Origin of the sequence: Paenibacillus sp. (assembly GCF_048976745.1) — a bacterium.
Taxonomy (GTDB): domain Bacteria; phylum Bacillota; class Bacilli; order Paenibacillales; family Paenibacillaceae; genus Paenibacillus.
Genome location: NZ_JBHGUU010000020.1, coordinates 1 through 55593 on the forward strand (window position 1 = coordinate 1; position 55593 = coordinate 55593).

Annotated in this window: 72 protein-coding genes, 1 rRNA gene, 1 pseudogene and 1 other annotated feature (1 of these 75 only partly in view); of the genes and pseudogenes, 3 read left to right on the forward strand and 71 right to left on the reverse strand. The window is 45.7% G+C overall.

Annotation, left to right across the window (positions count from 1 at the left end; genetic code table 11):
• From ACE3K2_RS23440 to ACE3K2_RS23450, 3 genes are all read right to left on the reverse strand, one after another.
• Nucleotides 1-75, reverse strand: a 16S ribosomal RNA gene (locus ACE3K2_RS23440); the annotation flags it as partial.
• Nucleotides 76-554: 479 nt separating this feature from the next.
• Nucleotides 555-785: a hypothetical protein gene (locus tag ACE3K2_RS23445; protein ID WP_017692114.1), complete on the reverse strand. Its 231-nt coding sequence runs from the start codon at nt 783-785 to the stop codon at nt 555-557.
• A 154-nt stretch (nt 786-939) separates the two neighbouring features.
• A complete protein-coding gene (locus ACE3K2_RS23450) occupies nt 940-1557 on the reverse strand; it encodes a stage II sporulation protein M (protein ID WP_421895724.1) in 618 nt (205 codons plus the stop codon).
• A gap of 122 nt (nt 1558-1679) precedes the next feature.
• Between ACE3K2_RS23450 and pdaB the strand changes: the two genes are divergently transcribed.
• Nucleotides 1680-2456 (forward strand): polysaccharide deacetylase family sporulation protein PdaB, encoded by a 777-nt coding sequence (pdaB, locus tag ACE3K2_RS23455; protein WP_421895727.1) that lies wholly within the window; start codon nt 1680-1682, stop codon nt 2454-2456.
• A 109-nt stretch (nt 2457-2565) separates the two neighbouring features.
• Here pdaB and ACE3K2_RS23460 read toward each other — a convergent pair whose 3' ends face one another.
• Complete coding sequence (locus tag ACE3K2_RS23460; RefSeq protein ID WP_421895730.1) at nt 2566-3198, reverse strand: KinB-signaling pathway activation protein; 633 nt, start codon at nt 3196-3198, stop codon at nt 2566-2568.
• Nucleotides 3199-3323: 125 nt separating this feature from the next.
• Here ACE3K2_RS23460 and gerD point away from each other — a divergent pair, with 125 nt between their 5' ends.
• Complete coding sequence (gene gerD, locus ACE3K2_RS23465; protein WP_421895734.1) at nt 3324-4076, forward strand: spore germination lipoprotein GerD; 753 nt, start codon at nt 3324-3326, stop codon at nt 4074-4076.
• A gap of 88 nt (nt 4077-4164) precedes the next feature.
• Here the strand turns inward: gerD and ACE3K2_RS23470 are convergent, their stop codons facing one another.
• The 64 genes and pseudogenes from ACE3K2_RS23470 to ACE3K2_RS23785 all read right to left on the reverse strand — a co-directional run bounded on the left by ACE3K2_RS23470 (nt 4165) and on the right by ACE3K2_RS23785 (nt 52158).
• Complete coding sequence (locus ACE3K2_RS23470; protein ID WP_421895737.1) at nt 4165-5265, reverse strand: P-loop NTPase; 1101 nt, start codon at nt 5263-5265, stop codon at nt 4165-4167.
• Nucleotides 5266-5344: 79 nt separating this feature from the next.
• A complete protein-coding gene (gene cwlD, locus ACE3K2_RS23475; protein WP_421895740.1) occupies nt 5345-6100 on the reverse strand; it encodes an N-acetylmuramoyl-L-alanine amidase CwlD in 756 nt (251 codons plus the stop codon).
• A 69-nt stretch (nt 6101-6169) separates the two neighbouring features.
• Nucleotides 6170-6511 (reverse strand): annotated as a pseudogene (sat, locus tag ACE3K2_RS23480) (sulfate adenylyltransferase); the annotation flags it as partial.
• An 86-nt stretch (nt 6512-6597) separates the two neighbouring features.
• Nucleotides 6598-6768 carry a hypothetical protein gene (locus ACE3K2_RS23485; protein WP_421895743.1) on the reverse strand — a complete coding sequence of 57 codons (171 nt, stop codon included), beginning with the start codon at nt 6766-6768 and terminating at the stop codon, nt 6598-6600.
• Between the two features lie 23 nt (nt 6769-6791).
• On the reverse strand, nt 6792-7484 hold the full coding sequence (locus tag ACE3K2_RS23490) for a phosphoadenylyl-sulfate reductase (protein ID WP_421895746.1): 693 nt from the start codon (nt 7482-7484) through the stop codon (nt 6792-6794).
• Between the two features lie 787 nt (nt 7485-8271).
• Nucleotides 8272-8664 carry a 30S ribosomal protein S9 gene (gene rpsI, locus ACE3K2_RS23495; protein WP_017692105.1) on the reverse strand — a complete coding sequence of 131 codons (393 nt, stop codon included), beginning with the start codon at nt 8662-8664 and terminating at the stop codon, nt 8272-8274.
• A 19-nt stretch (nt 8665-8683) separates the two neighbouring features.
• Nucleotides 8684-9121, reverse strand: coding sequence for a 50S ribosomal protein L13 (gene rplM, locus ACE3K2_RS23500; protein ID WP_024633564.1), 438 nt, complete (start codon nt 9119-9121; stop codon nt 8684-8686).
• Nucleotides 9122-9326: 205 nt separating this feature from the next.
• On the reverse strand, nt 9327-10100 hold the full coding sequence (gene truA / locus ACE3K2_RS23505; protein WP_076216861.1) for a tRNA pseudouridine(38-40) synthase TruA: 774 nt from the start codon (nt 10098-10100) through the stop codon (nt 9327-9329).
• A gap of 159 nt (nt 10101-10259) precedes the next feature.
• Nucleotides 10260-10625: a 50S ribosomal protein L17 gene (gene rplQ, locus ACE3K2_RS23510; RefSeq protein WP_017692102.1), complete on the reverse strand. Its 366-nt coding sequence runs from the start codon at nt 10623-10625 to the stop codon at nt 10260-10262.
• 34 nt (nt 10626-10659) lie between these two features.
• The gene (locus tag ACE3K2_RS23515) at nt 10660-11604 is read right to left on the reverse strand and encodes a DNA-directed RNA polymerase subunit alpha (protein ID WP_017692101.1); all 945 of its coding nucleotides are present in this window, start codon (nt 11602-11604) and stop codon (nt 10660-10662) included.
• A gap of 136 nt (nt 11605-11740) precedes the next feature.
• Nucleotides 11741-12136 carry a 30S ribosomal protein S11 gene (rpsK, locus tag ACE3K2_RS23520; protein WP_017692100.1) on the reverse strand — a complete coding sequence of 132 codons (396 nt, stop codon included), beginning with the start codon at nt 12134-12136 and terminating at the stop codon, nt 11741-11743.
• A gap of 19 nt (nt 12137-12155) precedes the next feature.
• The gene (rpsM, locus tag ACE3K2_RS23525; protein ID WP_062329455.1) at nt 12156-12524 is read right to left on the reverse strand and encodes a 30S ribosomal protein S13; all 369 of its coding nucleotides are present in this window, start codon (nt 12522-12524) and stop codon (nt 12156-12158) included.
• A gap of 20 nt (nt 12525-12544) precedes the next feature.
• Nucleotides 12545-12658, reverse strand: a complete 114-nt coding sequence (gene rpmJ, locus ACE3K2_RS23530) for a 50S ribosomal protein L36 (protein WP_003333770.1) — start codon at nt 12656-12658, stop codon at nt 12545-12547.
• A 152-nt stretch (nt 12659-12810) separates the two neighbouring features.
• Nucleotides 12811-13026 (reverse strand): translation initiation factor IF-1, encoded by a 216-nt coding sequence (gene infA, locus ACE3K2_RS23535; protein ID WP_017692098.1) that lies wholly within the window; start codon nt 13024-13026, stop codon nt 12811-12813.
• A 3-nt stretch (nt 13027-13029) separates the two neighbouring features.
• Nucleotides 13030-13338, reverse strand: coding sequence for a KOW domain-containing RNA-binding protein (locus ACE3K2_RS23540; RefSeq protein WP_017692097.1), 309 nt, complete (start codon nt 13336-13338; stop codon nt 13030-13032).
• A gap of 10 nt (nt 13339-13348) precedes the next feature.
• Nucleotides 13349-14101 carry a type I methionyl aminopeptidase gene (gene map, locus ACE3K2_RS23545; protein ID WP_036607191.1) on the reverse strand — a complete coding sequence of 251 codons (753 nt, stop codon included), beginning with the start codon at nt 14099-14101 and terminating at the stop codon, nt 13349-13351.
• A gap of 3 nt (nt 14102-14104) precedes the next feature.
• Entirely contained in the window at nt 14105-14749 is a 645-nt protein-coding gene (locus ACE3K2_RS23550) for an adenylate kinase (RefSeq protein WP_421895775.1), read from the reverse strand.
• Nucleotides 14750-14839: 90 nt separating this feature from the next.
• Complete coding sequence (secY, locus tag ACE3K2_RS23555) at nt 14840-16138, reverse strand: preprotein translocase subunit SecY (RefSeq protein ID WP_421895778.1); 1299 nt, start codon at nt 16136-16138, stop codon at nt 14840-14842.
• Nucleotides 16138-16578, reverse strand: coding sequence for a 50S ribosomal protein L15 (gene rplO, locus ACE3K2_RS23560; RefSeq protein ID WP_062836188.1), 441 nt, complete (start codon nt 16576-16578; stop codon nt 16138-16140). Before rplO ends, secY begins: the two co-directional genes overlap by 1 nt.
• 43 nt (nt 16579-16621) lie before the next feature.
• Entirely contained in the window at nt 16622-16807 is a 186-nt protein-coding gene (rpmD, locus tag ACE3K2_RS23565) for a 50S ribosomal protein L30 (protein ID WP_017692092.1), read from the reverse strand.
• Between the two features lie 13 nt (nt 16808-16820).
• Entirely contained in the window at nt 16821-17318 is a 498-nt protein-coding gene (gene rpsE, locus ACE3K2_RS23570) for a 30S ribosomal protein S5 (protein ID WP_017692091.1), read from the reverse strand.
• A 27-nt stretch (nt 17319-17345) separates the two neighbouring features.
• Entirely contained in the window at nt 17346-17714 is a 369-nt protein-coding gene (gene rplR / locus ACE3K2_RS23575) for a 50S ribosomal protein L18 (protein ID WP_017692090.1), read from the reverse strand.
• 117 nt (nt 17715-17831) lie between these two features.
• Nucleotides 17832-18374 (reverse strand): 50S ribosomal protein L6, encoded by a 543-nt coding sequence (gene rplF, locus ACE3K2_RS23580; protein WP_017692089.1) that lies wholly within the window; start codon nt 18372-18374, stop codon nt 17832-17834.
• Nucleotides 18375-18404: 30 nt separating this feature from the next.
• Nucleotides 18405-18803, reverse strand: coding sequence for a 30S ribosomal protein S8 (rpsH, locus tag ACE3K2_RS23585; RefSeq protein WP_017692088.1), 399 nt, complete (start codon nt 18801-18803; stop codon nt 18405-18407).
• A 32-nt stretch (nt 18804-18835) separates the two neighbouring features.
• Complete coding sequence (locus tag ACE3K2_RS23590) at nt 18836-19021, reverse strand: type Z 30S ribosomal protein S14 (RefSeq protein ID WP_013312154.1); 186 nt, start codon at nt 19019-19021, stop codon at nt 18836-18838.
• 73 nt (nt 19022-19094) lie between these two features.
• Nucleotides 19095-19637, reverse strand: coding sequence for a 50S ribosomal protein L5 (rplE, locus tag ACE3K2_RS23595; protein ID WP_253441169.1), 543 nt, complete (start codon nt 19635-19637; stop codon nt 19095-19097).
• 32 nt (nt 19638-19669) lie between these two features.
• Nucleotides 19670-20023 (reverse strand): 50S ribosomal protein L24, encoded by a 354-nt coding sequence (gene rplX, locus ACE3K2_RS23600; RefSeq protein ID WP_017692086.1) that lies wholly within the window; start codon nt 20021-20023, stop codon nt 19670-19672.
• A gap of 39 nt (nt 20024-20062) precedes the next feature.
• Nucleotides 20063-20431, reverse strand: coding sequence for a 50S ribosomal protein L14 (rplN, locus tag ACE3K2_RS23605; RefSeq protein ID WP_017692085.1), 369 nt, complete (start codon nt 20429-20431; stop codon nt 20063-20065).
• Between the two features lie 34 nt (nt 20432-20465).
• Nucleotides 20466-20732, reverse strand: a complete 267-nt coding sequence (rpsQ, locus tag ACE3K2_RS23610) for a 30S ribosomal protein S17 (RefSeq protein WP_017692084.1) — start codon at nt 20730-20732, stop codon at nt 20466-20468.
• Between the two features lie 48 nt (nt 20733-20780).
• Complete coding sequence (gene rpmC, locus ACE3K2_RS23615) at nt 20781-20978, reverse strand: 50S ribosomal protein L29 (RefSeq protein WP_017692083.1); 198 nt, start codon at nt 20976-20978, stop codon at nt 20781-20783.
• A complete protein-coding gene (gene rplP / locus ACE3K2_RS23620) occupies nt 20968-21402 on the reverse strand; it encodes a 50S ribosomal protein L16 (RefSeq protein ID WP_017692082.1) in 435 nt (144 codons plus the stop codon). The genes rpmC and rplP overlap by 11 nt, the downstream gene beginning before the upstream one ends.
• Nucleotides 21403-21404: 2 nt before the next feature.
• Entirely contained in the window at nt 21405-22070 is a 666-nt protein-coding gene (gene rpsC / locus ACE3K2_RS23625; protein ID WP_076216858.1) for a 30S ribosomal protein S3, read from the reverse strand.
• A gap of 15 nt (nt 22071-22085) precedes the next feature.
• Nucleotides 22086-22418 carry a 50S ribosomal protein L22 gene (gene rplV, locus ACE3K2_RS23630; RefSeq protein WP_024633583.1) on the reverse strand — a complete coding sequence of 111 codons (333 nt, stop codon included), beginning with the start codon at nt 22416-22418 and terminating at the stop codon, nt 22086-22088.
• Nucleotides 22419-22453: 35 nt separating this feature from the next.
• On the reverse strand, nt 22454-22732 hold the full coding sequence (gene rpsS / locus ACE3K2_RS23635) for a 30S ribosomal protein S19 (protein ID WP_062836183.1): 279 nt from the start codon (nt 22730-22732) through the stop codon (nt 22454-22456).
• 71 nt (nt 22733-22803) lie between these two features.
• Nucleotides 22804-23634 (reverse strand): 50S ribosomal protein L2, encoded by an 831-nt coding sequence (gene rplB, locus ACE3K2_RS23640; protein WP_017692078.1) that lies wholly within the window; start codon nt 23632-23634, stop codon nt 22804-22806.
• Between the two features lie 30 nt (nt 23635-23664).
• Nucleotides 23665-23955 (reverse strand): 50S ribosomal protein L23, encoded by a 291-nt coding sequence (gene rplW, locus ACE3K2_RS23645; RefSeq protein WP_017692077.1) that lies wholly within the window; start codon nt 23953-23955, stop codon nt 23665-23667.
• On the reverse strand, nt 23955-24578 hold the full coding sequence (gene rplD / locus ACE3K2_RS23650) for a 50S ribosomal protein L4 (RefSeq protein ID WP_421895796.1): 624 nt from the start codon (nt 24576-24578) through the stop codon (nt 23955-23957). The genes rplW and rplD overlap by 1 nt, the downstream gene beginning before the upstream one ends.
• Before the next feature lie 25 nt (nt 24579-24603).
• A complete protein-coding gene (gene rplC / locus ACE3K2_RS23655) occupies nt 24604-25227 on the reverse strand; it encodes a 50S ribosomal protein L3 (protein WP_053779208.1) in 624 nt (207 codons plus the stop codon).
• Between the two features lie 46 nt (nt 25228-25273).
• Nucleotides 25274-25582 (reverse strand): 30S ribosomal protein S10, encoded by a 309-nt coding sequence (gene rpsJ / locus ACE3K2_RS23660; protein ID WP_017692074.1) that lies wholly within the window; start codon nt 25580-25582, stop codon nt 25274-25276.
• Between the two features lie 438 nt (nt 25583-26020).
• A complete protein-coding gene (gene tuf, locus ACE3K2_RS23665; protein WP_062836181.1) occupies nt 26021-27211 on the reverse strand; it encodes an elongation factor Tu in 1191 nt (396 codons plus the stop codon).
• 95 nt (nt 27212-27306) lie between these two features.
• Nucleotides 27307-29385, reverse strand: coding sequence for an elongation factor G (fusA, locus tag ACE3K2_RS23670; RefSeq protein ID WP_124118838.1), 2079 nt, complete (start codon nt 29383-29385; stop codon nt 27307-27309).
• A 49-nt stretch (nt 29386-29434) separates the two neighbouring features.
• Nucleotides 29435-29905, reverse strand: coding sequence for a 30S ribosomal protein S7 (gene rpsG, locus ACE3K2_RS23675; RefSeq protein ID WP_018753997.1), 471 nt, complete (start codon nt 29903-29905; stop codon nt 29435-29437).
• An 87-nt stretch (nt 29906-29992) separates the two neighbouring features.
• Nucleotides 29993-30415, reverse strand: coding sequence for a 30S ribosomal protein S12 (gene rpsL, locus ACE3K2_RS23680; RefSeq protein ID WP_017692070.1), 423 nt, complete (start codon nt 30413-30415; stop codon nt 29993-29995).
• A 153-nt stretch (nt 30416-30568) separates the two neighbouring features.
• A complete protein-coding gene (locus ACE3K2_RS23685; RefSeq protein WP_421895804.1) occupies nt 30569-30817 on the reverse strand; it encodes a ribosomal L7Ae/L30e/S12e/Gadd45 family protein in 249 nt (82 codons plus the stop codon).
• Nucleotides 30818-31023: 206 nt separating this feature from the next.
• On the reverse strand, nt 31024-34638 hold the full coding sequence (rpoC, locus tag ACE3K2_RS23690; protein ID WP_091039166.1) for a DNA-directed RNA polymerase subunit beta': 3615 nt from the start codon (nt 34636-34638) through the stop codon (nt 31024-31026).
• Between the two features lie 113 nt (nt 34639-34751).
• Complete coding sequence (gene rpoB / locus ACE3K2_RS23695; protein ID WP_421895808.1) at nt 34752-38297, reverse strand: DNA-directed RNA polymerase subunit beta; 3546 nt, start codon at nt 38295-38297, stop codon at nt 34752-34754.
• 394 nt (nt 38298-38691) lie between these two features.
• A complete protein-coding gene (locus tag ACE3K2_RS23700; RefSeq protein WP_421895811.1) occupies nt 38692-39312 on the reverse strand; it encodes a class I SAM-dependent methyltransferase in 621 nt (206 codons plus the stop codon).
• A gap of 96 nt (nt 39313-39408) precedes the next feature.
• Nucleotides 39409-39768 (reverse strand): 50S ribosomal protein L7/L12, encoded by a 360-nt coding sequence (rplL, locus tag ACE3K2_RS23705; protein WP_062836176.1) that lies wholly within the window; start codon nt 39766-39768, stop codon nt 39409-39411.
• Between the two features lie 72 nt (nt 39769-39840).
• Nucleotides 39841-40344, reverse strand: a complete 504-nt coding sequence (gene rplJ, locus ACE3K2_RS23710; RefSeq protein WP_017692064.1) for a 50S ribosomal protein L10 — start codon at nt 40342-40344, stop codon at nt 39841-39843.
• Nucleotides 40345-40367: 23 nt separating this feature from the next.
• Nucleotides 40368-40515, reverse strand: a sequence feature (ribosomal protein L10 leader region).
• A 68-nt stretch (nt 40516-40583) separates the two neighbouring features.
• A complete protein-coding gene (gene rplA, locus ACE3K2_RS23715; protein ID WP_017692063.1) occupies nt 40584-41276 on the reverse strand; it encodes a 50S ribosomal protein L1 in 693 nt (230 codons plus the stop codon).
• Between the two features lie 94 nt (nt 41277-41370).
• Nucleotides 41371-41796 carry a 50S ribosomal protein L11 gene (gene rplK, locus ACE3K2_RS23720; protein ID WP_017692062.1) on the reverse strand — a complete coding sequence of 142 codons (426 nt, stop codon included), beginning with the start codon at nt 41794-41796 and terminating at the stop codon, nt 41371-41373.
• A gap of 68 nt (nt 41797-41864) precedes the next feature.
• Nucleotides 41865-42398 (reverse strand): transcription termination/antitermination protein NusG, encoded by a 534-nt coding sequence (nusG, locus tag ACE3K2_RS23725; protein ID WP_024633599.1) that lies wholly within the window; start codon nt 42396-42398, stop codon nt 41865-41867.
• Nucleotides 42399-42419: 21 nt separating this feature from the next.
• Complete coding sequence (gene secE / locus ACE3K2_RS23730; RefSeq protein WP_017692060.1) at nt 42420-42611, reverse strand: preprotein translocase subunit SecE; 192 nt, start codon at nt 42609-42611, stop codon at nt 42420-42422.
• A 17-nt stretch (nt 42612-42628) separates the two neighbouring features.
• On the reverse strand, nt 42629-42778 hold the full coding sequence (gene rpmG, locus ACE3K2_RS23735) for a 50S ribosomal protein L33 (protein ID WP_072735843.1): 150 nt from the start codon (nt 42776-42778) through the stop codon (nt 42629-42631).
• A 304-nt stretch (nt 42779-43082) separates the two neighbouring features.
• Nucleotides 43083-43727: an RNA polymerase sporulation sigma factor SigH gene (sigH, locus tag ACE3K2_RS23740; RefSeq protein ID WP_017692059.1), complete on the reverse strand. Its 645-nt coding sequence runs from the start codon at nt 43725-43727 to the stop codon at nt 43083-43085.
• A gap of 171 nt (nt 43728-43898) precedes the next feature.
• Nucleotides 43899-44420: an NYN domain-containing protein gene (locus tag ACE3K2_RS23745; RefSeq protein WP_062836174.1), complete on the reverse strand. Its 522-nt coding sequence runs from the start codon at nt 44418-44420 to the stop codon at nt 43899-43901.
• A gap of 5 nt (nt 44421-44425) precedes the next feature.
• A complete protein-coding gene (gene rlmB / locus ACE3K2_RS23750) occupies nt 44426-45172 on the reverse strand; it encodes a 23S rRNA (guanosine(2251)-2'-O)-methyltransferase RlmB (protein ID WP_421895819.1) in 747 nt (248 codons plus the stop codon).
• Nucleotides 45173-45215: 43 nt separating this feature from the next.
• Nucleotides 45216-45695 carry a Mini-ribonuclease 3 gene (locus ACE3K2_RS23755; protein WP_421895822.1) on the reverse strand — a complete coding sequence of 160 codons (480 nt, stop codon included), beginning with the start codon at nt 45693-45695 and terminating at the stop codon, nt 45216-45218.
• The gene (gene cysS / locus ACE3K2_RS23760; protein WP_421895825.1) at nt 45692-47092 is read right to left on the reverse strand and encodes a cysteine--tRNA ligase; all 1401 of its coding nucleotides are present in this window, start codon (nt 47090-47092) and stop codon (nt 45692-45694) included. The genes ACE3K2_RS23755 and cysS overlap by 4 nt, the downstream gene beginning before the upstream one ends.
• A 42-nt stretch (nt 47093-47134) precedes the next feature.
• Nucleotides 47135-47794 (reverse strand): serine O-acetyltransferase, encoded by a 660-nt coding sequence (gene cysE / locus ACE3K2_RS23765; RefSeq protein ID WP_421895828.1) that lies wholly within the window; start codon nt 47792-47794, stop codon nt 47135-47137.
• A 537-nt stretch (nt 47795-48331) separates the two neighbouring features.
• Nucleotides 48332-49789: a glutamate--tRNA ligase gene (gene gltX, locus ACE3K2_RS23770; protein ID WP_421895830.1), complete on the reverse strand. Its 1458-nt coding sequence runs from the start codon at nt 49787-49789 to the stop codon at nt 48332-48334.
• A 33-nt stretch (nt 49790-49822) separates the two neighbouring features.
• Entirely contained in the window at nt 49823-50299 is a 477-nt protein-coding gene (ispF, locus tag ACE3K2_RS23775) for a 2-C-methyl-D-erythritol 2,4-cyclodiphosphate synthase (protein WP_017692052.1), read from the reverse strand.
• Complete coding sequence (gene ispD / locus ACE3K2_RS23780; RefSeq protein ID WP_253503551.1) at nt 50296-50991, reverse strand: 2-C-methyl-D-erythritol 4-phosphate cytidylyltransferase; 696 nt, start codon at nt 50989-50991, stop codon at nt 50296-50298. The genes ispF and ispD overlap by 4 nt, the downstream gene beginning before the upstream one ends.
• 81 nt (nt 50992-51072) lie before the next feature.
• A complete protein-coding gene (locus tag ACE3K2_RS23785; RefSeq protein ID WP_421895834.1) occupies nt 51073-52158 on the reverse strand; it encodes a PIN/TRAM domain-containing protein in 1086 nt (361 codons plus the stop codon).
• Between the two features lie 173 nt (nt 52159-52331).
• On the opposite strand from ACE3K2_RS23785, the gene ACE3K2_RS23790 reads away from it, so the two are divergent.
• A complete protein-coding gene (locus tag ACE3K2_RS23790; RefSeq protein ID WP_017692049.1) occupies nt 52332-52727 on the forward strand; it encodes a hypothetical protein in 396 nt (131 codons plus the stop codon).
• A 125-nt stretch (nt 52728-52852) separates the two neighbouring features.
• On the opposite strand, the gene pssA is transcribed toward ACE3K2_RS23790, so the two are convergent.
• The 3 genes in view from pssA to radA are tightly spaced (at most 45 nt apart) and all read right to left on the reverse strand, a layout consistent with a single transcriptional unit that may run on beyond the window.
• Nucleotides 52853-53584: a CDP-diacylglycerol--serine O-phosphatidyltransferase gene (pssA, locus tag ACE3K2_RS23795; protein ID WP_145326580.1), complete on the reverse strand. Its 732-nt coding sequence runs from the start codon at nt 53582-53584 to the stop codon at nt 52853-52855.
• Between the two features lie 45 nt (nt 53585-53629).
• On the reverse strand, nt 53630-54706 hold the full coding sequence (gene disA / locus ACE3K2_RS23800; RefSeq protein WP_062836168.1) for a DNA integrity scanning diadenylate cyclase DisA: 1077 nt from the start codon (nt 54704-54706) through the stop codon (nt 53630-53632).
• Between the two features lie 13 nt (nt 54707-54719).
• Nucleotides 54720-55593: the 3' portion of a DNA repair protein RadA gene (radA, locus tag ACE3K2_RS23805; protein WP_036671578.1), read on the reverse strand. The gene runs 494 nt beyond the window's last position; only the last 874 of its 1368 coding nucleotides appear in the window; its start codon lies beyond the right edge, outside the window — the gene reads right to left on this strand; it ends in the stop codon at nt 54720-54722.

The following is a 55593-nucleotide window of genomic DNA, read 5'->3' on the forward strand; positions in this document are numbered from 1 at the left end:
TCAACTCCGCTCGACTTGCATGTATTAGGCATGCCGCCAGCGTTCGTCCTGAGCCAGGATCAAACTCTCCAATAAAGTATTGAAAAGAGCGATAAGCTCATTTTGAATCTGACGAGATTAAAAATCTCATTTGTGCTCCAGTCGATTCAAGCCAAGGCTTGTTTCGAACTTTTGCGTTCATTCTGCAAGCAGAATGTTTACTCACTCGTTGTTCAGTTTTCAAAGATCAAACATTCAATTCCGTGCTGTTTTTCATGTTGTCGTCGTTTCAGCGGCGACTTTTATAATATATCATGTTCAAGTTCTCTTTGCAAGCATTATTTTTTCGATTCTTTTCAATCGCTTTATTTTCATGCTTGTTTTGGTGAACCGCTCCTAAAAAAGGAACGAAAATTAATTTACCATATGAATTTAGAAAGGTCAACCCTTTTTCGACAAAAAGCATGAACCTCTCAACAATTTCACATTTTCATGATTCAGAGGTACAGCCCCCGCTATTAAGAGCCGCACCTCACTTCCACTACTGTACATCGAATATATGACCAGCTTCAGCATTACGGCTTCGACTTTTTCAGCTTCCCACCTCTTGCATATTTGGACAGCTCTTTTGGCGGGGCAAATCGTGCATACATGCGGAATACAGTCTTATATCGGCTCGCGATAGCATATTTGATCTCTTGGTCAAGACGATTATCACTTAGATCGAAAAGCATCTCATCTAATTCTTTACGCAGCACATAGTCTAGTTCCTTGCATTCCTTCTCGTTAAACAACATACCCAACATTAGAGTTCTCCTTTTTGTGCATAGCCTCTTTATCACACTTACACAAGTTTCATGCAGCCCCCCGTGCAATCGCTTTTTATGGGTGCTGCTGGAACCCGTTTTATTGTTATGGTCAACTTTCTGAAAATTTATGAATGCCAACCATCACAAAATTTTATCCTCTCACCAGAGTATACGTAAGTGTGCTTTCGATGATTGCTGCAACAAAAAGCAAGATGACAACCCAGAAGGATGCCGTTAACGTCTTATTCATAAATGTTCTCCACCGGATACCCATTGTGTTTCGCTTGTCACTTCCAAGTTGTGCAAGGCTTTTGATAACCAGACCACCAAACTTCAGTCCAAATGCGCAAGCAATAATAATGACGGGAATCTCAATTATGCCATGCGGAAGCAAACCTTTAACCACAATATCATAGAAACTCGCTCCATAATTCATGGTGGTGTGAACTACAAATCCAAGGACCATCCCATTGATCAGCAGGAAGATGACTGGCAGAATACCGAAGAATATACCGGCATAGATGACAAGCACACTTTTGATCGCATTATTGAAAAAGATAAACAGGAAGAAGTTCCATTGTACATTGCCCCCCTGTTCCAGCCGTTCACTGACTTCACGTAATCCTCCAATTTGATTCAACAACAATTCTTCCAGTGGCCCTGTACTCACCCATCCTGCCCCTATTCCAACGATAAACAATACTACTGCCCAGATTAATGCATTGCGGATGGAGCCAAGATCTCTAAGAAATGTACTGAATTTTAACATAATAACCTCCTGTAGGATGTAAAATGATGGACAAACAAGGCCCCGTTACGAATAACTGAGGAGTACGAGCATACATTGGAGAGTAAACAAGCATTTCTTATGGGAGAGGGGCGCTTATTGAAATGAACTCGTTCTATGTATTTAGCGGCAAAAAGATTAAACGGTACCTGATTGTCCTCGTTGCTGCCATCTTTGCGATCGGTATTATTTATCTGGAGAGTGGCAATGTCTCCGTATTCTCGGAGGAAGCACCTTCAGCCGTCTACAGCGTTCCAACCGAAAAAAAGGTCATTGCTCTTACCTTTGACATTAGCTGGGGAGATAAACGGACAGAGCCGATTCTGAAAGTTCTTCAGGAGAATAAAGTGCAGAAGGCAACCTTCTTCCTATCCTCCCCCTGGAGCAAGACACACCCCGAAATTGTAACTGCCATCAAAGAGGCAGGATATGAAATTGGCAGCCATGGTCACAGACATGAGAACTACAGCAGCCTGACCGAGGAACAGATTCGCAAAGAAATTTCGACAGCTCATAGCATTTTAACCGATTTAACGGGAAAAGAACCGAAATTACTGCGTCTGCCCAACGGGGACTTTGACAAGCGTGTGCTTCAGGTAGCCAATAGTCTGAATTATCAGGTTGTTCAGTGGGATACCGACTCTTTGGATTGGAAAAACCCCGGTGTACAGACCATTGTTGATCGCGTAGTAAGCAAAGCACATCCAGGGGACATCGTACTGCTGCATGCAAGCGATTCCTCTAAACAAACTCATGAGGCACTCCCTGTCATTATCGACAAATTAAAAAATCAGGGCTATGAATTTGTAACCGTGTCTGAATTGCTTAACCACTCCAGTGTGGAAGGTAAGGAAGTTCGCGATCAAGCCAGCGGTCAATAATTGGCAAATTCCTTGGGGCTACAGCTCCCCGTACGGATGTAAAGAGTTTAAAATTTGAAAAGAGCTAACCAGGTTAGCTCTTTTTGGTATGTTTTATACTAGACGCAATTTATGCTCGACTTTCTTTCAACTGTTCTGCCTCTCCACTTATGCTGTTCTTTGCGGATACATCCACAAGCCTATGCAATATCAGCATTTGGTATGCATTACATAAGAGCAAGGGAACCACAATAAAGATAGTTGCAGCGTTCACATCAATACGCAATACGCCGATCGTCTCCACTATGGTGACGGCAATCATGAAAAAGAGTGTAGGTACTAGTGCGGAGAGATGAGTCAGCTTTACTTTAACGTAAGCGGTAACAATTGCAGCGGCCAAAATAATGAGACCTAACACAATATCCGATATGCGCTCCCGGTCTCCCCCAACAAACAGACGTAAAAACATCACGTCAAATAGGGCTAACACCGTTAATACAACTTGCACGATCTGCCAACCGCGCTTAGGAAATACACCTTTACCCATATAATTCAATATCAGATATGCAAAGAAACCCATTTGTGAATACACGCTGATCATAACCCCTGATCCAAATAGGATCAAAAGATACAGGAGAAAATCATTCAATCCATTTGTTTTCTCTCCGTTCAACAACATCATAATCAATCCTGTACCTAACGCTCCCGCGGCCCCAATAAGCAAGGCTGTCCAAAACAGGAAAAACCATTTACGTAAATTCAAATGTTTTCCACCCCCGAGTGTTTATTTTACCAACCTTCTCAACAAAAAACCATCATTGCTCAACATATTTAACCCTTTCCCATCACATACTACATCCAGTATCTAATCAAGGAGGGATTGTACACATGAAACGGCCTTTGTGGCAGCTATGCTGTGTCGTACTGGGGCTATCCGTCATGCTTGCCGGCTGCGGTTCAGATCAGAGTTCTTCGCCTCCTCAGGGCAGTTATAAAGAGATGAAAACAATGGTTGTAGATATTTTGAAAAGTGACGAAGGCAAGAAAGCGGTTGAGGAGGCTCTTACAGGTCAGAGCACATCCAGCGGTGAAGGTGGAGGTTCAGAAGAAGGTGGCGGCGGATCGGGTGGTGGTTCGAGAACCATTGGTATGAAAATGTTAATGCCTGTGCAATCTTCGGAACAAATACGTATTGCAGTAAAAGATACCATCACAGCCCCCGAATATAAGAAAGAGTTCGAAAAGATCATGACTGATCCGCAGTTTGCGGGTGAATTTGCCAAGGTGATCAATGCACAAAGTAAACAACTTCATATGGAACTGATTAAAGATCCCACCTATCAAAAGTCTGTTGAATCCATCATGAAGTCACCTGAAGTATCCAAGATGTTCATGGATATGACGAAGACTCCGGATTATCGTAAACAGACGATGACTGTCATGCAGGAAGTGATGCAAAACCCGTTGTTCCGCATGGAAGTACTAACTTTGCTCAAGAAGGTAGTACAGGACGAATTGCAACCCAAAGTAGAAAGTGGCGGTCAACAAGGGCAAGAACAAGGCGGACAGCAAGACGGCCAAGGTGGTAGTGATGGCGGAGATGGTGGAAGCAGTGGAGATTCAGGTGGCGGAGGATCATAAACAGCAGGTGTTAATACACACCACAGATACTGAAAAGCCTGCATCCAAGTGGACGCAGGCTTTATTTGTATTTATAACACTCATACCCTTAGAATTTGGATTCAATGGACCGGGCAACTTCATCGTAGATAGCCCCTATACGGGAATCTGCTTTGTAGACAGAAGGTGAGAAATCAGGCTCGGAAGGATGATTATCCGGCGTACCTAATGGAATCTGGGCAAGCAAGCTTGTATGCAGACTTTCCGCAAGTCTTCCCCCGCCTCCACGACCAAAGACATAATCCTTCTCGCCGCAACTGCCACACTCATAATAAGCCATGTTCTCAACCACACCAAGTAACTCATGATCGGTCTGAATAGCCATTGCACCCGCACGTGCTGCGACAAAAGCTGCTGTTGCATGCGGCGTTGTAACGATAATTTCCTTGCTCTGTGGCAACATCTGATGCACATCCAAAGCGACGTCTCCCGTCCCTGGTGGCAAATCCAGTAACATATAATCCAGTTCACCCCATTGGACATCCGTAAAGAATTGACGCAGCATTCTACCGAGCATCGGTCCACGCCAAATTACCGGGTTGTTCTCCCGAATAAAGAAGCCCATCGACATGACTTTGACTCCAAAACGTTCAACCGGTTGAATAACGCCATCTTCAACGACCGGATATTCTTCAATCCCCATCATGTCGGGTACACTGAAGCCATAGATATCCGCATCAATTAATCCCACTTTCTTACCTTGACGTGCCAAGGCGGCAGCGAGATTAACGGTCACCGTTGATTTACCAACGCCACCTTTACCACTGGCCACAGCAATAAAACGAACACCTGATTCAGAACTTAACAGCTCATGTCCATCCAGACCCGCTGCGTGACCTTTTACGAGCACTTCGTCCCGATCTGTCTCATCATTGGGTTGTCCCATATTCAGGCTCTCACGATCATGCTCAGAAGCTGCACGCACACGAATATGTACATCCTTAAGTCCGTGCTGGGACAACAGATTACGCGCTGCATCACTCAAGGCTGTTGTATCCTCAGGTTGATTTTCCAGTGTCACGATGGTCAGAGCCACATGATTTTCTTTCACCATAATATCTCGAACCCATTCCAGTTCGGTCAGACTTACTCCCAATTGTGGTTCTTGTAATGGCTGTAATAGTTCAAGTATCTGTTCTTTTGATAACATCAGACAGCACCTCAGCTTTATCTATTGGCATGTAATTAGGTATGCTGATCCAATTATATCATTACCTTTCTTGTTCTGACTAACTTTTAGGTCGTTCTCCTGAGGAATATCTAAGAATTCCATTATAGATCGAAGCAGCTACCTTGCGTTGATAAGCTTCGTCGGCAAGCATACGAGCCTCTTCTGGATGAGAAAGGAAACCCACTTCTACCAGTGCTGAAGGGATCTTCAGAGCCTGTAACAGATAAACCGTATTCACCGTTTTGGCGATTCGATCTGTATTCTCCAGATTACGAACCATCTCTTGTTGAAGCAGATTAGCCAACCCTTCGTTATCCGGATGGTTAGGTGTATAGAAAACCTGCGCTCCACTCCATCGGTTAGATGGGACACTGTTCATGTGAATGCTGATAAAGAGATCTGCTTGCTTATCCTCTATCCGCCGCACTCTTTGTTTCAGATCTTCCGTCTTGCGTTTGGAGTACCCCCTGGTGTCCGATTCGGCTAAATCAGTATCTATTTCTCGTGTCATAACCACTAAAGCCCCTGCCTGTTGCAGATAATCTCTCACATACAAGGCGATAGACAGGTTAATATCTTTTTCAATAACCCCCTGCTTACTTACCGCTCCTCCATCTGGACCTCCGTGTCCTGCATCAATGGCAATGACTTTACCCGCCATCGGCAAACTCCAATAACCTGACGTCTTGGCGGAAGGCAGCTCATAGGACATTACCGCCACTAACATGGCCAGCAGACAGAGGCTCAGCATGACCCTTTTAATTGTTTTTAACCTAATCCAGACTACAAAGTGTTTCCCCATATTTTTACGCATAAAAAAAACCACCTCGTCCCTATAAATGACTCTAATCATCTATATGGGACAAGATGGACAAATATACCGTTAGGACCGGACTTGCTCCGGCATTCCTTCAATCAGAACCTCAGCTACCTCAGGACGTGTAAATTCAGGAGGAGGACACTGGCCGTCACGGAGCAACCCGCGTACTTTGGTGCCGGAAAGCGTCATATAGTGTTCTTTATCATGTGAGCAAATTTTGCTGGATGCCGTGTTTCCACATTTGGTACAGAAGAAACTATGTTCGAAGAACAGCGGTGTGATCCCAAGTTCCTCTGCTGTGAAGTTAGTAAAGATCTCCTGCGTTTCATATGTTCCATAATAATCACCAACACCCGCATGGTCACGACCAACAATAAAGTGCGTACACCCGTAATTTTTGCGAACGCCGAGCTTCTTCACCCTGGTATATACTTTGGACTTCGAGCAGTCCATAAGTTACTCCATCTTGATCACCAACAAGTTTCACAAGTTCACCAATCTGGAGGGATGCGGGGCACCCCAATCAGATCCACATCTGATATCGTCCAGGTATTAATAAGCAAAGAGGATAAGTTTTTACTGTCTTGCAACAATTGCTCCCGTTCTTCTCCTTGTACGACACGCTGAACCAGCGTACCTCCATGTGGCAGAATCGATGTCATCTTGTCAGTTCCTAGTGTATCTATTATTTATGAAGGCCACATTCCGTTTTATCATTACCAGACCAGCGTCCAGCACGAGGGTCCTCGCCAGGCATAACCTGACGTGTGCAATGCTCACAGCCAATACTCGGGTAGTTCTGATCATGTAGAGGATTATATACAACGTTATTGTCACGAATATATTGCCATACATCCTCTGTCGTCCAATGTGCAATTGGATTAAACTTCATCAGGCCAAATTTTGAATCATACTCAACTTTTTTTGAGTTTGCACGAGTTGGTGCTTGATCTCTACGAATACCTGTAATCCAGGCATCATACTGAGAAAGAATTCGTGTTAACGGTTCGACTTTTCGAATGTTACAGCACGCATTGGGATCAGACTTCCACAACTCTTTACCGTGTTGAGCTGCCTGCTCTTCCGGAGTAATCTTAGGTGACACGCGTACAAATTCAAGGTTGTAGTTCTCTTGCATCTTATCACGTGTTTCGTATGTTTCTTTGAAGTGGAAATCAGTATCCAGATAAAAAATATCTGTGGACGGGCTGATCTTCTGCAACATATCTACAAGTACAACATCTTCCGCACCAAAGCTACATGCAAAAGTGATATTAGGAAATGTTTCAATAGCATAACGAATAATATCCTCTGGACTAGCATGCTCCAGTTCCTCTGCCTTCGTCCGTGCCAATTCTTCTTTCTCCAACAAGTTCATCTGTGAATTCCCCCCATTCTGCATTTCAATACATCTTAAAGCCGACTAATCTAATATGAATTATATTTAGTATAAATCTTTCTTTGCGGATGTCAATGCCTGCCATATGGTAAAATAAATCAGTTTTTGCCCATTTTGATTGTCGCTCTAACACAATATTTTGGTTTAATTTATCCATTTCTCTGTTCATGAGACAAAAACAATGATGTTGGTCCAAGTGATTGGTCAGATGATAATACATCTCTTCGGCTTGGAAAGTTTTGCTGCTGCTAGGTTTGGACAGTTCTTGCAGGCAAAAGCAGCATCAAAAAATCACTAGTCGATTAAAAATAAAGAAAGAGAAGATCAAGTTTCAAAGGGAGGTGATTGACGACATATAGCCATTGATATGTAAGGTACTTTTATCGTATCCATAAGAAATACTGATGAGACTTGCAGTAAAGAATTAAGTGCAAAACCAGTAAACCAAAAGCTTTAAAAAATCCAGCGTGAGCGCCAATTGATGATTTTATAAAAAAGGTGTTGATCGTGTAGTAAGTGATGGGTAAGCGAAAAATGAATGATCTAAAACGACTAAAGAGGTTCAGTTAGATGTTTTAAAGGTACATATTATAGAACTGTAATAAGGGATATTAAGAGGATATTGCAAAGGTGATGAGGAGAAAATGCATAAGCATAAGGAGAGATATCAGAGATATGAGAGCTATCGCACAGACAGATACAGTATAAGGCTGAATCGTCTTGAATATATAAAAAAGCCTTTGACCGAGGCCAAAGGCTTTTAATATTAACGTTTGGAGAACTGAGGTGCGCGACGAGCCGCTTTGAGACCGTATTTTTTACGCTCTTTCATACGTGGGTCACGAGTCAGGAATCCTGCTTTTTTCAGGGATGCACGGTATTCCGGATCTGCTTTCAACAGAGCGCGGGAGATACCATGACGGATTGCGCCGGCTTGACCGGAGATTCCGCCACCATGAGCAATAACAAGAACGTCATAGTTGTTGAGCGTTTCTGTCAAGTTCAGTGGTTGTTTTACGATCAGTTTGAGTGTTTCCAAACCGAAGTATTCATTAATATCACGTTTATTGATGACAATGCGTCCTTCACCCGGTACAAGGCGAACACGTGCTACCGAATGTTTACGACGACCTGTCCCATAGTATTGTACTTGTGCCATGAAACTGTCCTCCTTTTAATTAACCGCGAAGTTCGTAAACTTCTGGTTTTTGTGCTGCATGTGGATGCTCAGTGCCTCTGTACGCTTTAAGTCTCAACTTCATTTTCTCGCCCATGCGAGTTTTAGGAAGCATACCGCGAACAGCCAATTCCAACATACGCTCAGGTTTGTTTTTAACCATCTCTTCAGCAGTAGTTACTTTCAAACCACCTGGGTGCATAGAGTGACGGTAGTATTTTTTACCTTGCATTTTCTTACCAGTCAATACGATTTTCTCAGCATTGATGATAACAACGAAATCGCCAGTGTCCACATGTGGAGTGAATTGTGGCTTATGTTTGCCGCGAATCAAAGCAGCTGCTTCGCTCGCCAAACGTCCGAGGGTTTTGCCTTCAGCATCAATGATGTGCCATTGGCGCTCAACTTCGTTAGGCTTCGCCATGTACGTAGTACGCATGAAAAGTTCCTCCTTAAAATGTTCAAAATCATCATTTTCATTTATCTTCGTTCGTTAAGTTATAACTTTAGGTGTTGATGGATTGTAAATTTGATGTGAACCTCTTAATTGGGGCTGTGGGAAAGCCATTAAGAAAACACAACTTTTATATTACATGATAGGCGATTAAATCGCAAGTGTTAATTAAGTTTTTCACTCACCAAATTTAATCTTTTTTGTATTCAAGATCCCAGAGCATTAAACCGCAGCTAACTGCAGTAGGTCCTGCAGCAGATCGATTACATGCAGCAATCATATTCGGTACATCAGAGGCTTTCCGTTTGCCCTCTCCGATCTCCAGCAGTGTCCCAACAATAATACGAACCATATGCTGCAAAAAGCCGTTACCACTCACATAAATGTGAATGACACCCTGATCGCGCGGATGGTCTCTGCACATTGATCGGTCCACTTCCATCCATGCTTCGTATACCGAACGGACATGATTCTCTTTCTGAGACTTGCGTGAAGCAAAAGAGGTAAAATCATACGTCCCTATGAAATGTCGTAAACCCTCCTGCATTGCCATAATATCAAGCTTCGCATGATGATGATATTGCAGTCTTCTGTTGAATACATCCGGAAATTGATTCGCATTGACTGTATAACGATACGTCTTCTTTTTCGCTGCATAGCGAGAATGAAAATCAGCCGAAACTTCAATCGCATCAATAACGACAATATCGGAGGGTAGTCTGGAGTTGAGTGCAATACACCAACGTTCAATCGGGATCTGGGACTCCGTAGGAAAATTGAAGATTTGTCTGCGGGCGTGAACACCTGCATCTGTTCGGCCTGAACCTGTAATTTTAACCTTCTCACCGGTTAAAGCACGAATCGCATCTTCAAGATGATCCTGAATGGTATTCCCACCCGGCTGTACTTGGAAGCCGTAATAGGCAGTGCCATCATAAGTTAACGTCATACATAAGTTCCGCATTATTACCACACCTTTGTTCCATACTATACATATCCCTATCCCGAACAGCAAAAGAAGCCCCTTACGGAGCTTCTATTACAGCACGAATTCCGAAATGAAGAGAAAAAAAGGGTTAATCCAGAATCGTTGATTCTGTCCCCTTTCCTCATCTCATCTGTTTTACGCGCGGTCTACCAGTTCCAAGTAAACCATTGGCGCTGCGTCACCACGACGAGGTCCCAGTTTCAAGATACGAGTGTATCCACCTGGACGCTCAGCGTAACGACCGGACAATTCGCTAAACAGTTTTTGGATTGCATCTTGCTCACCATCGATAGTTTCGCGGCGAACATAAGCTGCCACTTGGCGACGGGCATGAAGATCTCCCTTTTTCGCTTTAGTGATCAGTTTTTCAGCAATAGAGCGAACCTCTTTTGCTTTCGCTTCAGTTGTCTGAATGCGTTCGTATAAGAACAGGTCGGTTACCAGGTCACGGAACAAAGCTTTACGTGCGCTGGAATTACGGCCCAACTTTTGGTATGCCATTGTTTTCCCTCCTTCACTTCAAGCACTCGGCTGTCTATTCTTCTGTACGGAGTCCCAAACCAAGTTCCTCAAGCTTCTCTTGAACTTCTTCCAAAGACTTGCGTCCGAGGTTACGGACTTTCATCATGTCTTCTTCCGTTTTCGTAGTCAGCTCTTGCACGGTATTAATACCGGCACGTTTGAGGCAGTTGTAGGAACGAACAGAGAGATCCAGCTCTTCGATCGTCATTTCGAGTACTTTTTCTTTTTTGTCTTCTTCTTTTTCGACCATGATCTCTGCATCTTTCGCTTCGTCTGTAAGACCCACGAAGAGCATCAAATGCTCAGTCAAAATTTTAGCGCCAAGGCTTACAGCCTCTTCAGGACGAATACTTCCATCAGTCCAAACTTCCAACGTGAGCTTGTCATAGTTGGTCACTTGACCGACACGCGTATTTTCCACAGCGTAGTTAACGCGACTGATCGGGGTGAAGATGGAATCGACTGGGATGACGCCGATCGGCTGGTCATCGCGTTTATTCCGATCTGCCTGGACGTAGCCGCGACCGCGATTGGCAAAAATACGCATGTGAAGTCTCGAACCTGGTCCGAGCGTAGCAATGTGCAAATCCGGGTTAAGGATTTCCACATCGGAGTCAGCACGGATATCTCCAGCCGTAATTGCTCCTTCGCCTTCAGCATCAATCTCGAGCACTTTCTCCTCATCCGAATGAATCTTAAGCGACAAAGCTTTCAGGTTAAGAATAACCTCCGTAACATCTTCCATTACGCCAGGAACTGTAGCAAATTCATGCAGAACGCCATCGATTTGAACCGAAGACACTGCCGCACCCGGCAGTGACGAGAGCAAGATTCGGCGAAGCGAGTTTCCAAGCGTCGTACCGTATCCGCGCTCAAGCGGTTCTACTACGAATTTCCCATAGGTGCCATCATCGTTGACGTCTACCGTCTCAATTTTCGGCTTTTCGATTTCAATCACTGCAATACCCCTCCTTCAAAACGTCGGTCCTCTATGAAACATTTACCTTCTCTTGCGAAAACATGTAGTAGTATGCCTAAACAACCATTATTAGCAGATTGTGCCGGAAATATACCACACGCAGGGGCAAATCTCATTAGACACGACGACGTTTTGGAGGACGGCATCCGTTATGCGGGACTGGAGTTACGTCTTTGATCAGGTTAACTTCAAGACCAGCAGCTTGCAAAGAGCGGATCGCTGCTTCACGGCCTGCGCCTGGTCCTTTAACCATAACCTCAACGGCTTTCATCCCATGTTCCATTGCAGCTTTGGCAGCAGTCTCAGCAGCCATTTGTGCAGCAAACGGAGTCGATTTACGGGAACCTCTGAATCCGAGACCGCCGGAGCTTGCCCACGAAATTGCATTTCCGTGAGGATCCGTAATAGTAACGATAGTGTTATTGAAAGTGGAACGGATATGCGCCACGCCAGATTCAATATTCTTACGGTCACGACGTTTAGTACGTACGACTTTTTTCGGTTTAGCCATTTTCTCTTATCCCCCCTTATTATTTCTTCTTGTTCGCTACTGTACGACGAGGACCTTTACGAGTACGAGCATTCGTTTTCGTACGTTGTCCACGAACAGGCAGACCACGACGATGACGAACTCCACGGTAACAACCGATCTCCGTCAAACGTTTAATATTCAAAGAGATTTCTCGACGCAGGTCACCTTCTACTTTGACCTCTTTATCGATACTTTCACGCAATTTGCTGACTTCATCTTCCGTCAAATCACGAACACGAGTGTCCGGATTGATGCCTGTTGTGCTCAGAATTTTCTGGGAAGTCGTTTTACCGATTCCGAAAATATAAGTCAAGGCGATCTCAACGCGCTTATCACGTGGCAAATCCACACCAGCTATACGTGCCATTTTACGCTACACCCCCTTCTTTAACCTTGTTTTTGTTTGTGTTTCGGATTTTCACAGATAACCATAACATTCCCTTTGCGGCGAATGACTTTGCATTTTTCGCAAATCGGCTTGACCGAAGGTCTTACCTTCATGTGAATTACCTCCTCAAAGTTTTGCTAAGCAAAACCCTCTTCGTAAGCATTGACCTTGTTCTACTATTGTAAAACCGGCTTCGAAGCTTTCGCAAGTTTTGCCGGGCAAAACCCGCTTCATAAGCTTCACAGTTCATTGCAACTGTCTACTACTATTTACGGTAAGTTATGCGACCTTTTGTTAAATCATAAGGCGACAACTGAACAACTACTTTGTCTCCAGTCAGGATACGGATAAAGTGCATCCGCAGTTTTCCGGAAACGTGAGCGAGAATTTGATGACCGTTCTCAAGCTCAACCTTGAATGTTGCATTCGGTAGCGGTTCAAGAACCGTACCTTCCACTTCAATGACATCTTCCTTGGCCATTAGTCAGTCTCCTTTCTCTTCAGCTTGAATGTTGGTGGATTCCAGAAATGAATGAACCGCATAACGGAGCTTTCCATTTGTCACCCGACCACTCTCGTTTAAACTGTTCACAACCTCGCTGCTAATCATAGGCTGGAGTTCCAGATGAAGAAGATTCTTCTTCTTGGGTTGATCAAACTTACGTTTGTCTCCATCCGCAATATATACGAACTTACTGTCCGCTATAGCAACAATTACTGCGGCTTGGTCCGCATTGCGGCCTTTACGGATCTTCACAAGTTGACCGAGCTGCGGATTAGACTGATTGTTCATGCCTTATCACCTACGCATTCAGTTTCGTGAAAATTTCCATACCATCAGGTGTAACTGCTACGGTGTGTTCAAAGTGGGCACATAACTTTCCATCAACCGTGACGACAGTCCAGTTATCTTCCAACGTTTTCACATACCGTCTACCTACGTTAACCATCGGCTCTATGGCCAGCACCATGCCCGCTTTAAGCCGTGGTCCCCGATCGGGAAGACCATAGTTCGGAATCTGTGGTTCCTCGTGCAGATCTGCGCCTATGCCGTGACCGACATATTCACGAACGACAGAGAACCCTTCATCTTCAATATATTTCTGAATCGCATGAGATATTGTAAACAAGCGAACGTCCGGTTTTACCAGCGCCAGACCTGCGTATAACGAAGCCTCGGTAACGTCCAGAAGACGACGGGCTTCTTCGGAAATACGGCCGACTGGATAAGTCCAGGCGGAATCTCCATGATACCCCTGGTACTGCGCGCCAATGTCAAACGTAACGATATCGCCCTCGTTCAACTTGCGTTTGCCGGGAAATCCATGTACCAACTCTTCATTTACTGAAGCGCACACACTGGCAGGGAAACCGTTATAACCTTTGAAAGACGGCACAGCTCCTTGACTGCGGATATATTGATCAGCCATATGGTCAAGTTCACCAGTCGTAATACCGGGAGCGATATGCTCTGCCAAGAGACGATGCGTTTCCGCAACAATTCTCCCTGCTTCCCTCATCAAGCCCAGTTCCGTTTCGGACTTACCAATGATCATCAATTAACCTCTCAGTAAGGACACGATTTCTTGAGAAACTTGATCGATATCCTGTTCTCCGTTCATTTGACGAAGAAGACCTTTAGTCTCATAGAACGTGAGGAGTGGTGCAGTTTTGTTGATATACTCGTCCAGTCGTGTACCTACACTCTCTTCATTATCATCAGAGCGTTGATACAACTCACCACCGCATTTATCACAAATACCTTCCTGCTTAGGCGGATTGAATACCACATGATAAGTGGAACCACAGTTTTTACAAATTCGACGACCCGTCAAACGAGCGAGCAATTTGTTGCGATCCACTTTCAGGTTGATTACATGATCGAGACCTGAGTTCAATCGATCCAGAATGCCATCGAGCGCTTCTGCTTGCGAAAGGGTTCTTGGAAATCCGTCCAAGAGGAAACCTTCTCTGCAGTCAGGCTGCTGCAAACGTTCTTCAACGATGCCAATGGTTACATCATCTGGTACAAGCAATCCTTGATCCATATATTCCTTGGCTTTCATGCCAATGGGAGTTCCCTGTTTGATCGCGAGACGAAATGCATCGCCTGTTGAAATATGGGGAATACCGAACTCTTTCACGATGACGTCTGCTTGCGTTCCTTTTCCTGCCCCCGGAGGGCCCATGAATAGGATGTTCACGTTATGTCACTCCCTCCAAGACTACCCTACATCAACAAACAGCACAATAGGTGCCGGCAAGTAAATCTTCACTCGACCGGTACCTATTGCCTATTTATTGATAAAACCTTTGTAGTGGCGTTTGATCAATTGGCTTTCGATTTGCTTCATCGTATCCAGCGCAACACCGATAACGATCAGGAGGGATGTTCCTCCAATTTGCGCAGATTGAGGCAAACCAGAAAGTGCCCCTAAGAATACAGGCAGAACGGAAATGACTGCCAAGAAGATGGCTCCGGCCATTGTCAAACGAGTCATGACACGGGTCAGATATTTCTCGGTTGCTTTACCCGGACGAATGCCTGGGATGTAACCGCCGTTCTTTTTCATATTATCAGCCATCTGCTGTGGATTCATCTGTACGAAAGTATAGAAGAATGTGAAACCGAAGATCATCACGACATACAATAACATACCCAGAGGTTTGTGTGTAGTCAGGTTTTGACCAATCCACCGAGCCCAATCTTGATCTGCCCAGAAATTGGCGATGATCGTTGGGAACATCAACAGCGATGAAGCAAAGATGACAGGGATAACACCTGCTGCATTAATTTTCAGCGGGATATGTGTATTCTGTCCACCGTACATTTTGTTACCTACGACACGTTTAGCGTACTGTACCGGAATTTTCCGAATCGCCTGCTGAATATAAATGACCCCTATGATGATCAACACAATAACAATTGCGATGATTACACCTTTAAGAATATTCATAAACAGTTGGTCAGGTTGAATGAAGTCAGATTCGATCGTTTGTTTGATAATGTTAGGCACCGTAGATAGGATACCCGCAAAGATCAAGATCGAAATCCCGTTTCCTATGCCCTTCTCGGTGATCTGCTCACCAAGCCACATCAGGAATGAAGTACCAGCCGTAAGTACAATCGCGATCAAGATATAATCTGCAAATGTAGCGTTAGGCACCATCTCTGTATTGTACAAGCGGTTGAATCCGATCGACGTACCAAACGCTTGAATCAATGCCAGCCCGATGGTTAAATAACGGGTCAACTGTGCAGATTTTTTCTTACCTTGTTCACCTTGCTTTGCCCACTCCGCTAATTTAGGAATAACGTCCATGGAAAGCAACTGTACTATGATAGACGCAGTGATGTAAGGCACGATCCCGAGCGCAAATATCGAGAACTGGAAGAGCGCTCCACCCGAGAACGTATTGAGAAGTCCAAAAACTTCTTTACCCGCAGAATTTGTCGCTTCGAACACATCTTTGTTAACTCCCGGTACGGGAACAAAGGAGCCGATGCGGTAAATGATCAGTACAAAAAGGGTAAATAATACCCTTTTGCGCAGATCTTCAACCCGCCAGATATTCTTTAGGGTCTTGAACATTAAATCACCTCAGTTGTACCGCCGGCAGCTTCAATTTTCTCAATAGCAGATTGAGAAAACTTGTTAGCTTTAACAGTCAGCTTCACAGTGACATCACCGTTACCCAGGATTTTGATTCCGGATTTAGCGTTTTTAACTACGCCATTCGTCATCAAGAATTCTGGAGTTACTTCAGTACCCGCAGCAAAACTATTCAGGTCTTCAGTATTCACAACTGCATATTCTTTGCGAGTTGGGTTTACAAAACCACGTTTTGGCAAGCGACGATACAATGGATTTTGTCCACCTTCGAAGCCTGGACGTACTCCACCGCCAGAACGAGCGTTTTGTCCTTTGTGACCGCGACCTGATGTTTTACCTGTACCACTACTTGGACCGCGACCAAGACGTTTACGTTCTTTGCGGGATCCAGGAGATGGTGAAAGCTCATGTAACTTCATCGTTCGTTGCACCTCCTTAAAGATTTGTGGGATTAACCCGTTTTTAAGCTTCTACTTCTTTAACAGCAACCAAGTGGCTTACTTTGTTAATCATACCACGGATGGCAGGATTATCGTTTTGTACCACTTTGCTATTGATTTTGCGCAAACCCAATGTTTTCACAGTTGTTCTTTGCGTCTCCGGACGTCCGATCAAGCTGCGGACGAGGGTAATTTCTAATTTAGCCATGAGAATTCCCTCCTTAACCCAGAAGCTCTTCGACGGATTTTCCGCGCAGTTTAGCCACGTCTTCAGCACGCTTCAAACGGGACAAACCTTCCAAAGTCGCATTGACCATGTTCATGGAATTCGAAGAACCCAGAGATTTTGTCAAAATGTCACCTACACCAGCAAGTTCGAGAACCGCACGTACAGGACCACCAGCGATAACACCAGTACCTTCAGATGCTGGTTTCAACAGCACGCGTCCTGCGCCGAACTTACCTGTTACCAAGTGAGGAATCGATGTTCCTACGAGTGGAACGTGTACAAGGTTTTTCTTAGCGTCTTCAATACCTTTGCGAATTGCATCAGGTACTTCGCCCGCTTTACCGATACCAGCTCCAACCCAGCCGTTGCCGTCGCCGACTACAACCAGTGCGCTAAAGCTGAAACGGCGTCCGCCTTTTACTACTTTAGCTACGCGATTAATATTTACAACTCTTTCAGTCAGTTCCAAAGTATTCGGATCTACACGCAAGTCGTTAACCTCCTTTTGAAAAATATCTTAAAACTCAAGTCCTGCTTCACGAGCCGCTTCAGCCAATGCTGCGATACGACCATGGTACAGATAACCGCTACGGTCAAATACGATGTTGGAAACACCTTTATCTTTAGCACGTTTAGCAACGAGTTCGCCAACTTTACGAGCTGATTCAACAGATGCACCATTTTTGATGTCAGTGCTCAATTCTTTGTCTACAGTAGACGCAGAAGCGATTGTTACACCAGCAACATCATCGATGATTTGAGCATACATATGTTTACCAGAACGGAATACGTTCAAACGAGGACGTGCTGCCGTTCCTTGGATTTTCTTACGAACACGAAGGTGTCTTTTCAGACGAGCCTTATTTTTATCTGGTTTCGTAATCATCTCAAAGATTCACTCCTTTCAGGTTACCTCGCTGGCTTCAAATCAGAAGCCACGGGGTATATTAGAAACACACGAAGCAAGCAAGCCGAAAGCCGCGCAAAGGCGGTAAGAGAAATCTTATTTCTTCTTACCGGCTTTACCTTCCTTACGGATGATACGCTCGCCTTCATATTTAATACCTTTACCTTTGTACGGCTCAGGTTCACGTACGGAACGGATTTTAGCAGCGTAAGCACCTACACGCTCTTTGTCGATTCCGCGAACGATGATTTTTGTATTCGAAGGTACTTCGAATTCAATTCCCGCTTCCGGTGTAATTTCAACCGGGTGAGAGTAGCCAACGTTCAGAACGATTTTATCTCCGGATTTGCTTGCACGATATCCGACCCCAACCAATTCCAGAGATTTCGCGAATCCTTCAGTAACGCCGCTCACCATATTGTTTACAACGCTACGCGTTGTGCCGTGCAAAGAACGGTGAGTTTTGTTATCGGAAGGACGCACAACTGTGATTTCGTTATTTTCAACTGTAACCTTCATGTCTTTATGAAGCTCACGAGTCAAAGTTCCTTTTGGTCCTTTTACCGTAATAACGGTGTTGTCCAGGGTGATGTCTACACCACTTGGTACTGTGATTGGTTTGCGACCAATACGAGACATATGTTGCACCTCCTATCTTGTGACGTTATATTACCAAACGTAGCAAACGACTTCTCCGCCGGATTTCGATTGACGAGCTTCTTTGTCCGTCATGATACCTTTAGATGTCGAGATGATCGCGATTCCCAGGCCACCAAGTACACGAGGTACTTCGTTGCTTTTCGTGTAAACACGAAGACCAGGTTTACTGATTCTTTTCAGACCAGTGATAACGCGCTCGTTATTTTGACCGTATTTCAGGAAAACACGGATAATCCCTTGTTTGTTATCATCGATAACTTCAGCGTCACGGATGAAACCTTCACGCTTCAGGATATCGGCGATTTGTTTTTTCATTGTCGAAGCAGGCATTTCTACCGTTTCGTGACGAACAGTGTTCGCGTTACGAATACGAGTAAGCATATCTGCAATTGGATCAGACATAGTCATTGTGAGTTAACCTCCTTCCCGTTCAGGACTTTTTACCAGCTTGCTTTTTTCACGCCAGGGATCTGGCCTTTATAAGCTAATTCACGGAAGCAAATTCTGCAAATTTTGAACTTTTGCAGGACCGAATGTGGACGTCCGCAACGCTCACAGCGTGTATATGCACGTACTTTAAACTTTGGAGTACGTTGTTGTTTAACTTTCATCGAAGTTTTTGCCACTTAGCCTGACACCTCCTAAATAATTTCGGAGAAAAGGGAGTCTTTCCAGACACCCGGAAACGTTATGCCAACATTACTTAACGAAAGGCATTCCCATTTGCGTAAGCAATTCGCGGGACTCTTCGTCTGTTTTCGCCGTTGTTACGATGACAATATCCATACCGCGGACTTTATCAACTTTATCATACTCGATCTCTGGGAAGATCAATTGCTCTTTCAGACCCAGTGTGTAGTTACCACGTCCGTCGAAAGCTTTGCTCGAAACACCACGGAAGTCGCGGACACGAGGAAGCGTAACGTTGAACAGTTTATCGAGGAAGAAGTACATACGCTCGCCGCGCAATGTTACTTTAACACCGATAGGCATATTCTCACGCAGTTTGAATCCTGCGATAGATTTTTTTGCACGAGTGATTACAGGTTTTTGACCTGCGATCAGTTGCAAATCGTTTACTGCGGAATCCAACACTTTGGAGTTTTGGACAGCGTCGCCCACACCCATGTTGATAACGATTTTCTCGATTTTCGGCACTTGCATTACCGTTGTATAGTTAAACTTCTGCATCAAAGCAGGAGCGATTTCTTGCAGGTAACGTTCTTTCATTCTTGATGCCATGAATCATAGCCCTCCTTTCTCATTCGGTTCAATTAGTCGATAATTTCTCCGGAACGTTTAGCAACGCGCACTTTCTTTCCGTTATCCAAAACTTTGTAACCTACACGGGTTACTTTTCCGCTCTTCGGATCGATGTGCATTACGTTGGAAACGTGAATCGGAGCTTCCTTCTCGATAATGCCGCCTTGCGGATTTTGCTGGTTAGGCTTCTGGTGTTTTTTCACCATGTTCACACCTTCCACAAGGACGCGGTTCTCACGAGGATAAGCAGCGATGACACGGCCTTTTTTACCTTTGTCTTTACCGCTGATCACCATAACCGTATCTTCCTTTTTAACGTGAAGTTTGTTGTTATGGGATTCCAGAACTTTTTTCACTCTTGGCATTTCGTACACCTCCTGTTTCTAACATCACGAGATTAAGCTTTAGATAACTTCTGGAGCCAAGGAAACGATTTTCATGAAGTCTTTATCGCGAAGTTCGCGAGCAACTGGTCCGAAAATACGTGTTCCACGTGGGCTTCTGTCGTCTTTTACAACAACCGCTGCATTTTCATCAAAACCGATGTAGGAACCGTCTTTACGACGTACAGAACGTTTCGTACGAACGACAACCGCTCTAACTACATCACCTTTTTTGACAACGCCGCCTGGTGTTGCTTGTTTAACAGAACAAACGATCAGATCACCGATTTGAGCTGTACGACGTCCCGTACCGCCGAGTACGCGGATACACATCAGTTCCTTCGCACCGGAGTTGTCAGCCACAGTCAAACGTGTAAATGGTTGAATCATTTAGTATTCCTCCTTTCAGCAGTGCTGCTGAGCATTAGATGATAACCGCTTTTTCTACGATTTCAGTAAGTCTCCAGCGTTTATCTTTCGAAAGCGGACGAGTCTCCATGATTTTCACCGTGTCACCGATTTTCGCAGTGTTTTCTTCGTCATGTGCTTTGAATTTTTTAGTAACCTTAATGCGTTTATGGTACAAGTTGTGTTTTTTGTAAGTTTCTACAGCAACAACAATTGTTTTGTCCATTTTATCGCTGACCACTTTACCAGTTTGCACTTTACGTGCGTTACGTTCTTCGCTCATTGTTGGCCTCCTTCCTGATTACGGACGGATTGTCCATCCTATCCCTAATTAACCGATTCCCAATTCTCTCTCACGGATAATGGTTTTAGCACGAGCTATTTCTTTCCGCACATCACGGATGCGAGTCGGGTTATCCAGCTGACCGGTAGCTAATTGAAAGCGGAGGTTAAAGAGTTCTTCTTTAAATCCGGCAATCTTTTGCTCGATTTCAGCAGAGGTTAGGTTGCGAAATTCACTAGCTTTCATTTGCTTCACCACCCAATTCTTCACGTTTCACGAACTTCGTTTTGATTGGCAGTTTGTGAGCGGCAAGACGCATTGCTTCGCGAGCAATTTCCTCCGGTACACCAGCAAGTTCAAACATGATCTTACCTGGTTTCACTACTGCAACCCATTTTTCTACGTTACCTTTACCGCTACCCATCCGAACCTCGAGAGGCTTTTGAGTGATTGGTTTGTCTGGGAAAATTTTGATCCAAACTTTACCACCACGTTTGATGTAACGAGTCATCGCAATACGAGCCGCTTCGATCTGACGGTTCGTAATCCAAGCCGGTTCCGTAGCTTGCAGACCGTATTCGCCAAAGTTCAGAGTCGTTCCGCCTTTAGCTTGGCCTTTCATATGTCCACGTTGTTGCTTACGGTGTTTTACACGTTTTGGTACCAACATGATTAGTTGCCTCCTTCCTTAGCAGCTTGTTTCTTAGCCGTAGGAAGAACCTCTCCACGATAGATCCATACTTTTACGCCGATACGTCCGTAAGTAGTATGAGCCTCTGCTGTACCATAGTCAATGTCAGCACGCAGTGTGTGCAGTGGAACAGTTCCTTCGCTGTAGCCTTCAGAACGTGCGATCTCAGCACCGCCAAGACGTCCGCCTACTTGAGTTTTGATACCTTTAGCACCAGAGCGCATAGTTCTTTGAATTGCTTGTTTCAGAGCACGACGGAAAGAAACACGACGTTCCAATTGTTGTGCAATGCTTTCAGCTACAAGAACTGCGTCCAAGTCTTGGTTCTTAATTTCAGAAATGTTGATGTGTACTTTTTTACCGCCAGCAATTTTCGTAATTTGGTTACGAAGATTTTCAACTTCCGAACCACCCTTACCAATAACCATACCTGGTTTAGCAGTGTGAATCGTTACGTTTACGCGGTTAGCCGCTCTCTCAATTTCTACACGAGATAAAGCGGAGTCTTTCAATTTATTTTTCAGGAATTCACGAATTCTCACGTCTTCCATCAAAAGATCACCGAAGTCTTTGCCTGCATACCACTTAGATTCCCAGTCACGGATAATTCCGACACGGAGTCCGACTGGATTTACCTTTTGGCCCACACATTTCCCCTCCTTCTACTTCTCAGATACCACCAAAGTAATGTGGCTAGTACGTTTGTTAATACGACTTGCACGTCCCATTGCACGAGGGCGGAAACGTTTCATTGTCGGTCCTTGGTTCACGTAAGCTTGCGAGATAACCAAGTTGTTAACATCCAAAGAATAGTTATGTTCCGCATTCGCAATAGCGGAGTTAAGCAACTTCTCAACGATTGGAGAAGCGGATTTCGGAGTGTGACGGAGAATGGCAACCGCCTCACCTACTTGCTTGCCGCGAATCAAGTCAACAACGAGTTGAACTTTACGAGGAGCAATCCGGATAAACTTAGCATGTGCTTTTGCTTCCATTGTGTAACCTCCTCTCAAACATTAAAGATGTTCATTTATCTTCTTGTTTTCTTATCATCATCAGTATGGCCTTTGTACGTACGGGTTGGAGCGAACTCACCCAGTTTGTGTCCGACCATGTCCTCAGTTACATACACTGGCACGTGTTTACGACCATCGTAAACGCCAAATGTGTGTCCGATGAATTGCGGGAAAATTGTAGAACGACGGGACCAGGTTTTGATTACGTTCTTCTTACCTGAAGCTTCCATCTCTTCTACCTTTTTGAGCATGTAGCCATCAATGAATGGCCCTTTTTTCAAACTGCGACCCATGTGGAGATCCTCCCTTCAAACGTAGCTATTATGCATCCGCAGATGCCTCACGAAGTTATGCACAGTGTGTATTACTTCGTGCGGCGGCGAATGATGTATTTATCAGAAGCTTTATTTTTCTTACGCGTTTTGTAACCAAGAGTTGGTTTACCCCATGGTGACATTGGCGATTTACGTCCGATTGGAGCACGACCTTCACCACCACCGTGTGGGTGATCGTTAGGGTTCATTACTACACCACGAACCTCAGGACGTTTACCCAACCAACGGCTACGACCGGCTTTACCGATTTTGATGAGCTCGTGGTCTTGGTTACCAACAGATCCGATTGTTGCGCGGCAAACTTTCAAAATACGACGAACTTCTCCGGAAGAGAGACGAACGGAAACGTATTTTTCTTCTTTACCAAGCAATTGAGCTTCTGTACCAGCAGCACGAACCAATTGTCCGCCTTTACCTGGTTTCAACTCGATGTTGTGGATAACGGTACCTACTGGAATGTTTTCAAGTGGCAGTGCGTTACCGATTTTGATGTCTGATTCAGGTCCGGAGAATACTTGATCTCCAACTTTCAAACCTTTAGGAGCGATGATATAACGTTTCTCACCATCAGCATAGTGAATCAGAGCGATGTTGGATGTACGGTTCGGGTCATACTCAATCGTAGCAACGCGGCCCGGTATTCCATCTTTAGTACGTTTGAAGTCAATGATACGGTATTTACGTTTGTGTCCACCACCATGGTGACGAACTGTAATTTTACCTTGGTTGTTGCGGCCTGCTTGTTTGCTCAACGGGGCCAACAACGATTTCTCCGGCTGATTTGTGGTGATTTCCTCAAATGTAGAAACGGACATGTTCCGTCTTGCCGGGGAAGTTGGTTTATACTTTTTGATTGGCACTGGGTTTCCCTCCTTACTTCAAAAATTCAATTATACAGTTTCAAAGAACTCAAGCGTTTTGCTGTCTTTTGTCAACGTTACAAACGCTTTTTTCCATTCGCTAGTATATCCGGAATAACGTCCGTACCGTTTTGGCTTAGCTGGAACACGAAGCGTGTTCACGTTTTTCACTTTTACGTTGAAAATAGCTTCTACAGCCTTTTTGATCTCGGTTTTGTTTGCACGGATATCGACTTCAAATACATATTTCAAGTCATTCATCATGTCAGCAGTACGTTCCGTAATAATCGGACGTTTTACAATATCACGAGGATCCTTCATTACGCGAGCACCTCCTCTACCTTCTGAACTGCTTCTTTCGTAATGATCAATTTGTCGTGCGAAAGCACGTCAAGAACATTAATACCGTCAGCAGCTACGAATTTCACGCCTGGAATATTCCGTGCGGAAAGAGCTACATTATCATCATAGCTAGGAGCTACGATCAAAGCCTTACGTCCCACTTTGAGGTTACTCAAGATGGCAGCAAATTCTTTAGTTTTAGGCGTGCTCAACGAAAGAGCATCCAAAACGATAATGTCATTGTCAAGCACTTTGGATGAAAGGGCCGATTTGATCGCCAAGCGACGAACTTTCTTAGGCAGTTTGTACGCATAGCTCCGTGGTGTTGGACCAAATACGATACCGCCGCCTTTCCATTGTGGTGAACGAATTGAACCTTGACGAGCGCGACCTGTACCTTTTTGTTTCCAAGGTTTACGTCCACCGCCACGTACTTCAGAACGTCCTTTTACTTTGTGGGTACCTTGACGAAGGGAAGCGCGTTGCATAAGAACTGCATCGTACAGAACGTGTTGGTTCGGCTCAATTCCGAAAACCGCATCGTTCAATTCAACTTCGCCTACTTGGCTACCATCTACATTGTAAACTGATACTTTTGGCATTTTGTGTTCCTCCTTTCTTCAGTGGTTATTTTTTCACCGTTTCTTTAACTTTAATGAGACTGTTTTTCGGTCCAGGAATGGAACCTTTCACGAGCAACACGTTACGCTCAGCGTCTACTTTAACTACTTCAAGACGTTGGATTGTAACAGTATCATGTCCCATGTGTCCTGGCAGGCGTTTGCCTTTAGGAACTCGGTTAGCTTGGATCGAACCCATCGAACCCGGGCCACGGTGATAACGCGAACCGTGTGACATAGGTCCAGTGCTTTGTCCCCAACGTTTGATTACGCCGGCAAAACCTTTACCTTTAGAAACACCCGTTACGTCAACGAATTCGCCTTCAGCGAAAATGTCAGCTTTCAGTTCTTGGCCAACTTCATATTCAGCGATGTTGATACCGCGAACTTCACGAACGTAGCGCTTAGGGGCAGTGTTCGCTTTTTTAGCGTGACCTGCTTCTGGCTTGTTAGCATTTTTCTCTTTCTTATCGGAGTAACCGATTTGAATCGCTTCGTAGCCATCGTTCTCAATGTCTTTCTTTTGCAAAACAACACAAGGGCCTGCTTCGATAACCGTTACTGGAACGACGTTACCTTCAGGAGTAAATACTTGAGTCATTCCGAGTTTTTTTCCTAAGATTGCTTTCATGTTGACACCTCTTTTCCTTTATACATGGTCTTTGTTGTAGCTTATATTACAATTTAATTTCGATATCTACACCGGACGGCAGATCCAAGCGCATCAAGGCATCCACAGTTTGTGGAGTCGGGTTAACGATGTCGATCAAACGCTTATGTGTGCGTTGTTCGAATTGTTCCCGAGAATCCTTGTACTTGTGCACCGCACGAAGAATAGTAATGATTTGTTTTTCAGTAGGAAGCGGAATCGGACCGGATACACCAGCACCCGAACGTTTTGCTGTTTCAACAATTTTCTCCGCGGATTGATCAAGAATTCTGTGGTCGTAAGCTTTCAAACGAATACGAATTTTTTGCTTTGCCATTTTAGTCCCTCCTTCTATCGCCCAATTTTTTATCGGACATACTCCGTGAAAATTTTCTAGCCACTCTCCCATGGCAAAGGGGCCGGGTGTGCCAGTAACCTCTCACATCATCGCAACGTCACAGAACAACATTCATTATTATATAGAAAAGATAGGCGTATTGCAAGCATATTTAATAAAAACATTTAAACTTATCTTTTCTGATGAAATGACTTCGTTTATTGCAGTGTTTTATCTTCAATATCCAGGCTGCCTTGCCAATCCTTCTAAACTCTTAAATGATGTTCATTTCGCATGACGCAGGTTCCGAAACTTTACACATAATAAAAGAGTTCTTTATCCGATGTCGGATAAAGAACTCTTCCGAAGCTTCGTTACAATACAATGTTACTCGTTCCAGTACACTGTTGCTTATGCTTTATTTAGCGTTAAGCCAAATTATTTTTGGATCGATGCTACGGAACCGGCACCTACTGTACGTCCGCCTTCACGAATGGAGAACTTAGTTCCTTCTTCAATCGCGATTGGGGAGATCAGGGAAACAGTAACAGTGATGTTATCACCAGGCATTACCATTTCAGTACCTTCAGGCAAGTTGATGATGCCTGTTACGTCAGTTGTACGGAAGTAGAACTGTGGACGGTAACCAGTGAAGAATGGTTTGTGACGTCCGCCCTCTTCTTTAGTCAGAACGTAGATTTGAGCTGTGAATTCTGTGTGAGGCTTAACAGAACCCGGTTTAGCCAAAACTTGGCCACGCTCGATGTTGTTACGGTCAACACCACGAAGAAGTGCTCCGATGTTGTCACCAGCTTGAGCGGAATCCAGCAATTTGCGGAACATCTCAACGCCTGTTACAACAGATTTTTTAGTTTCTTCAGTGATACCAACGATTTCGATCTCTTCGCCGACTTTAACAGTACCACGCTCTACACGGCCAGTAGCAACAGTACCACGACCAGTGATGGAGAATACGTCCTCGACAGGCATCAAGAAAGGCTTGTCAGTTTGACGCTCAGGCAGCGGGATGTAAGTGTCGATCTCTTTGAACATCTCAACGATTTTTTGAGCCCATTCGCCATCTGGGTTTGCCAGAGCTTCACGAGCGGATCCACGAGTGATTGGAGTATCGTCACCTGGGAACTCATATTCGTTAAGAAGGTCGCGAACTTCCATCTCAACCAATTCCAACAACTCTTCGTCTTCAACCATGTCACATTTGTTCAAGAATACAACAATGTAAGGTACGCCTACTTGACGGGAGAGCAAGATGTGCTCACGAGTTTGTGGCATTGGGCCGTCAGCTGCGGATACTACCAAGATAGCTCCGTCCATTTGTGCCGCGCCAGTGATCATGTTTTTAACATAGTCGGCGTGACCTGGGCAGTCTACGTGAGCGTAGTGACGAGTGTCAGTTTCGTACTCAACGTGTGCTGTGGAGATAGTGATACCGCGCTCGCGCTCTTCTGGAGCTTTGTCGATTTGGTCGAATGCTACAGCAGCACCACCGTAAGTTTTGGACAATACAGTTGTGATTGCAGCAGTCAGAGTTGTTTTACCGTGATCGACGTGACCAATAGTACCGATGTTAACGTGGGGTTTATTACGTTCGTATTTAGCCTTTGCCATTTGAACGTGGCCTCCTTAAAATTATAATTTTATGTTTTCACTGAATGAAGTGCTCCGAAATGAATTCTTATGCACTTGCATCCAGTGTGAGAAAACTACTCGGTGCCTTTTGTTTTGGCAACGATTTCTTCAGCGATGCTCTTAGGAACTTCTTCATAATGAGAGAGTTCCATGGAGAACACGCCGCGTCCTTGAGTACCGGAGCGAAGAGTTGTAGAGTAACCAAACATTTCAGACAAAGGTACCTTAGCACGGATGATTTGAGCTCCACTACGGGAATCCATACCTTCGATGCGGCCACGACGGGAGTTCAACATACCCATTACGTCACCCATGTACTCTTCTGGAACAGTTACTTCTACTTTCATGATAGGCTCAAGCAGAACTGGTTTACACTTGTCTTTAGCCGCTTTAAGCGCCATAGATCCGGCAATTTTAAATGCCATCTCGTTGGAATCGACATCATGGTAAGATCCGTCTACGATTGTAGCCTTAACGTCAACAAGCGGGAAGCCTGCAATAACGCCGTTTTTCATTTGCTCTTCAATCCCTGACAGTGCAGGTTGAATGTATTCTCTTGGAACGGAACCACCGACAACCTTACTTTCAAACTGGCTGCCTGTACCCGGCTCGAGAGGTTCGAATTCAACCCATACGTGACCGTATTGACCACGACCACCGGATTGACGTACGAATTTACCTTCAACGCGCGCTGGAGCACGGAATGTTTCACGGTAAGCTACTTGTGGTTTACCCACAGTAGTTTCAACCTTGAACTCACGACGCATACGGTCGATGATAATGTCAAGGTGAAGCTCACCCATACCTGCCAAGATTGTTTGACCTGTTTCCTCGTCAGTATGAGCACGAAGAGTTGGATCCTCTTCAGTCAACTTGCCGAGAGCAACACCCATTTTATCTTGGTCAGCTTTGGTTTTAGGTTCTACGGCGATTTCGATAACCGGATCAGGGAAGTTCATTGACTCCAGGATAACCGGATTTTTCTCATCACATAGTGTATCACCTGTACCCGTATCTTTCAAACCTACGGCAGCTGCAATATCACCGGAGTAAACTTCAGTGATCTCTTGACGGCTGTTCGCGTGCATTTGAAGGATACGACCGATACGCTCACGTTTGTTTTTAGTGGCATTCAATACATATGAACCGGATTGAAGAACACCGGAGTATACGCGGAAGAATGTCAATTTACCAACGTAAGGGTCAGTCATGATTTTGAATGCCAATGCGGAGAATGGCTCTTCATCAGAGGACTTACGAACTGCTTCAGTTCCATCTTCAAGATGACCAGTGATTGATGGTACATCTGTTGGAGCTGGCAAGTAGTCGATAACAGCATCCAACATCAGTTGAACACCTTTGTTACGGTATGAGGATCCACAGATAACCGGGAAGATCTTAACATCTACAACACCTTTACGGAGTACGGATTTGATCTCATCAATTGTGATCTCTTCGCCTTCCAGGTACTTCATTGTCAAATCTTCATCCAGTTCAGCAACGCGTTCAATCAACTCGTTGCGAAGTTCTTCAACTTGATCTGCAAATTCTGCAGGAATGTCGGTTTCTTCGATATCTTGTCCGAGATCATCTTTGTACATATGAGCTCTTTGTGCAACGATATCGATGATACCTTTGAAATCATTTTCAGCACCGATCGGAAGTTGAATCGCAACAGCGTTCGCTTGAAGGCGATCACGCATGTCAGATACAACGTTCAGGAAGTCAGCACCGATGATATCCATTTTGTTTACATATGCGATACGAGGTACGCCGTACTTGTCAGCCTGTCTCCATACGGTTTCGGACTGAGGCTCAACGCCTTCTTTCGCACTGAATACACCAACTGCTCCGTCCAATACACGAAGGGAACGTTCAACTTCAACAGTGAAGTCAACGTGTCCCGGGGTATCAATAATATTAACGCGGTGGCCTTTCCAAGCAGCGGTAGTTGCAGCGGAAGTAATCGTAATTCCGCGCTCCTGTTCCTGTTCCATCCAGTCCATTGTCGCAGCGCCTTCGTGTACTTCACCGATTTTGTGCGTACGTCCTGTGTAGAACAAGATCCGCTCAGTTGTCGTGGTTTTACCCGCATCAATATGAGCCATGATCCCGATATTACGTGTATTTTTCAAGGAGAACTCTCTAGCCATGAAATGGGTCTCCCTTCAAAATTGAAGTTATTTTATTGTGAACTGAATCCTACCAACGGTAGTGAGCAAACGCTTTGTTCGCTTCAGCCATTTTGTGCGTATCTTCACGTTTTTTAACGGAAGCGCCTGTGTTGTTGGAAGCGTCGATGATCTCAGCCGCCAAACGCTCTTCCATTGTTTTCTCACCGCGGTTGCGGGAGTAGTTCACGAGCCAACGTAGTCCCAGAGCAGTACGTCTCTCTGGTTTTACCTCGATTGGTACTTGGTAGTTGGCACCGCCGACACGGCGAGCTTTAACTTCCAGGACTGGCATGATATTTTTGATTGCTGCTTCAAATACTTCCATCGGGTCATTACCCGTACGTTCTTGAATCAACTTGAACGCATTATACAGAATGCTTTGAGCAACACCGCGTTTTCCGTCGAGCATGATGCGATTGATCAAACGAGTAACCAACTTGGAGTTGTATACCGGATCTGGCAACACGTCTCTTTTCGTAACTGGACCTTTGCGTGGCATGGATATCCCCCTTTCTTTCTTGTTCAGCAGATCCTGTACCTTCCAGACCTAAGCCAGAAGGCTTTCAGGTTCTCTGCTTATAATGGTTTAGGCTTTTTTAGCTTTTGGACGTTTTGCACCGTATTTCGAACGAGCTTGCATACGGTTGTTTACGCCTGCTGTATCGAGAGCTCCACGAACGATGTGATAACGAACCCCTGCAAGGTCTTTAACTTTACCTCCGCGGATCAATACCACACTGTGCTCTTGAAGGTTATGTCCGATTCCCGGGATATAAGCAGTTACCTCGAGACGGTTCGTCAAACGAACACGGGCATATTTACGAAGTGCAGAGTTTGGTTTACGTGGAGTCATTGTACCTACACGAGTGCAGACACCACGTTTTTGTGGGGCACTGATGTTAGTAGATTCACGTTTCAAAGCGTTGAATCCTTTTTGCAAAGCTGGAGATTTTGACTTCTCAACTTTTGCTTGACGTCCTTTACGAACCAGTTGGTTAATAGTTGGCATGTGATTGCCACCCCCTTCCTCAAATATTCATGTTTCTTTATAAACCTCTTTTCGCTAAGTCCACAGACCCAGGCGGTTCATAAAAAGACAAATGAAAAGTTTTTGCCTTGGAGAATCCCTAAAAGTTCTCGGACAAAAACGTTCCTTACACTATCATTTTACGACAGCAGCCATAGCTGCTCCCACTCCAATCCCGCAAGCTTTGCCGAGATTTTTCATTGTATCCACTTTCGTGTACTTTACATTGTGTTGTTCACACAAGGCAATGATTTTGGAAGTGAGCTGCGGATCACTATCTTCTGCGACATAGACTTCGGAAGCCATACCTGTCTGCACCATCCGCATGGTCTGTTTGCTACCTATTTTGACATGAGCATCTTGCAAGGCTTTTTCATTAGACATTGTGCATTCCTCCGAATAGAACCATGTACAATCAGCTGCCCACGCACCTTTGATATATTAGCATCTAGCGCAAGCATTGTCAATGCTAATCCTAAAACATTTTTTTAAAAAGTTTACGTACATCAGGATTCGTCCGCCTGCATTATACAAGCGTCCGCCTCCTGACGTACAAAACTTTCATTCCCTCTAAACGAGGAGGAAGCTATTTAATCAACCGAAACTGGCTCGAGTTCTTCTACTGAAGATTGGCCATCTTCTGGCTCAGCAAATTTGATGCTGCGGTAACGGTGCATACCTGTACCTGCAGGAATCAATTTACCGATGATTACATTTTCCTTCAGACCGAGCAACTGATCGACTTTACCTTTGATCGCTGCATCTGTCAGTACACGTGTAGTTTCTTGGAACGAAGCCGCCGAGAGGAAGGAGTCTGTTTCCAGAGATGCTTTCGTAATACCGAGCAGGATTGGTTTAGCAACCGCTGGCTCTTTATCACTAAGAATCGCAATTTTGTTAGCTCTTTCGTATTCATGCGTATCAACGAACGATCCTGGCAACAGCGTTGTATCACCTGCATCTACGATGCGGATTTTACGCAGCATTTGACGGATCATAACTTCAACGTGCTTGTCATTGATTTCTACGCCTTGGTTACGGTATACGCGCTGTACTTCCTGCAAAATGTAGTTTTGTACGCCACGTACGCCTTTAATGCGCAGCATTTCTTTTGGATCGATGGAACCATCTGTCAACTCGTCACCAGCTTCAATTTCCATGCCTTCGCTTACGCGCACACGGGAACCGTAGGTAACGGAGTATACTTTGGATTCCGCTTCACCTTGAATTTCGATTTCACGACGATCTTTTGCTTCGCGAATCTCTTTAACCACACCATCAATCTCACTAATCGTTGCTTGACCCTTAGGATTACGAGCTTCAAACAACTCTTGGATACGCGGCAAACCTTGCGTAATATCGTCTCCGGCTACACCGCCGGTGTGGAACGTACGCATTGTAAGCTGTGTTCCTGGCTCACCAATGGATTGTGCTGCAATAATCCCAACTGCTTCACCAATCTCCACGTGTTTACCTGTCGCAAGGTTACGACCGTAACACTTCTTGCAGACACCATGACTTGCACGGCAGCTGAGTACGGAGCGGATTTGCAATTTGGTGATTCCCGCTTTTATAATCGCTTCTGCTTTATCGGAGTCAATCAATTCATTGCGGCCTGCAATGATTTCTTTTGTTTCCGGATGACGAACTGTTTCGAAGCAGTATCTGCCTTCAATACGGTCGTAGAGATCTTCAATAACCTCTTTACCATCCTGGATACGACTTACCGTAAAGCCTTTATCTGTACCACAATCATCATCACGCACGATTACGTCTTGGGCTACGTCTACGAGACGACGAGTCAGGTAACCTGAATCGGCTGTACGCAGAGCTGTATCCGCCAAACCTTTACGCGCTCCGTGAGTGGAGATAAAGTACTCGAGTACTGTCAGACCTTCACGGAAGTTCGATTTGATTGGGAGTTCGATGATTCGACCAGATGGGTTGGCCATCAGACCACGCATACCGCCCAATTGGGTGATTTGCGATTTGTTACCCCGTGCTTTGGAGTCAACCATCATCATGATCGAGTTGTAACGATCCATGGACTTCATCAGAATCTCAGTGATGTCATCTTTGGATTTTGACCAGATATCAATGATACGGTCATAGCGCTCTTCATTCGTAATCAGACCACGACGGTACTGATTCGTAACGATTTGTGCTTTTTCCTCAGACTGTCTAAGAATCTCAAACTTCTCAGGCGGAACGATAACATCAGATACCGCAACCGTAATACCGGCACGAGTAGAGTATGTGAATCCAAGTTGTTTGATTTTATCCAAAATAACGGCTGTTTCCGTTGTATGGTAAATTTCAAAACAACGTGCAATGATGGAGCCGAGGTATTCTTTACCGACACCGCCAGCCAGAGGAGCATTCATAATAGCTTCTCTGAGATCAGCACCTTTTTCATATACAAATGAGTGATCTGCAGTACCTTGGTACAGGTTCGCACGAGTCGCATCATTGATATACGGGAAGCTTGCCGGGAAAATTTCATTAAAGATAATTTTACCGATAGTTGTCAGCAACATACCTTCTTGCTGTTCTTCCGTGAAGCTTGTTTTACCAAGCGCCTTAACCGGAATAGCTACACGCGCATGCAGACCAGCAGTACCACGTTGATATGCCGATACAGCTTCGTTAACTGTACGCAAGATCATACCTGTGCCCTTTTCTTCCTTGTTGTCCATAGTGAGGTAATAAGAACCAAGCACCATATCCTGGGAAGGAGTAACAACCGGTTTACCGTCTTTCGGGTTCAAAATGTTACCTGATGCAAGCATCAGGATACGTGCTTCCGCTTGAGCTTCAGCGGACAACGGAACGTGCACGGCCATTTGGTCACCGTCAAAGTCGGCATTGTATGCCGTACATACGAGTGGGTGAAGACGAATTGCTTTACCTTCAACGAGAATCGGTTCAAACGCTTGAATACCGAGTCTGTGAAGCGTAGGGGCACGGTTCAACAGAACCGGATGCTCCTTGATTACTTCTTCAAGAACATCCCATACTTCAGGACTTACACGCTCAACTTTACGTTTCGCGCTCTTGATGTTGTGGGCAAGCCCTTTATTCACAAGCTCTTTCATAACGAAAGGCTTGAACAATTCAAGTGCCATATCTTTTGGCAGACCACACTGATACATTTTCAGGTAAGGTCCGACAACGATAACGGAACGACCAGAATAGTCAACACGTTTACCGAGCAAGTTCTGACGGAAACGTCCTTGTTTACCTTTCAGCATGTGGCTGAGAGATTTCAATGGACGGTTACCAGGACCCGTTACCGGGCGTCCGCGACGACCATTATCGATCAATGCGTCAACAGCTTCCTGCAACATCCGTTTTTCATTTTGCACAATAATATCCGGCGCGCCCAGATCAAGCAGACGTTTCAGACGGTTGTTCCGGTTGATTACACGGCGATACAAGTCATTCAGGTCAGACGTTGCAAAACGTCCACCATCCAACTGTACCATTGGACGAAGTTCCGGCGGGATAACAGGAAGTACATCCATGATCATCCACTCTGGCTTGTTGCCGGAGTTGCGGAATGCTTCAATAACTTCCAAACGTTTGATTGCACGATTACGACGTTGTCCTTGCGCAGTCCGGAGCTCTTCTTTCAGGAACTCGAGCTCTTTATCTATGTCAAGGTCTTGAAGCAATTTTTTAACGGCTTCTGCGCCCATGCCAGCCTGGAAACCATAGCCGTATTTCTCACGATAGCTGCGGTATTCTTTCTCGGACAACAGCTGTTTTTTCTCCAGTGGAGTTTCTCCTGGATCAGTTACAACATATGATGCAAAATAAATAATCTCTTCAAGAGATCTTGGAGACATATCCAGAGCAAGACCCATACGGCTCGGAATACCTTTGAAGTACCAGATATGCGATACCGGAGCAGCGAGCTCAATATGACCCATCCGTTCGCGGCGTACTTTCGCACGTGTTACTTCAACGCCACAACGATCACAGACAACGCCTTTATAACGGACGCGTTTGTATTTACCGCAATGACATTCCCAGTCTTTTGTAGGGCCAAAAATCTTTTCGCAGAACAGCCCTTCTTTTTCCGGTTTCAACGTACGATAGTTGATCGTTTCCGGTTTTTTCACTTCTCCGCGGGACCAAGAACGAATTTTCTCTGGGGAAGCAAGCCCGATCTTCATGTATTCGAAATTGTTGACGTCCAACAAGGAGCAACCCTCCTTAACCAATTCCTGTATTCTAGGTTACGCCCTCTCCGGCCGAAGCCGGAGCAAGACGCGAGCCTGATGAAAAACGCCGGTCATCATGCGCTCGAAGCGGTTTATTCCGCTCCGACCTCTGTACCCTCAAGGTTGAGGCTGAGCTTATCGCTCGCAGCGTCATCTTCATCGTCCATTTCTCTCATTTCAATCTCTTGCTCATCTTCACTCAAAATCTTAACGTCCATACCCAAGCTTTGCAGCTCTTTGATCAATACTTTGAATGATTCAGGAACACCTGGTTCCGGAACGTTCTCGCCTTTGACGATGGATTCATATGTTTTAACCCGACCAACAACGTCATCGGATTTAACAGTCAAGATTTCTTGCAGTGTATAAGCAGCACCGTATGCCTCAAGCGCCCATACTTCCATCTCCCCGAAACGCTGTCCACCAAATTGGGCTTTACCACCCAATGGCTGTTGCGTAACAAGTGAGTAAGGACCCGTGGAACGGGCATGGATTTTATCATCAACCATGTGTGCCAATTTGATCATGTGCATGACACCTACGGTAACTTCACGTTCAAACTCTTCACCTGTACGACCATCATACAGGACAGTTTTACCATTACGTTGCATGCCTGCTTCTTCCATCGTATCGAAGACGTCATACTCCTTCGCTCCGTCGAATACAGGCGTTGCTACGTGAATACCCAGTTGCATCGCCGCCATACCCAAGTGAACCTCGAGTACTTGACCGATATTCATACGGGAAGGTACGCCCAGTGGGTTAAGAACGATCTGAACCGGTGTACCGTCTGGCAGGAAAGGCATATCTTCTTCCGGCAAGATGCGGGCCACGACCCCTTTGTTACCGTGACGTCCGGCCATTTTATCACCCTCGGAAATTTTCCGTTTTTGAGCGATATATACACGAACGAGTTGGTTAACACCTGGAGGCAGCTCATCACCGTTTTCACGGGTAAATACTTTCACGTCTACTACGATACCGTCGGTACCATGTGGTACACGCAAGGAAGTATCACGTACTTCACGTGCTTTCTCACCAAAGATCGCATGCAAGAGACGTTCTTCTGCAGTCAGCTCTGTTACACCCTTAGGTGTTACTTTACCAACCAGAATGTCGCCAGCGCTAATCTCAGCACCGATGCGGATAATACCGCGCTCATCCAAGTTACGCAACGCTTCTTCCCCAACGTTAGGGATGTCACGTGTGATCTCTTCAGGTCCGAGCTTGGTATCACGCGCTTCTGACTCATACTCCTCGATATGGATGGATGTGTATACATCTTCCTTAACGAGTTTTTCACTGAGCAAGATCGCATCCTCGTAGTTGTAACCTTCCCAAGTCATGAAGGCAACAACAACGTTACGTCCCAGAGCCAATTCACCCATTTCCGTTGAAGGACCATCAGCGAGGATATCGCCAGCTTTGACAGCAGCACCTCTTTTGACAATCGGACGCTGGTTAATGCATGTTCCTTGGTTCGAACGCATAAATTTGTGTAATTTATATTTAACGATATCGCCTTTAACTTCCTGACCATCCACTTCTTCAACACGACGGAGCCAAATCTCGTTCGCAGAAGAACGTTCAATAATTCCGTCATAATCGGAGACAATACATACACCAGAGTCTTTTGCAGCTTTGTGCTCCATACCTGTTCCTACAAGTGGTGCTTTAGGAATCAAGAGTGGAACCGCCTGCCGCTGCATGTTAGATCCCATGAGTGCACGGTTGGAGTCATCGTTCTCTAGGAACGGGATCAGCGCTGTAGCGACGGATACAACCTGTTTAGGAGATACATCCATGTAGTCAACTCGCTCACTCGGCATCGTAAGGATGTTATCCGACTGTTTGTTGTAACGTACAATGATCGCTTCTTCTTCAAATGTACCGTCATCGTTCAACTTCGCATTCGCTTGCGCGATGACATAGTTGTCCTCTTCGTCCGCTGTCAGGTAATCAATTTGCTCGGTTACAATACCTGTCTTCGGATCAACCCAACGATATGGAGCTTCAATGAAGCCATATTCATTCACACGGGCGAACGTAGACAAGGAGTTGATCAAACCGATGTTTGGTCCCTCTGGAGTCTCGATTGGACACATACGGCCATAGTGGGATGGATGGACGTCACGCACTTCCATACCTGCACGCTCACGCGTCAAACCACCGGGTCCGAGTGCGGACAAACGACGTTTATGTGTCAACTCACCCAACGGGTTCGTTTGATCCATAAACTGTGACAACTGGGAGCTACCAAAGAACTCTTTAATCGATGCAATAACAGGACGTATGTTGATCAAAGCCTGTGGTGTAATGACGTTAGCATCCTGAATGGACATTCTCTCACGAACCACACGCTCCATACGAGACAAACCAATACGGAACTGGTTCTGCAGAAGTTCACCCACCGAACGCAAACGACGGTTACCCAGATGATCGATATCATCCGTGCTACCAATGCCCTGCAGAAGGTTAAGGAAATAACTGATCGACGAAATGATATCCGCCGGTGTCACGTTTTTAACAGACTTGTCAATGTTAGCATTGGCAATCAGTTTGACCACTTTACCATCTTCAGTTGGTGAGAACACATCAATCGTTTGCATAGGGATATCATTGGCATCCAAAACGCCGTTACCCACGTGATACGTGCGGAATCCAACGCTCTTCTCCAGATACGGCATGATTTCATCCAACAAGCGACGATCCACCATTTGACCAGCTTCAGCAATGATTTCACCTGTTTCAGCGTCAACAAGTGACTCAGCCAATCGCTGGTTAAACAAACGGTTTTTGATGTGAAGTTTTTTATTCATTTTGTAACGACCTACATTAGCCAGGTCATAACGTTTTGGATCAAAGAAACGTGCTACGAGCAAGCTTTTTGCATTATCCAGCGTTGGAGGCTCACCCGGACGAAGACGCTCATAGATCTCAATGAGTGCTTTCTCCGTGGAATCCGTGTTGTCTTTGTCCAGTGTGTTGCGGATATATTCGTCATTACCGAGCAGATCCAGAATCTCAGCATCTGTGCCAAAACCAAGTGAACGCAGGAGAACCGTAACCGGTATTTTACGTGTACGGTCGATCCGGACGTAAACAACATCCTTCGCGTCCATCTCCAGTTCCAACCAAGCGCCGCGGTTAGGAATGACTGTAGCGGTATACGTTTTTTTGGCGTTTTTATCTACTTTGGTACTGAAGTAAACGCTAGGAGAGCGAACCAACTGGCTGACAATAACCCGTTCCGCACCATTAATAATAAATGTGCCCGTGTTGGTCATCAGCGGGAAATCTCCCATGAATACTTCCTGCTCTTTGACTTCGCCGGTTTCCTTATTAATGAGCCGGACTTTGACCCGAAGTGGTGCTGCATACGTAACGTCACGCTCTTTTGCGTCATCTACTGTATACTTCGGTTCACCGAGACTGTAATCGATAAATTCCAAAATCAAGTTACCTGTAAAATCCTGGATCGGCGAGATATCCTGGAACATTTCGCGCAACCCTTCCTCCAAAAACCAATCATAAGATTTTTGTTGGATTTCAATCAGGTTCGGAACTTCGAGTATCTCGTTAATTCGTGCATAACTGCGCCGAGTGCGTCGACCATATTGAACAAGATGTCCTGCCAACTTAAACTCACCCCTCAATGTCTACTCACTTTAAAAATTTCGTTGCGAACCTCTGTTTGTAACCTTATAATGGTACACATACAGAGCAAAGCAATGCATCCACAAATAAAGAAAAGCCCTTACTCGAAATGTCGTTCGAAAAAAGAGCAACTTTGATCGGCGGATGTCTTTCCAAATCATTCTTATCCCCAGTTTGCCCAAAATGTACATATTATACGCCAAACGTAGGCATAATAAGCCCGTTCGGCGTAAAAAAAGGTTGACATTTTTAGTTAGCTAAAGCCAAGTAGGGCATCTTAATACTGACATTTTACAATAATACCACGGCCTGAATTTCAAGTCAATAGTCCTATTGCAAAAAAAATGATCCCCTGCTTACTTTACAAACTCGGATTCAGCTTTTAGTAGAACCCTCTTCCGATTTCACCGCTTTGAAAATCCGATAGCCTTTATCCTTCGTCACTTCTTCCACTCTTCCAAACAAAGATTCCAATTTCGCTTTTGCCGATGGAGCCCCTTGTTTCTTCTGAATGACAATCCACAACGAACCGCCTACCTTCAGATGACGATGTGCCTGTTCGAAAATAGTATGAACCGTCTCTTTTCCAGCCCGTATAGGCGGATTGGTTAGGATAACGTCAAAATCTTGCTTTTTTACTTCAGCCAGTAGATTACTTTGCAATACCGTAACATTGTTAATTCCGTTCGCTTTTGCATTCTCCCTGGAAAGTTCAACGGCTCTCTCGTTGATATCGATCATGGTGACATGCCCATCCGGTACAAGTTTGGCTGCTGTAAGACCCATCGGCCCGTATCCACAACCCACATCGAGAACATGAGCCCCTGATGGCAACTCTATCGCATCAATCAATACTCTGCTGCCATAATCGATTCCATTTTTGGAAAACACACCGGCGTCCGTCACGAATCGCAGACTGAATCCGCGAAGAACCGCTTCAGTTGCTCTGCGATCATGCGCTACTTGCGGTTTGTCCGAATAATAATGATTGGACATGCCCTCACTCACTTTCCATTTACAATTACAGCAACAAACCCCTTGATATAAGTCAAGGGGTTTGTTGTTTTGTTCATCTAGCTTATAAAAGCTAAATTATTTAACTTCGATTGTAGCGCCTGCTTCTTCAAGCTTAGCTTTAACCGCTTCTGCTTCTTCTTTAGCAACTTTTTCTTTCAATGCTTTTGGAGCGTTGTCAACCAGTTCTTTTGCTTCTTTCAGGCCAAGACCTGTGATTTCGCGAACTGCTTTGATAACGTTGATTTTGGAAGCACCAGCGTTAGTCAAGATTACATCGAACTCGGATTGCTCAGCTTCAGCAGAAGCTACTGCACCTGCAGCAGCTACTGGAGCTGCAGCAGTTACGCCGAATTCTTCTTCGATTGCTTTAACCAGATCGTTCAATTCCAGTACAGTCATGCCTTTGATTGCTTCCAAGATTTGCTCTTTACTCATGAGTGAACCTCCATATATAATATTATTTTTTTTAATTCATTTGCCGCCTAAGCAGCATTCAGATCAATTTGCTTACGCGCCTTGTTCTTCTTTTTCTGCAACTGCTTTAACCGCAAGCGCGAAGTTGCGCACTGGCGCTTGAAGCACGCTGAGGAGCATGGAGAGGAGTCCATCGCGGGATGGCAGTTCTGCCAATGCCTTAACTTCTTCTACTCCGATTACGCGGCCTTCTACGACTGCACCTTTCAATTCCAGTGCATCGTTCTTTTTCGCGAAGTCGTTCAGAATTTTAGCTGGAGCCACAACGTCATCTACGCTGAATGCAATTGCAGTAGGACCTGTAAGAACACTATCGAGTTCTGTCAGTTCAGCTGCTGCAGCCGCACGGCGAAGCAACGAGTTTTTCAGCACTTGGAATTCGATCCCTGCTTCACGAAGTTGCTTACGCAACTCAGTTACTTGGGCAACGTTCAATCCGCGATAGTCAACAACAACAGTTGTAACGCTCTCGCGCAATTTTGCTGTTACTGCATCAACGGACTCTTGTTTTGCTTGAATCACTTTTGCGTTTGCCAATCTGTACACCTCCTGATCAAATTTATCCCATTAAGAAAAGCCTCCGTAGAATCACGAAGGCTTGATATATACTCACAACCGATTTTCATCGTTCTAAGTTCTATAATCACACCTCGGCAGGAAATTAAGCCAAATGGCACCTACTGTCTACGGCAAGCATATTCAAATGTCAACGGTCAGTCACTCGGACTCACAACTTTTATATCTTATCAAAAACAGGACAAGCCTGTCAAGAGATATTATCTAAAAGCTGCTGCGTTCACGCGTGCGCCAGGGCCCATCGTGGAAGAAAGACTAACATTCTTCAGATAAACACCTTTTGCTGCCGCTGGTTTAGCACGATTCAGAGCTTCCATGAGAGCTTTAAAGTTCTCATTAAGTTGCTCAGAAGAGAAAGAAGCTTTACCAATCGGTGCATGAATTTGACCTGCACGATCCAGACGATATTCGATTTTACCGGCTTTGATTTCTTGAACAGCCTTAGTTACATCGAAAGTTACCGTTCCGGCTTTAGGGTTAGGCATCAGACCTTTACCGCCGAGCAGTCGGCCCAATTTACCTACTTCACTCATCATATCTGGTGTCGCTACGCAGACGTCGAATTCGAACCAGCCTTGTTGGATTTTGTTGATCATGTCTGCATCACCAACATAGTCCGCGCCAGCCGCTTCCGCTTCTTTCGCTTTGTCACCTTTTGCAAATACCAATACGCGTTGTGTTTTACCTGTGCCGTGTGGCAAGACAACAACACCACGTACAGCCTGGTCTTGCTTACGAGGGTCTACACCCAAACGAACTGCCGCTTCGATTGTTTCATCGAATTTTGCAGTGGCTGCCTTTTTCACAAGCTCTACAGCTTCTGAAGGCTCGTAAGTTGCTTCGCTGTCAATCAGCTTAGCAGCTTCCAGGTATTTTTTACCGTGTTTAGCCATGTTTTATTCCTCCTTTGTGGTGTTAGCGGATATACCTCCCACATCAACCGGTCGCGAATCGACCGGTTTTACGAAGCCATGTTTCTTATGAAAATTAGTCTTCGATGGTGATACCCATGCTGCGGGCAGTACCTTCGACCATACGCATAGCGGACTCAACGTCTGCTGCATTCAGGTCAGGCATTTTTGTTTCTGCGATTTGACGAACCGCATCACGTTTAACAGTAGCAACTTTTTTCTTGTTCGGTTCGCCGGATCCTTTTTCAACTTTAGCTGCCACTTTCAACAGAACTGCTGCTGGTGGAGTTTTAGTGATGAAAGTAAAGGAACGGTCCTCGAATACAGAAATTTCAACTGGAATAATCAATCCCGCTTGATCAGCTGTACGAGCGTTGAATTCTTTACAGAATGCCATGATGTTGACACCTGCTTGACCCAAAGCCGGACCTACTGGTGGTGCTGGGTTTGCTTTACCTGCTGGAATCTGCAGTTTTACCATTTTAATAACTTTTTTCGCCATGATTGACACCTCCTTGCAAAATAGTGGTTAACGGGCCTTACAGCCCTCCCACAAGAAACTTGAAGAGACTATATCTTCTCCACTTGTGTGTATTCCAACTCAAGCGGTGTTTCCCGTCCAAACATGTTCACGTGCACTTTCAACTTGCTTTTGTCTACCAAAATTTCTTCCACGGAGCCTACGAAATTCGCAAAAGGACCGACTTTAATACGTACGGATTCCTTAATATCGAACTCAATTTTCGGCTTAGGTTCAACCATACCCATGTGCTTCAGAATTTGTTCCACTTCTTCAGGCAACAAAGCAGTTGGTTTGGACCCAGAACCTGTCGAACCGACAAATCCTGTAACACCTGGTGTGTTGCGTACAACGTACCAAGAGTCATCCGTCTGTACCATTTCCACCAAGACATAACCAGGGTAAACTTTACGCATAACGGTTTTTTTCTTACCGTCCTTGTTTACCACTTCTTCTTCCATAGGAACAAGAACGCGGAATATCTTGTCTTCCATGCCCATAGACTCGACGCGTTTTTCCAAATTGGCCTTGACCTTGTTCTCATACCCTGAATAGGTATGAACGACGTACCATCTTTTTTCCATATCAAGCCACCGGAACCCTTCTTAAATAATCGCTTCGATCACAAAGGAGATGCCAATGTCAATGACCCAAAAAAACAGCGTCATAACCACAACAGTACCAAGTACGATCAATGTGTAGTTGGTCAGCTCTTTACGATTAGGCCAGCGAACTTTTTTAAGTTCAGCCCAGCTTTCTGAGAAAAAGGAAATCAGAGATTTGAAACTTCGTTTCACGCCGACACCTCCAAAAACTATCTGGTTTCGCGATGAGAAGTCTGCTCGTTACAAAACTTGCAAAATTTCTTCATCTCCATGCGGTCGGGGTGATTACGCTTGTTTTTTGTCGTAGTGTAATTTCTTTGTTTGCAGTTCGTACAAGCCAAAGTAATAATTACCCGCATGATGTACACCTCCCGAAGACTTCCACATTCAAGCAGAGTCTCTAAATTGATCCTGAAAAAAAGCCATAAATTTAGGCCTACCTAAAACACTTTATCACAAGGGTATAGCCATGTCAATGAAAGAATAGCCTTTCATTCATTGGGTATTACTTCCGTACAACGTGCACTTGTTTCGCATCTCTGTTTTTCTCTTCTCCTGCATGGACCGAGCGATTACTAGTATAAACATTCTTAGATTTTATAAACTTGAGACACTAAAAAAAGACTCAAACACCGAGCCTTTTCCGTCAACGACAACATGTGTTTAATTATCTCGAACTTCCAGGTACTTTTCAAGTTTGCGCTTGACGCGCTGAAGTGCATTATCAATGGACTTCACATGTCTGTCCAAGTCTACTGCAATCTCTTGATAAGATCTCCCGTCCAGATACAACATCAATACTTTTCGTTCCAGATCACTCAGAATCTCGGACATTTTATCTTCCAGGCCCACAAATTCTTCCTGATTGATGATCAATTCTTCCGGATCACTGACCTGGGTTCCACAAATCACATCGAGTAACGTACGATCAGACTCTTCGTCATAAATAGGCTTGTCCAGAGATACATAAGAATTAAGCGGAATATGTTTCTGACGTGTTGCTGTCTTAATCGCCGTGATGATCTGTCTTGTAATACACAGTTCGGCAAAAGCCTTGAACGAAGCCAGCTTGTCCCCTTTAAAATCTCGAATTGATTTGTAGAGGCCAATCATTCCTTCTTGAATAATATCTTCCCGGTCTGCCCCAATCAGAAAATAAGATCTTGCCTTGGCGCGTACAAAGTTACGATATTTGTTAATCAAAAACTCTAACGCTTCGCTTTCGCCTTCACGGAAAGCTTCGACAATGTCTTCGTCACTTTGGTAATCATACTTGGATAACATGATATCTTTGAGGTCGACACTCACAGACAATCCCTCCGGCTGCAACGCAAGGTACCCCGTTACTCTACTCTATGAAATATAGGATCAGTATATATGATGGTACCTCACACCGTCAACCACGCTCTGCCTAAAAAAGAACATCAATAACATAAATGTCAAGAGTTTCAATATTCTAAATATTGTAAAAACGAGCTGTTATTCCCGGCGCCAACGCTCAAACTCTTTTAATACATCCGGACTCAACTTGCCCCCGAGTGTGTTACGCGTGGTCTTCGCCTGATCTTCTTCCAGTCGTTTCTTTAATTCTTTTTCGTTCTGCTCAACTTCAATTAGCAATTCCCTTGCAGATACACGCAGTGCTCCCTGTCCAAAAATGACATGTTGCTCTACCATATCACTCGTAGCCACATAGATTTGGCGTCTTCGCATGCTTAGTTCCCGAACGAGTCTCTCAATGCATTCGTCTGCCGTCTCTTTTTCCTTTGTAAAATAGATCTGCACTTTGCTCTGCGTAAAGGATTTACCGAGTCCAGGCACGAGGTAGGCGTCAAACACAACAATGACTCGACGGCCGGAGAAAGCCTGGTAGTCTGCAAGACGAAAGAGCAGCCTGTTGCGTGCCTCTTCGAGCCCACTTTCCGCCAGTCTGGTTAATTCCGGCCAGTCACCAATCATGTTGTACCCGTCTACAAGAAGCACATCACGGGAATCAGCCATACCTTCTATTCCTGCGCTTGACGCGAGCGGAGCACTTCATACATGACAACACCCGCTGCCACGGAAGCATTCAGGGAATTAATCTGACCTTGCATCGGTAATTTGATCAGCACGTCGCATTTCTCGCGAATGAGTCGTCCCATTCCCTTGTTCTCATTTCCGATTACCAATGCCACAGGACCAGTAAAGACTCCATTACCAAAGACACCTTCATGAGCCGTGACATCTGTCCCTACAACCCATACACCTTCCTCTTTGAGGCGATCGATGGTCTGGCCAAGATTACTTACACGAGCCACTGGCACGTACTCCACGGCGCCCGCTGACGTTTTGGATACCGTCACGGTTACTGCTGCCGAACGACGTTTGGGTACAATAACGCCATGTGCACCCGTGCAGTCTGCTGTCCGCAAAATGGACCCCAGGTTATGAGGATCTTCGATCTCATCCAGCAAAATCAGGAAAGGATGCTCATTCTTCGCTTTTGCTGCGGCAAGAATGTCTTCTACCTCCACATAAGCGTAAGGTGCAGCTTGTGCCACTACCCCCTGATGCTGAATGCCTGGTACCGTTTGATCCAGCTTACGCTTGTCCACGTGTTGAATAACAATACCTAGTTTTTTAGCTTCCGTGATAATAGGTTGAGTCAAATGTTTCTGTGCTGTATCGGCAATCCATATTTTATTAATGGTCCGGCCTGAACGCAGCGCCTCCGTTACGGAGTGTTTACCGGCAATCCATTCTTCTTCCATCGTTGTTCGATCCTCTCTGTAATGCGTTGTTTTGTTGAAATTTTTATTTTTTTGTCGGTGATGGCGATTGTTGTTCCGCGTGCTCAATGCCAAGACCAATCAGTTCAATCATGCGATCATGATGACCACTGCTGTAGAGGTAACCAATGAGACATTCAAACGCCGTAGCATGTCTGTACTCCAACACATCTGCATTTTTGGGTACACTACCCGACTTGGCATTCCGCCCTTGCCGGACGATATCACGTTCTTCCTCTGTCAGTTCAGCCTCAATCGTTGTAAGTATGCGGCTCTGTGCCTTCGCTGATACCAACCCGGTTGCACTACGATGCAGATGGTTGGGACGCATGTTGGCCTTCGACAACAGATATTGACGAACAGCCACCTCATATACCGCATCACCAATATAGGCCAGTGCAATAGGTGGAATCAACCTCGCAGGTCTGGAAGAAGGATACGGGAACCATCCTCCCTCTGTAACCTGCTCTTGTTGTTTTGGTGTATTTGGATGTCCTTCGCTCATTTGCGCCGCCATCTCATGCCCTGCGCCGTATCTTCAAGCAGAATACCACGTGCAGACAATTCATCACGAATTTCATCCGCTCTTGCCCAGTTCTTGGACTTACGTGCTTCTACACGCTCCTCAATCAGACGTTCCACTTCCTCATCCAGAAGTTCTGGCTCTGCATCAGTATAGATGCGCAGCACAGCATTCAGTTCACTGAACAACTCGAGGAGGGCACGAATGTCTGCCGCATTAACTACTTCTTGCTGCAACAGTTGATTGGCTTCCCCTGCCCACTCAAACATAGCAGTAATCGCATCAGGAGTATTGAAATCATCCTGCATCTTCTCATGGTACTGCTGACGAATTTGGTCGAGTCTTGCCGCAAACGCTGCTGTGATATCCTGATCTACGGTCACCGCGTTCAAACGATGGTTCAGGTTACCTACAGCATTTGCAATCCGGTCCACACTGTTCTGTGCCTGCTCCATCGTATCCTCCGTAAAGTTCAATGGGTTACGATAGTGGGTAGATAACATGAAATAACGAATCGCTTCGCGTTTATATTGATTGCGCAAGTCTTTAACCAGAACACCGTTACCGAGTGATTTCGACATCTTCTCGTTATCAATCCGGATGAATCCATTATGCATCCAATAGTTGGCAAGTGGTTTACCTGTTAATACTTCGGATTGGGCGCATTCGCACTCATGGTGCGGGAACTGCAGATCCTGTCCTCCCCCGTGAATATCCAGTGTATCCCCAAGGTACTCCCTAGCCATGGCGGAGCACTCGATATGCCAGCCTGGTCGACCATCGCCCCAAGGACTGGACCAATAGATCTCACCTGGTTTGGCAGCCTTCCAGAGCACAAAATCTTCGGGGTGTTCTTTACGCTCATCCACACCCACACGGATTCCAAATTGCAGCTCCTGCAAGTTCTGCTTCGAAAGTTTGCCATATTCGCTGAATTTGCCTGTACGATAATAAACGTCACCGCCATTTTCATACGCAAATCCTTTTTCAACCAGCTCACGGATAAAATCAATGATCAGCGGCATGTTTTCCGTTACTCGCGGGTTGCTGCTTGCCTTGGGTATACCCAATCCCTCAAGGTCTTCATAATAGGCCGCAATAAACTTCTCGGCGACATGAGGAACGTCTGTTCCAAGTTGTTCTGCTTTGCGAATCAGCTTATCGTCCACATCCGTGAAGTTCACCACATAGTTTACATCATGTCCTGTCTGTTCCAGGTATCCACGAACTGTGTCAAAAAAGATAACCGGGCGTGCATTCCCGATGTGAATGTAGTCATATACCGTTGGTCCGCAGACATACATTTTTACTTTCCCTGGTTCTTGAGGAACAAATTCCTCTTTGGTACGACTCATCGTATTATAAATCTGAAGCGTCATGGTCACTTATCCTTTCATCCTATACTGCCTTTATTTATTGTATCACGTATCACGTACAGTCTCATTTTCACGGGCATTCTGCAGTGTACGTACTTCTTCCTGCAATCGTTCGAGTTCTTTTTGCATACTGCGCAAGGAATCAACGACCGGATCGGGCAATTGTTGACTGAGGCGATCTACCCGTCGACCATCCTGTTTAACAATTCTGCCCGGTATACCTACCACGGTACTATTGGAAGAGACCTCCTTAAGCACAACGGAGTTTGCACCAATGTTGCATTGATCCCCCACGCTAAATGAACCCAGCACCTTTGCTCCGGATGAGATAACCACATTATTACCAATGGTCGGATGTCTCTTTCCTTTTTCTTTCCCTGTTCCGCCCAAGGTAACCCCCTGATAGATAACGACATCATCGCCAATCTCACATGTTTCTCCAATAACAACGCCCATTCCATGGTCAATAAACAACCGATTTCCGATCGTAGCTCCAGGATGTATCTCAATCCCTGTCATAAAACGGCTAACCTGCGAAATGAACCTGGCAACCGAGAACCATCTTCGCTTGTATAAAAAATGAGCCATCCGGTGTGCCCATATCGCATGCAGCCCTGAGTAGGTTAATACCACTTCAAACCAACCTCGGGCCGCCGGATCGTTTTCAAACACCGCCTGGATATCTGATCTGATCTTCTTGAACATGCTCGTTCCCCTCTTGTTCAGGTTCCCGTCCTCCGGCTTACCGGACGGCGCGTTCCTTGGTAGTGTACTGCACACTCGCCTAAACAAAAAACGCCCCTGCAGCATTTAGCTGCAGAGGCGTTTATCGCGGTCCCACTCTGCTCGGTCCATTCTCAAATAGAATGAGCCCTCAAGCGGTTTGGTAACGGAAACCAATCGTCACAACCTATCCTAACGTTTTCCCATGTCATGATCGACAAAGGCGGGGCTGGATTCGGCTGTGCAGCTCACGGGTGCATTTCGACTGATGGACAGTGGATGGCTCACAGCCACCGCAACCAAAGAAATCTTTCTTTGCTGCGGGACCATCCTCTCTGAATCTGTCCGGGTCAGTCTACTCCTCCCGATCTTTGCTGTTCTATTAGATAAATCATATCAATTATTCGTTGTGTTGTTATTATAGCGAAAAGGCTTCAGACTGACAACAGCCTCCTGTGTAATCCATACATCACAGGACTGTGTTCAGAATCCAACTGAATGGAATGTCCTCGAATAAGCTTATTTTACTTGCGCAAGCAATCGCTCGATCACCGTATCACGACCCAGAAGCACGATCGTTTGATTCAGATCCCGTCCATGCGTCTGTCCGGTCAAGGCTACACGAATTGGCATAAAGAGCTGTTTGCCCTTAAAGCCGGTTTCTTTCTGTACTTCCTTGATCAATGCAGCCATTTGGCTTGGAGTAAACTCTTCGCTCGCCTGTACCTTATCGGCAAATGCCTTCAGCACAGTTGGCACCTGCTCTTCAGCGAGAACAGCGGCACCTTCACTTTCCATCTCAATCTCCGAACGGAAGAACACTTCCGACAATTCTACGATATCGGATGCCGCATTCATCTGTTCCTGATAGAGATGTACGAGAGTATGCGCCCACTCTTTTTGCTCAGCGGACAGATCCCCAGGAAGACGTCCTGCTTTTTGCAGATGCGGAATGGCCATTTCGGCAATACGTTCCGGGTCAGCATGTTTGATATAGTGATTGTTCAAGTGAGCCAGCTTGTGTGTATCAAATACCGCCGGGCTCTTGGACAGACGTTTCGTATCAAAGATGGAGATCAGCTGCTCTTGCGAGAAAATCTCTTCCTCCCCTTCTGGTGACCAGCCAAGCAGGGAAATGAAGTTAAACATCGCTTCAGGCAAATAGCCAAGCTGATCATACTGCTCAATAAACTGAATGACGGATTCATCCCGTTTACTCAGCTTCTTGTGATTTTCATTCACGATCAGCGTCATATGACCGAATTGCGGCGGCTCCCAGCCGAGCGCTTCATAGATCATCAGTTGACGCGGCGTGTTCGAGATGTGATCTTCCCCACGCAGGACGTGGGAAATCTTCATCAAGTGATCATCCACAGCAACGGCATAGTTGTAAGTGGGAATGCCGTCTTTTTTCACAATGACAAAGTCGCCGGATTCCTTGCTGTTGAACGAGATTGTACCTTTAACCATGTCATCAAACGTATATACGCGCTCTTCCGGCACACGGAAACGAATACTCGCTACGCGACCTTCCGCTTCAAACGCACTAATTTGCTCTGGAGTCAGATCACGGTGTTTGCCCGAATAACGCGGTGTTTCTCCACGTGCTGACTGTTCCTCGCGCTCTTGCTCCAATTCTTCTTCGGTGCAGAAGCAAGGATAAGCCAGACCTTTATCCAGCAATTCCTGCGTATATTTACGATAGAGGTCCAGACGTTCCGTTTGACGGTATGGTCCGTAGTCTCCGCCCACATCAATACTTTCGTCCCACTCGATTCCGAGCCATTTCAGATATTTCAGCTGGCTTTCTTCACCACCGGCAATGTTCCGTTTCACGTCCGTATCTTCAATACGAATGATGAATTTACCGTTATTATGTTTGGCATATAGATAGTTAAACAACGCCGTACGGGCATTCCCGATATGCAAGTGTCCCGTTGGACTCGGCGCGTAACGCACACGAATTTCCGTGCTCATATGATCCCCTCCGTCACTAATTGATTGATGATATCACACACGTACAAGGCAAACCACGGACTGAGCGGCAATGCCCTCTCCCCGTCCGGGGAATCCCAGTTGTTCTGTTGTTGTTGCTTTCACGTTCACCTGTGTTACATCCGCTTCCAGTGCCTTGGCAATAACCTCAGCCATCTGCGGGATGTAAGGAGCCATCTTCGGCTTTTGGGCAATAATCGTTGAGTCAATATTCCCCAGCTTATAACCACGATCCTTCACAAGCTGCCATACATGCTCCAGCAATTTCAGGCTGTCGGCATCTTTGAATTCCGGATCGGTATCCGGGAAGTGCTTGCCAATATCCCCGAGTGCCAGCGCACCCAAAATGGCGTCACTAATCGCGTGCAACAGCACGTCTGCGTCCGAGTGACCCAACAGTCCTTTTTCATAAGGAATCGTTACTCCGCCAATAATACATGGGCGTCCCTCTACCAGCTGATGTACATCAAATCCCTGTCCTACACGTATCATCGCTTCTTCTCTCCCCCCAGCAAAAACGCAGCGTATTGCAAATCTTCCGGTGTTGTTAATTTGATATTGGTATAATTGCCTTCCACAACCTTGACCGACATCCCCTGACGTTCAGCCAGCATGGCATCATCTGTTCCCAGAAATCCGTCCTGCTCGGCTGATTCGTAGGCGGAGAGCAGGGAAGAAAGACGAAAAGCCTGCGGGGTTTGAATGCTCCACAGACTGCTGCGGTCTGGCGTCGCCGTAACGACTCCTTCCGCATTCACTTGTTTGATCGTATCCTTCACGGGAACCGCCAGTACAGCTGCTCCACCACCGGAGATGGCAGCCGCCATACATCCCTTGATCTGCTCATGGTTCACAAAAGGACGTACCCCGTCGTGAACGAGAACCCAATCTGTCCCAAGTGCCTCAAGGCCTTTATGGACAGAATGTTGTCTCTCTTTCCCTCCGGGGATAACACGGACACGTGAATCCAGTTGGTATTCTTTTACCCAATCCTGGCAGCGTTCAACATCTGCGGTTCCTGTGACCAGCACCATCTCGCGGATCTCGTCCAGCGCAGCAAATACCTCAAGCGTATGTATGAAAACGGGCTTGTCCTGCAGCAACAGAAACTGTTTGCTCTCGGTCGTCCCCATCCGGGTTCCGCGACCTGCTGCCACAATGACAACGCCCCACCCTTTATCCATGCCGCAATCCCTGCCTTGTCTGTCAGTTTATCGTCCCAAGATATACAATATCATCAACGATACACTACCCATCATACCGCTTTATTGGGCTTTTTCCAACAGTTTCGGCTTGGCAAAAATCATTCGTCCCGCTGAAGTCTGCAGCACACTGGTCACCAGCACTTCCATCATCATGCCAATATACTCGCGTCCGCCCTCCACCACGATCATTGTGCCATCATCCAGATAGGCTACACCTTGACCATGCTCCTTGCCATCCTTGATGATCTGCACCATGATCTCCTCACCTGGCAGAACAACCGGCTTAACCGCATTGGCAAGATCATTAATGTTCAACACAGATACACCCTGGAGTTCGCACACTTTGTTCAGATTGAAGTCATTGGTGACCACTTTGCCCTGGAGCACTTTAGCCAGTTTAACCAGTTTGCTGTCCACCTCGGAGATTTCCTCGAAATCCCCCTCGTAGATCAGTACTTTTACATCGAGTTCCTTCTGGATTTTGTTCAAAATGTCCAGTCCACGTCGTCCTCTGTTCCGCTTGAGCAGATCCGATGAATCGGCAATGTGTTGCAGCTCCTCCAGAACAAATTCCGGAATGACAATCGTACCTTCAATAAACCCGGTTTTGCATATATCAGCGATACGCCCATCAATAATAACACTGGTATCCAGAATTTTATGTTCTTCCATCCGTCTATCTTCGTCCACCTCGGGGTGACCCCATCGTCCAGACATCCAGAAAGCCCCCAGATCGTCTTTCTTTGCCATGGCAAGGGTGTAGCCAGAATACGCACTAATCACCGTCAGCGCCACTTGCAGCACTTCTCCTGCCGTCCCCATCCATCCCACAACAGGGTAGAGCAACAAGGCCACCAGCAATCCTGCAACGGTACCTGCGGCACCTGCCGCCAGTTCGTTCATAGGTACTTTTGCCAATGAATTGATTCCACTATGCAGCCTGTCTGCCATCAATGTTCCACCGATATTACATACAGCCATAAACATTACAGCTCCCAGCAGCGTTGATACACCAGCTCCCAGTAATCCTGCTGACTGAATCCACTCTGCCATCCATGGGACCGATTTTCCTGCCAGATGATATGCCGTGTAGCCGAACCATGCACCGCACAATCCTGTAAAAGTTAAAATGCCTTTTTTCCACATTAGTCCCTGCACCTCCTTCAATGTATCTTGATCTTTATATCCAGTATGATCCAATTCCTGAGAAGCTAATCCCATCCGCAAGAACTTTTTGGAAATGTTGCAATCGTCAGTTGAAAGTAGGTAAATTATTGGCATATAATGAATTCAATTCATATCCCGAGGTGAGTGGCAAAATGAGTACGCTAAGTTTACAGGCTTTCCAGGATCAAGTTTCTGAACTGTTGCTGCGTCATCGCAGTCTGATTGATGTACTGTCCAAAACGGGACAAGCCGGAGCGTCTGTTAACCGTGCCGTGTCCAAAGCCATTACCGAATGCGGCTGCATCGAGCTGCACGCCACCAAGCAGAAATATGCCCCGGAGAGCGATATCGCTCAAACCAAGGGCCTGCTGGAAACGCATGTGGAAGGTGAATTGTGTGAGAACTGCAGAGAGGTCATCAGCTCTGAGCTAGGGCGTAACCTGTTCTACATGTCGGCTCTCTGCAATCTGCTGGACATTAACATGGAAGAGGTCGTAAACCATGAATCGCAGAAGTGTTCAACGTTAGGGATGTTTAATCTGTCGTAAGAAGATATGCATGTCGTTCGCAAGGGTTTCTTTTACCGTAAATTGATCTGAATACACAAAAAGCACGCATTCTCCAGTTCAGGAGAGTACGTGCTTTCTTTGTATGGTGTCTGTCTCCAGGCTATTTAACGATCGGAAGGACGGGAAGATTTCTCATCCTTGCGCTTTTTCGCCCGACTACGCGAGGCCGCTGTGCGCACATTATGTTTCATTCCATACAAGGCGTATAACACCAGCGGAATAAAAATCAATTTGGATAACTGCTCCGGGAAAATAACGGCTACGGCTATGGCAAATAATACAACCCATGGTGCAATCCAGATTGCCTTCCGTGGCAACCCTACCTTTTTGAAATTGGGATATTTCAGCGAACTGACCATCAGATACGATAACAGCAACGTAGCAATCATCATACTGACTGGGCCGATATCCTTGTTGAACAAAGAAAGTGTAGCCAGCACTCCGCCGGCTGCCGGAATCGGCAGACCTGTGAAGTACCCGGGGATTCCCGGCCGAACATTAAACCGAGCAAGACGAATGGCTCCACAGATCGGAAAAGCCGCTGTTGCGACCCAGGCGAGAATTGGCATCGAATCTTGAAAAGACACCATAAATATGATCAGGGCTGGTGCTGCACCAAAGGAAACCATGTCAGACAAGGAATCCAGTTCTTTGCCAAATTCGCTTTGGGCATTGAGTGCACGTGCCACTCGGCCATCCAGACCATCCAGCAGCATCGCTACAATGACCATAATGGCAGCCAGACTGTAATTTCCATCAATCGCAAGCAAAATTGCCATCATTCCAAGAAACAGATTACCCAGGGTAAAGAGATTCGGAATGAATCTGGTTAGCATCGTTGTTTCACCTCATCCATTTCAAGCCTTTATATAGGCAAACCCTTACATCTGTCTGTCGATAAACATCTGCTCCTGCAAACGTTTGAGGCCTTCCTTAATGGTCCGGGCACGAACTTCACCAATGCCGTCCACTTCGTCCAGTTCTTCAATTGTAGCCATAATAACATGAGGCAATTGTTCGAATTGATCCACCAGGTTATGGATAATAACATTGGGCAGGCGGGGGATCTTATTTAATACCCGGAATCCACGAGGTGCAACCGAATCCTCTGAAGTAGCCGCTGATGAAGGATAACCGAGCAGACGGACAATATGGTGTGCATCCAGCAATTCATCGTCCGACAATCTTTTCAGTCCCACGATAATTTCACGGATTTTGTCATCACTGTCGTCACGGGCATAGTCTTTGTACAGCAACCAGGCTTCTTCTTCCGTTGTCCCCACAAGCTCTTCCATTTGCATGGAAATGAGTCGTCCCTCATTCCCAAGTTCATGAATGTATCGTTTGATTTCCGTTTTGATCCGCATCACCATTTCGGTACGCTGAATGACATTGACCACTTCGGGAATCGTCACCAGTTCCTCAAATTCAGATGCACTCAGATTTGTAAGGGACTGTGTTAATACCGCTTTGTATTTCTCCAGGGTTTGAATCGCTTGATTCGCTTTGGTCAAAATAACCCCGATTTCCTTGAGGGAATACCGAAGTGTTCCCTGATACAAGGTAATGATATTCCGGCGCTGTGATATGGATACGACCAATTTACCCGTTTGCTTCGCCACACGCTCTGCCGTCCGGTGACGAATCCCTGTCTCTGATGAAGAGATCGAAGAGTCCGGGATTAACTGGGTATTGGCGTAAAGAATACGCTTCAAATCCTCGCTAAGAATAATGGCTCCATCCATCTTGGCGAGTTCGTACAGGTAGTTCGGGGAGAAATCACAGTTAATCGAGAATCCCCCATCCACCACTTCCATTACTTCAGGGCTGTATCCTACAACAAGCAGTGCGCCCGTCTTGGCGCGCAGCACATTTTCCAGACCTTCGCGGAAAGGTGTACCTGGTGCGATCAGCCTTAACAATTCATTCATATTATCCAGTTGGCTCGAATCTTTCATCTTGTTATGCCCCCTAATCTAAAGCAACCGCTAGTGCATCTGCCACGGTATTCACACCGATCAGTTGTATCCCGCGAGGATGTTTCCAGCCCTTTAAGCTTTTTTCCGGTAAAATGACTCGCTTGAAGCCCAGCTTCGCGGCTTCCTTCACTCGTTGTTCGGCCCGTGAAACGGCTCGAACCTCACCTGTCAGACCAATCTCGCCAAAGATGACGTCATCCGGCTTGGTCGGTACATCTCTCAAACTGGATGCAATGCTGACAGCAACCGCCAAATCTACAGCGGGTTCATCCAGCCGTACTCCACCAGCTACGTTCAGATACGCATCCTGGGTCTGTAAAAACATGCCCATCCGTTTCTCCAGCACGGCAATGATCAGATTTAATCGATGCAGATCCACCCCTGTTGCCATACGGCGGGGAGAAGGGAAATGGGTGGTTGAGATCAATGCCTGCAATTCCACGAGCAGAGGACGTGTGCCTTCCATGCTGGCAACTACCGTAGAACCTGCTACACCCAGTGGTCGTTCCGACAAAAAGAGTTCGGACGGGTTGCCCACTTCACGAAGTCCATCCTCGCCCATTTCAAAAATGCCAATCTCATTGGTGGAACCAAAACGGTTCTTCACCGCACGCAGTAAGCGATACGTATGATGCCGTTCCCCTTCAAAATAAAGCACGCAATCCACCATATGTTCTAACATACGTGGACCGGCAATGGCACCTTCTTTGGTAACATGCCCCACAAGAACCGTTGCAATGCCTCTGCCTTTGGCAATCCGCATGAACCTTGACGTACATTCCCTTACCTGTGCTACACTACCAGGCGCACTGGTAACTTCGGGAAGATATACGGTCTGAATGGAGTCGATGACAAGAAAATGCGGC

Coding starts and splice junctions, on each gene's coding strand:
- ACE3K2_RS23445 (WP_017692114.1), bottom strand. CDS start 785: ATGTTGGGTATGTTGTTTAACGAGAAGGAATGCAAGGAACTAGACTAT.
- ACE3K2_RS23450 (WP_421895724.1), bottom strand. CDS start 1,557: ATGTTAAAATTCAGTACATTTCTTAGAGATCTTGGCTCCATCCGCAAT.
- pdaB (WP_421895727.1), top strand. CDS start 1,680: ATGAACTCGTTCTATGTATTTAGCGGCAAAAAGATTAAACGGTACCTG.
- gerD (WP_421895734.1), top strand. CDS start 3,324: ATGAAACGGCCTTTGTGGCAGCTATGCTGTGTCGTACTGGGGCTATCC.
- ACE3K2_RS23470 (WP_421895737.1), bottom strand. CDS start 5,265: ATGTTATCAAAAGAACAGATACTTGAACTATTACAGCCATTACAAGAA.
- cwlD (WP_421895740.1), bottom strand. CDS start 6,100: ATGCGTAAAAATATGGGGAAACACTTTGTAGTCTGGATTAGGTTAAAA.
- ACE3K2_RS23485 (WP_421895743.1), bottom strand. CDS start 6,768: ATGACATCGATTCTGCCACATGGAGGTACGCTGGTTCAGCGTGTCGTA.
- ACE3K2_RS23490 (WP_421895746.1), bottom strand. CDS start 7,484: ATGAACTTGTTGGAGAAAGAAGAATTGGCACGGACGAAGGCAGAGGAA.
- rpsI (WP_017692105.1), bottom strand. CDS start 8,664: ATGGCACAAGTACAATACTATGGGACAGGTCGTCGTAAACATTCGGTA.
- rplM (WP_024633564.1), bottom strand. CDS start 9,121: ATGCGTACTACGTACATGGCGAAGCCTAACGAAGTTGAGCGCCAATGG.
- truA (WP_076216861.1), bottom strand. CDS start 10,100: ATGCGGAACTTATGTATGACGTTAACTTATGATGGCACTGCCTATTAC.
- rplQ (WP_017692102.1), bottom strand. CDS start 10,625: ATGGCATACCAAAAGTTGGGCCGTAATTCCAGCGCACGTAAAGCTTTG.
- rpsK (WP_017692100.1), bottom strand. CDS start 12,136: ATGGCTAAACCGAAAAAAGTCGTACGTACTAAACGTCGTGACCGTAAG.
- rpsM (WP_062329455.1), bottom strand. CDS start 12,524: ATGGCACGTATAGCTGGTGTGGATTTGCCACGTGATAAGCGCGTTGAG.
- rpmJ (WP_003333770.1), bottom strand. CDS start 12,658: ATGAAGGTAAGACCTTCGGTCAAGCCGATTTGCGAAAAATGCAAAGTC.
- infA (WP_017692098.1), bottom strand. CDS start 13,026: ATGGCCAAGGAAGATGTCATTGAAGTGGAAGGTACGGTTCTTGAACCG.
- ACE3K2_RS23540 (WP_017692097.1), bottom strand. CDS start 13,338: ATGAACAATCAGTCTAATCCGCAGCTCGGTCAACTTGTGAAGATCCGT.
- map (WP_036607191.1), bottom strand. CDS start 14,101: ATGATCATTGGTAAGTCCGAAACGGAACTGGGCTTGATGAGGGAAGCA.
- secY (WP_421895778.1), bottom strand. CDS start 16,138: ATGTTCAAGACCCTAAAGAATATCTGGCGGGTTGAAGATCTGCGCAAA.
- rplO (WP_062836188.1), bottom strand. CDS start 16,578: ATGAAGTTACATGAGCTTTCACCATCTCCTGGATCCCGCAAAGAACGT.
- rpmD (WP_017692092.1), bottom strand. CDS start 16,807: ATGGCTAAATTAGAAATTACCCTCGTCCGCAGCTTGATCGGACGTCCG.
- rplR (WP_017692090.1), bottom strand. CDS start 17,714: ATGATTACGAAACCAGATAAAAATAAGGCTCGTCTGAAAAGACACCTT.
- rplF (WP_017692089.1), bottom strand. CDS start 18,374: ATGTCTCGTATTGGTCGCAAACCAATCACAGTACCAAGTGGTGTAGAC.
- rpsH (WP_017692088.1), bottom strand. CDS start 18,803: ATGACTATGTCTGATCCAATTGCAGATATGCTTACTCGTATTCGTAAC.
- rplE (WP_253441169.1), bottom strand. CDS start 19,637: ATGGCATCAAGAATGAAAGAACGTTACCTGCAAGAAATCGCTCCTGCT.
- rplX (WP_017692086.1), bottom strand. CDS start 20,023: ATGCCAAGAGTGAAAAAAGTTCTGGAATCCCATAACAACAAACTTCAC.
- rplN (WP_017692085.1), bottom strand. CDS start 20,431: ATGATTCAACCATTTACACGTTTGACTGTGGCTGACAACTCCGGTGCG.
- rpsQ (WP_017692084.1), bottom strand. CDS start 20,732: ATGAGCGAAGAACGTAACGCACGTAAAGTGCAAACTGGTAAAGTGGTC.
- rpmC (WP_017692083.1), bottom strand. CDS start 20,978: ATGAAAGCTAGTGAATTTCGCAACCTAACCTCTGCTGAAATCGAGCAA.
- rplP (WP_017692082.1), bottom strand. CDS start 21,402: ATGTTGGTACCAAAACGTGTAAAACACCGTAAGCAACAACGTGGACAT.
- rplV (WP_024633583.1), bottom strand. CDS start 22,418: ATGGAAGCAAAAGCACATGCTAAGTTTATCCGGATTGCTCCTCGTAAA.
- rpsS (WP_062836183.1), bottom strand. CDS start 22,732: ATGGGTCGCAGTTTGAAAAAAGGGCCATTCATTGATGGCTACATGCTC.
- rplW (WP_017692077.1), bottom strand. CDS start 23,955: ATGAAGGATCCTCGTGATATTGTAAAACGTCCGATTATTACGGAACGT.
- rplD (WP_421895796.1), bottom strand. CDS start 24,578: ATGCCAAAAGTATCAGTTTACAATGTAGATGGTAGCCAAGTAGGCGAA.
- rplC (WP_053779208.1), bottom strand. CDS start 25,227: ATGAAAGCAATCTTAGGAAAAAAACTCGGAATGACTCAAGTATTTACT.
- rpsJ (WP_017692074.1), bottom strand. CDS start 25,582: ATGGCAAAGCAAAAAATTCGTATTCGTTTGAAAGCTTACGACCACAGA.
- tuf (WP_062836181.1), bottom strand. CDS start 27,211: ATGGCAAAGGCTAAATACGAACGTAATAAACCCCACGTTAACATCGGT.
- fusA (WP_124118838.1), bottom strand. CDS start 29,385: ATGGCTAGAGAGTTCTCCTTGAAAAATACACGTAATATCGGGATCATG.
- rpsG (WP_018753997.1), bottom strand. CDS start 29,905: ATGCCACGCAAAGGTCCAGTTACGAAAAGAGACGTGTTGCCAGATCCG.
- rpsL (WP_017692070.1), bottom strand. CDS start 30,415: ATGCCAACTATTAACCAACTGGTTCGTAAAGGACGTCAAGCAAAAGTT.
- ACE3K2_RS23685 (WP_421895804.1), bottom strand. CDS start 30,817: ATGTCTAATGAAAAAGCCTTGCAAGATGCTCATGTCAAAATAGGTAGC.
- ACE3K2_RS23700 (WP_421895811.1), bottom strand. CDS start 39,312: ATGTCCAATCATTATTATTCGGACAAACCGCAAGTAGCGCATGATCGC.
- rplL (WP_062836176.1), bottom strand. CDS start 39,768: ATGAGTAAAGAGCAAATCTTGGAAGCAATCAAAGGCATGACTGTACTG.
- rplA (WP_017692063.1), bottom strand. CDS start 41,276: ATGGCTAAACACGGTAAAAAATACCTGGAAGCTGCTAAGCTGATTGAC.
- rplK (WP_017692062.1), bottom strand. CDS start 41,796: ATGGCGAAAAAAGTTATTAAAATGGTAAAACTGCAGATTCCAGCAGGT.
- nusG (WP_024633599.1), bottom strand. CDS start 42,398: ATGGAAAAAAGATGGTACGTCGTTCATACCTATTCAGGGTATGAGAAC.
- rpmG (WP_072735843.1), bottom strand. CDS start 42,778: ATGCGGGTAATTATTACTTTGGCTTGTACGAACTGCAAACAAAGAAAT.
- ACE3K2_RS23745 (WP_062836174.1), bottom strand. CDS start 44,420: ATGGCTGATTCCCGTGATGTGCTTCTTGTAGACGGGTACAACATGATT.
- rlmB (WP_421895819.1), bottom strand. CDS start 45,172: ATGGAAGAAGAATGGATTGCCGGTAAACACTCCGTAACGGAGGCGCTG.
- ACE3K2_RS23755 (WP_421895822.1), bottom strand. CDS start 45,695: ATGAGCGAAGGACATCCAAATACACCAAAACAACAAGAGCAGGTTACA.
- cysS (WP_421895825.1), bottom strand. CDS start 47,092: ATGACGCTTCAGATTTATAATACGATGAGTCGTACCAAAGAGGAATTT.
- cysE (WP_421895828.1), bottom strand. CDS start 47,794: ATGTTCAAGAAGATCAGATCAGATATCCAGGCGGTGTTTGAAAACGAT.
- gltX (WP_421895830.1), bottom strand. CDS start 49,789: ATGAGCACGGAAATTCGTGTGCGTTACGCGCCGAGTCCAACGGGACAC.
- ispF (WP_017692052.1), bottom strand. CDS start 50,299: ATGATACGTGTAGGACAGGGATTTGATGTACATCAGCTGGTAGAGGGA.
- ispD (WP_253503551.1), bottom strand. CDS start 50,991: ATGGATAAAGGGTGGGGCGTTGTCATTGTGGCAGCAGGTCGCGGAACC.
- ACE3K2_RS23785 (WP_421895834.1), bottom strand. CDS start 52,158: ATGTGGAAAAAAGGCATTTTAACTTTTACAGGATTGTGCGGTGCATGG.
- ACE3K2_RS23790 (WP_017692049.1), top strand. CDS start 52,332: ATGAGTACGCTAAGTTTACAGGCTTTCCAGGATCAAGTTTCTGAACTG.
- pssA (WP_145326580.1), bottom strand. CDS start 53,584: ATGCTAACCAGATTCATTCCGAATCTCTTTACCCTGGGTAATCTGTTT.
- disA (WP_062836168.1), bottom strand. CDS start 54,706: ATGAAAGATTCGAGCCAACTGGATAATATGAATGAATTGTTAAGGCTG.